We start from the raw sequence: 56732 nt of genomic DNA, 5'->3' as shown, positions 1-56732 counted from the left end.
GACCTGCGAGGATCAGCCTAATTCTGTTGTGGAGACGGCGGAACATCGCCTGTTCCCGTTGGCGATGCGCCAGCTGCCTGCCCGCCTGCCGCACCCTGATCCGCCGGAAGTTCCGGCACCACGCCGGCATCGGCCAGCGGATCGCGCGGAGGAGGCGGCACATCCTGTGTCACCGCCGTGGGCAGTGCGTCAGGAACGGCGGTGGCCTGGTTCTGCTGCGCGCTGGACATGATGATATTGGCCAGCCCGACCAGCAGCACCATCGCGCCAAGGCCGAACAGGCCGACCTGCAAGCGCTGCATGCGCTCCTTGCGCGTGCCCGCCAGCGGGGCCAGCGGCAATTCAGCCACAAGACTTTCGCTCTTGATGATATCTCTTGGATCGAGTGCCATGATGCCACTCTAACGCTTCAAGATTAACGCAGCCAGTCGAAAACCGGCAGGTCCCTGGATCGCAGCCATTCGGCATTGTACAGGCTGGACAGATAGCGGAAGCCGGTGTCGCACAGGATCGTGGCGACGCGGCTACGCGGCCCCAGCTGCTTGCCCAGCGCAACCGCGCCCGCCACATTGATGCCCGACGACAGGCCCAGGCACAGGCCTTCATCGCGCAGCAGGCGGGCGACCCATTCAAGGCCTTCCTCGTCCGAAATGCGGAACTGCGTATCGATCGGTGCGCCTTCCAGATTGGCGGTGATGCGGCCCTGCCCGATACCTTCGGCAACAGAGGACCCTTCGGCCTTCAGCTCGCCATTGGCGTAGTAATTATACAGCGCGGCGCCGAATGGATCGGTCAGCGCGATCTGCACGTTCTCGTCAAAGGCCTTCAGCCCCATGCCCACGCCCGCCAGAGTGCCGCCAGTGCCCACGGCGCAGGTGAAGCCGTCAATCCGGCCTTCCAGCTGCTCCCAGATTTCCGGAGCGGTGCTTTCGATATGCGCGCGGCGGTTGGCGACATTGTCGAACTGGTTGGCCCAGATCGCGCCATCGGTCTCCTCGGCAATGCGGCGCGAGGTGTGGACGAAGTGATTGGGGTCGGAAAACTTGGTTGGCGGAACCAGCACCAGCTCGGCGCCCAGCGCCCGCAGCGTATCCATCTTTTCCTTGGACTGGTTGTCCGGCATCACGATCACGGTCTTATAGCCAAGCGCATTGGCCACCAGCGCAATGCCGATACCGGTGTTGCCCGCTGTGCCTTCCACCACCGTGCCGCCGGGCAGCAGTTCCCCGCGCGCCTGGGCATCGCGGATGATCCACAGCGCCGCGCGATCCTTCACGCTGGCACCGGGATTGGCAAATTCACACTTGCCCCAGATCTCGCACCCGGCAGCCTCACTTGGTCCCTTGAGCAGGACAAGCGGAGTGTTGCCAATCAGGTCGAGGCTGTCAGTGCAGGGCGCAGGGCTGGTCATGACTATGAGCTAGGAGGTCAAAGCCCGTGACGCAATACAGCTGCGCTTGGGGCCTTGTTATCCGATCTTGCCGATCAGTCTTCCTTGGCGATGCGGACCTTCAGCCCGTCCAGATCATCGGTGAAGGGAATCTGGCATGACAGGCGAGAGAATTCATCGCGGTCATCGCTGGAATCGAGCAGGTCGTCCTCATCGGTGCTGAGCGCGGGCAGCTTGTCCTTGAAGGCGGGATCGACATGCACGTGGCAGGTCGCGCACGAACAGCAGCCGCCGCACAGCGCCAGCAATTCATCAAAGCCATTGTCACGAATGGCTTCCATCACGGTCAGGCCCGAAGCGGCTTCCACGGTTGATTCTTCACCTGCGCGATTGACGACGATCAGCTTTGGCATTGCGATAAAATTCCCTATTCCGGTGTCGCGCGGCTGCTAGGCAATCGCGGCAAATATGGCAAGTGGAGCGGATATGGGACTGAGCGCCGCGCAAATCAAAGACAGTCTGGATTATGTGGCGGCAACCCAGCCCGCCATCGCCCGCGCTCTGGCGCTGGCCGGATATCCCGAGCCGCGCATCAGGCCGCGCGGTTACAAGACCCTGCTACGCACCATCGTGGGCCAGCAGGTGTCCGTGGCAGCGGCCAGCAGCGTGTGGCGCAAGCTGGAGGCGGAACTGGGCGAGGAGATCGACCCGGCCCAATTGCTGGCACGCGATTTCGATACGCTGCGTGCATGCGGCCTGTCGCGCCAGAAGCAGGGCTATGCCCGTTCACTGTGCGAACTGGTGGCAGGCGAAGCGCTGGACCTGCACAATCTGCCCGGTGATGACGAGGCGGCAATTGCCGAGCTGACGCGGATCAAGGGGATCGGGCGCTGGTCGGCGGAAATCTATCTGCTGTTTGCCGAAGGGCGGCCCGATATCTGGCCTGCGGGAGACCTGGCGGTGATGGCCGGCATCGGCAAGATCTTGGGGCTGGAGCAGCGCCCGGACGAAAAGGCCACCCGCGCCCTGGCCGAAGACTGGCGGCCGCACCGCGGCGCCGTCGCCATTTTCACCTGGCATTGTTACGATAATCCGGCGCTTTGAGCGCCCGTCCGGCTCAACCGGCCCTTTCAATAGGGCGGCACGCTCCCTAACTGGTGGCGGGACCGAAAACCGGGAGAACATATGTCCAGTGCCACCACCGCCGCCGCCCGCGTGAAAGACATCGCGCTGATCAGCCGGGACGACCTGTTCGGCAATCCGGTCCGCTCTGGCGGCAAGATCAGTCCTGATGGCCAATGGCTCAGCTGGATGGCGCCGTGGGAAGACGTGATGAACGTGTGGCTGGCCCCCACATCCGATCCCGACAATGCCCGCCGCATGACCAGCGCCAAGGATCGCCCGATCCCGCAATATTTCTGGTCACCGGACAGCACCGCCCTGCTCTATGTCCGCGACAAGGAGGGGGATGAGAATTACCTGCTGTACAAGGTCGACGTGGCCAGCGGCGAAGACAGCTGCCTGACCCCGTTCGAAAATACCCGCATCCAGGTTGTCGGCGCGTCCGATACGATCAAGGACAAGATCCTGATTGGCCTGAACAACCGCGATCCGCGTTTCCACGATGTCCACCTGCTGAACGTGACCACTGGCGAGATGACGCTGGTACATGAAAACACCGAAGGCTGGGCCGGGTTCGAGGCGGATGACAGCCTGACCCTGCGCTGGGCCGTGCGGCAGAATGCCAGCGGCGGCACGGACATGCATGAGATTACAGACGGCGTGGTTGCCGAAACCCCGCGCGAGGTGATCGCCATGGACGATGCGCTGACCACCACCACGGCGGGCTACACCACCGATGGCAGCGTGCTCTACTGGATCGACAGCCGCGGCCGCAACACCGCCGCCCTGTTTGCCGAGGACACCGCCACGGGCGAGCGCACCTTGCTGGCAGAGCATGACAAGGCCGATCTTGGCGGCACCCTGCGCGATACCAAAACCGGCGTTGTGCAGGCCTATTCGGCCACTTACCTGCGCACCGAATGGACTTGCTTCGACAAGGGCATAGAAGCCTCGCTCGATTGGCTGCGGGAGCGGCTGAAGGGTGATTTCGGCGTCCAGTCGCGCACCGATGACGATCGCAAATGGCTGGTGTGGAACGATCCGCTGACCGGTCCGATCACGTCCTACCTGTATGACCGTGACGCCGATACGCTGACCACATTCTATGTCACCAAGCCTTCTCTGGAAGGTCAGCCCTTGCAGGCCATGCACCCGCGCGAAATCCCGGCGCGCGACGGCCTGACCCTGCCCTGCTACCTCACTCTGCCGCCAGCGGTGGACGTTGATGGCGACGGCATTCCGGACGCCCCCGTGCCACTGGTGCTGCTGGTCCACGGCGGGCCGTGGGCGCGCGACGGATACGGCTTCAACCGCACGCACCAATGGCTCGCCAATCGCGGCTACGGCGTGCTCAGCGTCAATTATCGCGGCTCCACCGGTTTTGGTAAGGACTTCGTCAATGCCGCCAATCTGCAATGGTCCAAGGCCATGCATGATGACCTGATCGATGCCGTCAACTGGGCTGTTGAGCAGGGCATTGCCGAGCAGGACAAGGTTGCCATCATGGGCGGATCATACGGCGGCTATGCCACGCTGGTGGGGCTGACCTACACGCCAGACGTGTTCGCCTGCGGGGTCGATATCGTCGGCCCGTCCAACCTCGAGACGCTGCTGGAAACCATCCCCCCTTACTGGGAACCGATGGTGAAGCAGTTCCATGAGCGCATGGGCAACCCGGAAACCGAGGAAGGCAAGCAGCTGCTGAAGGACTGCAGCCCGCTCTATCTGGCGGACAAGATCGTCAAACCGCTGCTGATCGGCCAGGGCGCCAATGATCCGCGCGTCAAGCAATCGGAGAGCGACCAGATCGTGACCGCCATGGAAAAGCACGGCATCCCCGTCACCTATGTGCTGTTCCCCGATGAAGGCCACGGCTTCCACCGCCCGGAAAACAACATCGCCTTCAACGCCATTGTCGAGGGATTCCTGGCAGGCTGCCTTGGCGGCAGGGCGGAGCCTGTGGGCGATACGCTGGCCAAATCCAACGCCCAGATTCCCACCGGCGCGGAGTTCGTGCAGGGCCTGGGCTGAGGCGCAGGTTTGGCAGCAGCCGGATACCAGCCGGGCCTGCTAGCCAGACCTACTCTGGCTGACCGGGCGAGGTCGCGATTTTTTGCATTGAAGCGCGAAAGATCGCGTCGATCGCCGCGGCCAGCGCCCGGTCGAATTCGTCATCGCTCATCCGTTCGTGCAGACCTTCAAGCAGGGCGCGGCTGAAGCTGGCGATCACGCCTTCGTTCCGGGCCAGTTCGCGGCACGCCTTTGATCGGGCATAGCCGCCCGATAGCGCAGCCACGCGGACCACGCGCGGATGGGCCACGATCGGGCGGTAGAGGTTGGCCTCCACCGGAATCGACAGCTTGAGCATGACGTCCATGCCTTCGGGCAAGCCATCGAGATGCCGCAACAGCGTATCGCGCAACATCGCCTCGCCCACGGCCCGGTCGAGCGCCCTGATATCGTATTCCGGTTCAAGGATCGGCATGAAGCCCGCGGCAAGAATGCGCTGGCCCACCGCGAACTGCTGGGCCACGATCTGCTCAATCCCGGCGCAGTTGGCAGACCTGATCACCGATCGCATCTTGGTGCCGAATATCCCCTTGTCCCTGGCGCGCAGCAGAAGCGCATCCAGATCTTCTATCGGCTTCATCAGTTGCACGCCCCCGCCCTCGGCCTCGTCCTCGTCCTCCAGACCCCTGTCGACCTTCAGGAACGGCACGATATTACGCTCGATCAGCACCTGCGGCACCGGCTTTCCATCCACCTCGCCGTCCATGGTCTTTTCGAACAGGATCGCGCCGATAATCTTGTCACCGGTAAAGGCGGGCGAGGTGATTATGCGCGTGCGCATGGCGTGAATCAGGGCGAACATCTCATCTTCGCCCTGCCATCTGCCGTCGGCGATGCCATAGTCGCGCAGGGTGCGCGGGGTCGATCCGCCCGACTGGTCGAGTGCCGCGATGAACCCTGTACCAGAGCGTATCCTTGCGGCCATTTCCCGGCCATTCATGGCAATCTCCATCAGCATGGTTTGCAGCGCGAAGTGCACGGCAAGGTGAACCGGCAGCGCCGCGCAAGCTGTTTTGTCACCTCAGGGCCGCGCGCATCATAAGGAGGGTTCCGTATATGACCTCTCCGCCCGCCCCCGCATTTCGGGTGCTGGAGAACGATTGCCCATGTTGGACATTGCCACGCTTACCATGAACCCCACGATCGACGTGGCCTGCTCTGTCGAGCGCCTCCAGCATTCGCACAAGATGCGCGCGGGGGAGCAAAGCTGCGATCCCGGCGGTGGCGGCATCAACGTGGCGCGGGTGTTCGTGCGGCTGGGCGGCAATGCGCGCTGCTATTATCTTTCCGGCGGGGCAACCGGGATTGCGCTGGATGGACTGCTGGACCTGCACCAACTGGTGCGCACGCGGATACCCATTGCCGGGCAGACCCGGGTCAGCACGGCGGTTCTCGAACGCGAAAGCGGGCATGAATACCAGTTCGTGCCTGCCGGTCCGCAGGTCTCGCCGCAGGAGTGGCAGGAATGTCTGGATCAGCTGGCACAGGCAAAGACCGGCTTTCTGATCGCCAGCGGATCGCTGCCGCGCGGCGTGCCGGATGATTTCTATGCCCGGGTCTGTGCCATCGCCCGGCAGCGCGGCATGCGCTTCGTGCTCGATACATCGGGCGCGGCGCTGAGGGCCGGGATGGATGCAGGCGGGGTCTTTCTGGCCAAGCCGAGCATTGGCGAGTTTCGGACGCTGGTTGGCGCAGACCTGCCCGATGAAAAGGCGGTTGGCGATGCCGCAATGGCCGTTGTCGAGCGCGGCGGGGCCGAATATCTCGCCGTGACGATGGGCGATCAGGGGGCCTTGCTGGCATCCCGTTCAGGTGTCGTGAAAGTTCCCGGCATTGCGGTGGTGGCGCGCAGTTCCGTGGGTGCGGGCGACAGCTTTCTGGCGGCCATGGTCCATGCCCTGGCGATGGGCCGTGAGCCGGAACAGGCCTTGCGCTTCGGGATCGCCGCCGGTGCCGCGGCGGTGCTGACGCCCGGTACGGACCTGTGCCGCGTGGCGGATATCCAGCGGCTTTACGAACAGTCGGCTGCGGCCACATAAGATATCGGGTGAGGCCGGACCGCGTGGCTCAGTGCCCGATCCTTGTGCGAAAGCGGGCATGGGTGATCGGATGCACAGCCTGCATCACAGCGTGTCCACCGCCTCCGCCAGCTTCACATCCCTGCCTGACAATCCGCCCGCATCATGCGTGGTTAGCGTGATCGACACGCGGTTATAGACGTTGGACCATTCGGGATGGTGATCCTGCGCCTCCGCCAGCAACGCCACGCGGCTCATGAAACCCCATGCCTCGCTGAAATTGCGGAACCTGAAATCGCGCGTGATGGCCAAACCGTCTGTGCGCAGGGACCACTGCGGCAGAGCGGCCAGCGCCGCGTCCCGTTCGGCTGGTGTCAGCTGCGCAATTGCCATCGCATCACTCCCTTGCTTGTCGCGTGCTTGTAGCTGGGGCCACTCTGCACTAACGCACCATCCCATGGAAGCCTGCCGACTGACAGCCACCCAACTGGCCTGCCGCCGCGGCGAGCGTTTGCTGTTTGCCGGCCTCTCGCTTGATCTGGAAGGCGGACAGGCGCTGCAAATTGCCGGGCCCAACGGGATGGGCAAATCCAGCCTGATCCGCATATTGGCCGGGCTGATGCGTCCGCTGGATGGCCATGTTGAGCGCACAGGCGGCACCGGCCTGCTGGATGAAAAACCCGTGCTGGATGAACACCAGCCGCTGGGCCGGGCACTCGATTTCTGGAGCAGGCTGGATGGCCAGTGCGCCGCGCTGGAACGGTTGGGGCTTGATGATCTGCTGGATGTGCCGGTGCGCTATCTGTCCACCGGTCAACGCAAGCGCGCGGCCATGGCGCGGCTGATCGGCCAGCAGGCACCGATCTGGCTGCTGGACGAACCCCTGAACGGTCTCGACCGAGAAGCGGTGGCGATGGCAGAGGGGCTGGTGGCAGACCACCTCAAGGCTGGCGGGCTGGCGCTGATTGCCAGCCACCAGCCGTTTGATCTGCCCGGCCTTGCCACGCTTTCTCTGGCGCAGTTCACGCCGTGAAGGGTTTTGGCTCGCTCCTGCTGCGCGATCTGGCGCGCTTCACGCCCGGCACGCGCGGCGGCGGCACGTTGCTGCCGCTGTTGTTCTTCCTGGCCGTGGCGATGCTTTACCCCTTTGCCATCGGACCCAATCCGGTGTTGCTGGCACAGACCGGCGGCGGGGTGATCTGGGTTGCCGCGCTGCTCGCCGCGATCCTGCCGCTCGACCGGCTGCTGGCCCCCGATGTGGAGCAGGGTTTCTTCGATCAATGGGCCTTGCGCGGCATTGCAGAGGAAATGGTGGTGGCCGTGCGGCTGCTCGCCCACTGGCTCAGCTTTGGGCCGTTCCTGATGCTGGCCGCCGTGCCCGCCAGCGCGCTGGTGGGCATCGATGCGCAGACCTTGCGCCTGGTGGAAATCGGCCTGCTGGCCGGAACGCCGGGACTTGCCGCCATCGGCATCATCATCGCCTCCGTCACCGTGGGCTTGCGCGGAAGTGCGGCGCTTTCCGGCCTGCTGGTGATCCCCTTTGCCGTGCCGCTGCTGATCTTTGGTGCGGGCGCCTTGTCCACCGGCGGGTCTGGCGGACTGGCGCTGACCGGTGCGATCAGCCTGCTGCTGGTGGCGATTGCACCCTTTGCCGGCGGCGCTGCAATCAGGGCCGCGCGCGAGGGGTGACGCTGCCCCCCTGATCGCTACTGAATGGCCGGTTCGTAATCCGGGCTTTGCAGGGTCAGCATATAGGCGACCAGTTCCTCCACCTGCGGCACGTCGAGGTCGAAATCCATCTCCTCCGGGTAGTTGTGCGCATCGCGCAGCCAGCTGGTGAGCGTGGCATTGGTCAGCCCCGGACGGTTGACGATCAGCGGCCATTCGGGCGCTTCGGGATTGGGAGACAGCGCGTTGTTTTCCACCGCATGGCAGCCCCCGCACGCACCTTGCGCAAAGGCCAGCACACGGCCCTGTTCGGGCGCAGGAGCACTGGTGATGCTGGCAGAAGGTGCGCCCTGGCAGGCCGCAAGGCCAAGAGTGACAGCAATGGCTGCGGCGAGATGACGAACAGACATGCAGGCTCTCCTGGACAAAAGATCGAGTGGATCGCGGGCAGTCAGGCTTGCAGCCCCGGCGATCCTGAAATGCGATATGCCATCAGCCAATGCTCAACATTGCCCCTGATCAATATGCAGGATCAATAAGGCGGCTTGTCCTTGCCGGTCGGGCTGAGCGTGAAAATCTCATTCCCGTCTTCGGTAATAGCGATCGAATGTTCGAACTGCGCGGACAGGCTCTTGTCACGCGTCACCGCGGTCCAGCCATCGTTGAGCAGTTTCACATGCGGGCGGCCAAGGTTGATCATCGGTTCGATGGTCATGAACATGCCCGGCTTCAGCTCCGGCCCGGTACCGGCGCGGCCGGCATGGACCACTTCGGGTGCATCGTGGAACAGGCGGCCAAGGCCGTGGCCGCAAAATTCGCGCACCACGCCATAGCGGAAGCTTTCGGCATGCTGCTGGATCGCCGCACCGACATCGCCCAGACGCGCACCGGGCTTGGCCTTGTCGATCCCGATCATCAGGCACTCATAGGTCACATCGACCAGCCGCCGCGCCTTCAGCGGAACATCGCCCACCAGATACATGCGGCTGGTATCGCCGTGCCATCCATCCAGCAGCGGCGTGACATCGATATTCACGATGTCACCGTCCTTCAGCACCTTGTTGGACGGTATGCCGTGGCACACCACATGGTTGATGGAGATGCAGCAGCTGTGGGTATAACCGCGATAGCCAAGCGTTGCCGGCACCGCGCCGCCATCCAGCGTCATCTCCCGCACGAAGGCGTCGAGATCCTCTGTGGAGACACCGGGGACGACTTTTTCGGCCAGCGCATCAAGGATTTCGGCAGCCAGGCGGCCAGCCTTGCGCATCCCCGCAAAGCCATCCTCGCCGTGCAGTTTAATCGTGCCGTCACGATAGACGGACATGTCGGAAGTTACGTGCTGATATTCGACCATGTGCCGCATGTAGCGATTTTGTTGCCTAATTGCGAGTGGTGAAGGCGCTGCGATATTCATCGCGCAGCGCGGTCAGCAGCTTGTCGTCCACGTCGAAGGTGAATTCATACGATCCCTCGGCATAGGGACCCGCGACATAGGGGCCAATCTGCACGCCGACCCGGTCAAATGCGCGTCCCGATGCCGAACCGAACAGCACGGTGGTATCGCTCAGCGGCACGCAGACATCGAAAATGTCGCTGCTGCCTTCGGCAATCGGTTGACCCCGTCGCTCGGCCCGTTCCCGGTTGAGCTTTTCGCACAGCTTGCTGCCCAGCGCCGCCTCCAGCGCTTCGGGTGTGGTGAAGAAGGTCTCCGGCTCCAGCGCCGCAGCGCGTTCCTTGTCCCACACCAGCGCATCGAAGCCATAATTGCCATGCGCGCCGCCCGTATAGGAGGAGATCTTGGCGGACAGGCTCAGATAACGGGGCGTATCGGCCACCACCTGCCATTCCACTTCGGTGGAATATTTGTTGAACGGAAAGCCGTTATCGCGCGCATCCGCTCGCGCTTCGGCAGAATCGCCAACCATTGCATTGCGCAAGCGATCCAGCCGCCGGTCCAGCAGCGCGGCCAGTTCCTGAATATTGCCGGCCTCTGCGGGATAGGAATATTCGAGGCGGAAATCGTCGGTTTCCTCGGCCACCGTGCGGGCACCGTTGACCGGTGATTCGCTGGCAACGGCAGTGGCAGTGGCGCCCGGACTGGCGGTCGCGGTCGCAGCCGGATCCCCCGGTTGGGAGCCGTTTTCGCCTTCCTGCCCGCAGGAAACCAGCAGCATTCCAGCGGCCAGACCCAGACAAACTCTTAGCATAAATCTCGATTGCCTTTTCAAATCCGCACCGTGCGGGCAGATAGACGATTATGAGCATAAAAACCGATCTAATCCAGCCGGATCGCGGGCAGGACGCCATCGCCATCCATCTTGTCACCAAAGACGGCTTCGAAGCCTTCGCCCGCAAACTCAGCGGACCGCAGCGCGCGGCGCTGACTGCGCAGAGATTTACCGGCGGCGGATATGAAATGGCCATCGTGCCCGGCGGGACCAAGGATGGACCGGGCTGGTTCGTCGTGAGCGGCGTCGCCAATACCGAAGACCTGTCCAGCTGGTGCCTGGCCAAGCTGGCCGAACGCCTGCCCGCCGGGACATATCGCCGCGCCGATGGCGAACCTGGCCCTGCCCTGTTCGGCTGGCAGACCGCGCAATATGTGTTCGACCGCTACAAGAAGGACGAAAATGCCGAAGGGCCGCGCATCCTGCTGACCAGTGAAGTCGGCCGGATCGACGCGGTCACTGCCGAAGCGCAGGCCGCCGCCCTGGTGCAGGACATGGTCAACACACCGGCAGAGGACATGGGTCCAGCCGCGATCGAGGCCGAGGCAGAGAAACTGGCCAAGGCGCATGGCGCAAGGATTGACGTGGTGCGCGGCGATGCCCTGGCAACGGGTTTCCCCATGGTCCACGCCGTGGGCCGCGCCGCAGCGCGTGAGCATGCGCCGCGTCTGGTGGAGCTGAACTGGGGTGACGATGCACATCCGCGCGTGGCCATAATCGGCAAGGGCGTCAGCTTCGATACGGGCGGTCTCGACATCAAGTCTGCTGCCGGAATGCTGCTGATGAAGAAGGACATGGGCGGCGCTGCCCACGCGCTGGCGCTGGCTGGGCTGATCATGCAGGCGGGCCTGAAACTGCGCCTGCAATGCCTGGTGCCGACGGTGGAGAACGCCATTGCCGGCAATGCCTTCAGGCCCGGCGACGTGCTCACCAGCCGCAAGGGCCTGACGGTCGAAATTGGCAATACCGACGCCGAGGGACGGCTGATCCTGGGCGATGCGCTGACCTATGCCAGCGAGAGCGATCCGGCGCTGATCATCGATTTTGCCACGCTCACGGGCGCGGCGCGCGTTGCCGTGGGACCAGACCTCCCCGCCCTGTTCACCCGGCAGGACCAGACGGCGGACGAGCTGATCGCGGCAGGCCGTGCACATGATGATGCACCCTGGCGCCTGCCGATCCATTCTGCTTATGCGGAATGGCTACAATCCGACATTGCCGATACCAACAACACCCATTCCAACGGCTATGCCGGGGCCAGCGTGGCGGCCAGCTTCCTCGACAAGTTCGTGGGTGAAGGCATTGAATGGGCGCATTTTGATACCTTCGCCTGGCGCCCGGCGGCCAAGCCGGGGCGGCCCAAGGGCGGTGCGGCACTGGGCCTGCGGGCGGCCTTCCACGCGCTGAAGGCCAGATATGGCTGACAAGGCGACAAGCGGTAAACTTGCCGATCCGGCAATGCGCGTCTAATCGCCTGCGGATGAATCCCGATGGTAACTCCCCGCAGCTGAAACAGGCCGGCGATGCTTCGATTGAAGCCACACCCACGCACAAGGATGCGCAGGGTCCCTATATCCTGTCCGGCCCGGTGGCGGAGCCTGACCTGCGCCGCGTGCCGCTGCGCGGTGACCTGGCGCATATCGGTCTGGCCGGACGTTATTTCGTGCCGCATTACGCCGTGCCGCAACCGCGCGCAATTTTGCCCGGCGGCGCTCCTCTGCATATCCGTCCCAAGGACGATTCGGAGGAGCTGTGCACGCTGATGGAAGGCGATTCCTTTGAACTGCTGGATATTACCGGCGGCTGGGCCTGGGGCTGCCTCTCGCTGGAAGGGCCGGTGGGCTATGTCCGGATTGAACGGCTGGAGCCGATTGGCTGATGGCGCTCACGGTATTCATTGACGGCGCAGCAGGCACCACCGGGCTGGAAATCGGCGACCGGCTGGCCGCGCGCGGCGAATTTGAAATGGTCGTGCTTGATGAGCAGCGGCGCAAGGATGCCGATGCCCGCCGGGAAGCGCTGAACGAGAGCGATTTTGCGATCCTGTGCCTGCCCGATGATGCCGCGCGCGAAGCTGTGGCGCTGATCGATCCCGCCAGCAAGGTGCGCGTCATCGATGCCTCCAGCGCCCATCGCACCGCCAGCGGATGGATCTACGGTTTTCCCGAAGTGGTCGGTCGGCCAGTGGTCGCAGGTGCCGACAGGATCAGCAATCCGGGCTGTTATTCAACCGGTTTCATCGCCCTGATGACACCGCTGATCAGGGACCGGATGCTGCCCCGCGAATGGGCTTATTCGGTCAATGCCGTCTCGGGATATTCGGGCGGTGGCAAGGCCCTGATTGGCCGTTTCGAGGATGATCGTGACATCGCCTGGCGCGGATATGGCCTGGCGCTTGGTCACAAGCATATTCCCGAAATGCAGCAGAGAGTGGGCCTGGCCCATCCGCCGGTCTTTTCGCCGGCGGTCATCCCGGCCCATCGCGGCATGGTGGTGGAAGTGCCATTGCCACTGGAAGCGATGCGCGCCGCTGCCCGGCCTGACGAGATGCGCGAGAAGCTGACCGCCTATTATGCCGATAGCCAGGTGGTGCGGGTTTCGCAGGACACACCGGAAGAATTGCTGCTGCGCGCGTCGGATCAACCCAGCGATGCGATGACGCTGTACGTGTTCAGCGATGCGGCGGGCAATCAGGCGCGTCTGATCGCGGTGCTGGATAATCTGGGCAAGGGAGCAAGCGGCGCTGCCGTGCAATCGCTCAACCTGATGTCCGGCTGTCCGGAGACCGCAGGATTGCGCCTCTGACGATATCCGTGCTCAAAATTTAAGCACGTCATTGCCTGAATATTGTGCAACTTTTGGATAGGCATGAAGCATTATTGTTTCAGGCCGCATTGCAGGAATGATCTTAATCTTGCGAATCCGCCCTTTCGCATCTGCACATGATTGTCTACCCCTTCACATCGTCCTTGGCATGATTCTTGAAACGCTATTTCAGGATTCGCCCCCGGGCATTGAATATCCGGTCAGGCCGCCGGGTAATGTAGAACAGGTATGACGTGAAAAAGATCGAAGCCATCATCAAGCCCTTCAAGCTGGACGAGGTGAAGGAGGCGCTGCACGAAGTGGGCGTATCCGGGATCACCGTAACCGAAGCCAAGGGCTTTGGCCGCCAGAAGGGCCATACGGAACTCTATCGCGGCGCAGAATATGTCGTCGATTTCCTGCCCAAGGTGAAGCTGGAAGTGGTCGTGCCCGACAGCATGGCCGATGCCGTGGTGGAAGCCGTGGCCGGCGCAGCCAAGACCGGCAGGATCGGTGATGGCAAGATATTCGTTTCCGATATCACCTCTGTCCTGCGCATCCGCACCGGTGAGCAGGACGAGTCTGCCATCTGAGGCGGACAGAGGGGGATTGGGCAGGCTGCTGCATGCCCATTGAATTTCGTGCCGGAACTCTCCGGCCACAACGCCAACCGACACAATAAGATCATACGATCAAGGAAGGAAAAAACATGTCGAGTGCATCCGATATCGTAAAACGGATCAAGGACGAGGAGATCGAGTGGGTCGATGTCCGCTTCACCGATCCCAAGGGCAAGTGGCAGCACCTGACCATGTGCGCCTCCGCCATTGACGAAGACGCGCTGGAAGAAGGCCTGATGTTCGATGGTTCGTCGATCGAAGGCTGGAAGGTCATCAACGAATCCGACATGATCCTGAAGCCTGACCTGGAAGCGGTCTATATCGATCCCTTCAGTGCCACGCCGATGATGATCATCTTCTGCGACATTGTGGAGCCTTCCACCGGTGAGCTGTATGCGCGTGATCCGCGTTCCACCGCCAAGCGTGCCGAAGACTTCCTCAAGACCACCGGCCTTGGCGATACCGTCTATGTCGGTCCGGAACCTGAATTCTTCATGTTCGACGATGTTCGCTTTGAAGACGGCTATGCCGGTTCGGGCTTCGTGATCGACGATATCGAACTGCCGACCAACACCGGCAAGGAATATGAAGGCGGCAACCTGGGTCACCGTCCGCGCGCCAAGGGTGGCTATTTCCCCGTGGCTCCGGTCGATCCGTGCACCGACATCCGCGCCGAAATGGTCGCCACGATGATGGAAATGGGCCTGCCCATGGACAAGCATCACCACGAAGTGGCCGCCGCACAGCACGAGCTGGGCATCACTTTCGGCACGCTGACCACCACCGCCGACCGCATCCAGATCTACAAGTATGTCGTGCAGAACGTCGCCAATGCCTATGGCAAGACGGCCACCTTCATGCCCAAGCCGATCCGTCAGGACAACGGTTCGGGCATGCACACGCATATGTCGATCTGGGATGGCAAGAAGAACACCTTCGCCGGCAACGGCTATGCCGGCCTGTCCGACAACTGCCTGTATTACATCGGCGGCGTGATCAAGCACGCCAAGGCCTGTAATGCTTTCACCAACCCGACGACCAACAGCTACAAGCGTCTGGTCCCGGGCTTTGAAGCACCTGTGCTGCTGGCCTATTCGGCCCGCAACCGCTCTGCTTCGTGCCGTATTCCTTACGGCGCGGGTGAAAAGGCCAAGCGCGTTGAGTTCCGCTTCCCCGATCCGCTCGCCAACCCGTACCTGTCTTGCGCAGCTCTGCTGATGGCCGGCATCGATGGTATCCAGAACAAGATCCATCCGGGCGAAGCCATGGACAAGAACCTGTACGATCTTCCGCCGGAAGAGCTGGCAGAGGTTCCCACGGTTTGCGGTTCCCTGCGCGAAGCACTGAATGCACTGGAAGCCGATCACGAATTCCTGTTGCAGGGCGGCGTGTTCACCAAGGACCAGATCGACGCTTACATGGAGCTGAAGTGGGAAGACGTCTATCGCTTCGAGCAGACGCCAAGCCCGGTCGAATACGACATGTACTACAGCTCGTAAGACAAGCTTATGTGCCATCGTTGCGTGTGATGCACGCGGCGATCACACGATTAACAGGGGAGGCGTCCGGGAAACCGGGCGCCTCTTTTTTGCGCTTTCCTACAGCGCCCGGTCCGGCCTAGCCCCTGCCCCGCGAATCCAACCGGCGAGGTGACAGACATGCTGCGCAAACCCGTTTTCGATACTCTGCGGCGGATGCTCGGGCGCGAGCTGCGCCATCAGGAGGTGCGCCAGACAGGCCGCACGGATGGCCGCGCGCACGATCAGACAGCTGATCCTGCGCTGGCCGATGAGGCCCCGTGCGAGGACTTGGCCCCGCGCCGCATCGGCCCGGCAGGAACCGAGCTGATCAGGCAGTTCGAAGGCTGCGCAAGAAGGCGCGCTGACGGCCTGATAGAGGCCTATCCCGATCCCGGTACAGGCGGCGATCCGTGGACCATCGGCTGGGGCGCAACCGGTCCCGGCATTGGCCCCGGCACCGTGTGGACGCGGGCAGAATGCGATGCGCGGCTGGACGCGGACCTGGCGCGTTACGGCGCCGAAGTTGCCTTTGCCATCGGCGATGCGCCCACCACGCAACTGCAATTCGATGCGCTGGTCAGCTTTCACTACAACACCGGCGCGATTGGCAAGGCCACGCTGACGCGCAAGCACGTGGCAGGCGACCATGCCGGGGCCGCGCGCGAGTTCGACCGCTGGTGCTATGCCGGCGGCCGGGTGATGAAAGGTCTGGTGCGGCGGCGCGAAGCCGAGAGCGCGCTCTACCGGCGCGGCTGAACGGGCATTGGGGCCGCGCTAGTAATCGCGGCTGAATTCCGCCGAAACACCGCCGCGACCGACCGTGCTGATCGAACCCAGAAGCGACAGCCAGCTGGTGATGCGGAATTCCAGCTCGGTCGCGTTATAGCCCTGCCCGTCGGTGATAATCTCCACATAGGCGCGGCGGGTGATGTTCTTGCCCAGCGCCACCGATGTGCCGCGATCGAGCGCGGGATCGGACGGGACGATGCGCAGGCGGTCCAGCCCGATGGCGGTGCGCAGCTGGTTGATCGGATCGATCCCGCCACCGCCGCGCAGGCTGGCAAGCGCCGCCCCCAGCTGCACCGCGTCGGTTGCCGAAAGATCGGTGATCGACCCGCCGAACAGCAGGCGCGCAAGCAATTCTTCTTCAGGCAGGGCGGGAACGGAATTGAAGGAGATTTCCGGTCGGCTGGCGCTGCCCTGCACCGTCACCGAGACATCAATGCCGTTGACATCGGTTTCCGCCAGCAGGTCCAGACGCGGATCGGGCGGCACGGTTTCATCAAAATCGATACGCCCACGAGTGATCTCGAAACGCACGCCGGCAAAGGAATAGAAGCCCTGCCGCGGCACGATGCGCGCCTCACCGCCGATGCGCGGATCGGATGTCGTCCCGCGCAGCAACAGGTCTCCGCGCCATTCACTCTCCAGCCCCATGCCATCGACCTTGATCCCGCGATTGGCGGTGGCATCGATCAGATAGCGCCACGGTCGCCCCTGCCGCGTTACCGGCGCCAGATCGGCGGGCTGGTTGATTTCCCTGATAGCGATGTCGGGCAGTTCCACCGCGGCTTCGGTGGTGCCCAACTGCCATTCGGCTTCATTCACCGTCAGCCTGCCGGCAATGGTCCCGCCCACTCCGCTGGAAACGATGCGCAGGGGGCCGGTCACGGTTGCACTGGTGCCCGGCAGGTCCAGGATACGGGCATTGCGCGCGGCGATGCGGATATCGATCTGCGGCCCGCGATCGCGGTTCATGCCCGCCAGGTCCACAAAGCCGCTGCCGCTGACGCGCCCGCCACCCGGCGCATTGCCGACAAAGCTGGTCAATTGCAGGCGCGAGCCATCGAACCTGCCACTGGCTGCAACCTGGGTGATATCCGTCCCCGTCAGCAGGCTCTGCACACGCAGATTATCGCCGTTCAGCGATCCGCGGACCTGCGGATTGCCCAGAGTGCCGCGCACATTGGCGGCCAGCTGGATCTCTCCGGTCACGTCCAGCAGGTCTATCGCCGCCAGCCTCCACAGCGCAGCAGACGGCCCGTCATACCGCAGCTGCGCAAACAGGTCTCCGGCATAGAGGCGCGGTATCAGCGAGCCGGTGGGTGACAGGCCGGAAATGCGCGCGGCAAGCGTGCCATGCGTGCCGCCATCATCATCCAGCACGGCGCGCGCCTGCAGGATGCCGGGCGAAAGGCTGATGACCGTGGCCAGGTTCATCGGGCGCGAGGTGAGCAGCAGGCCCGAGCGGGTCAGCCCTTCCACCATCAGCCGCGCCTGCCCCGTGGGCAATCCTCCTTCGCTGGAGCCGATATCAATCACGCCCGATACCGTGCCGCCAAGGCCAATATCGCCAGCCAGCACATCCACCAGCGACAGCGGCAGGTCAGACAGGCTCAAGCGGCCCTGCACGGGCTGATCGCCGCCAAAGCGCCCGCTCAGGATAGCAAAGCCATCGCCATAGCCCAGCTGGGTGCGCTGCAATTGCCATCCGCCATCGGCTGTGCGGTCCAGCACCGCGCGGCGCGGCATGGCGATGGCACGCCCGGCATGCGATCCGGTAGCGGCCAGCGTGATGCGATCAGGCGACATGGCACCGGTCAGCTGCAAATCGAAGCGCGTGCCGCGGGCACCGGTAATTGCGGCATCGAAATTGCCCGTCCCGTCGGCAAAATCGGCAGTCGCGCCCATTCGTCCGATAAACAGATTTCCATAGCCAACGCCGGTGGCGCTCATCGTGCCGTCAACCGCCAGGCCATTGTCGCCGTAAAGCCCGCGGGCTACCAGCGACATGCGCGCCAGCGTGAGCGGTGTCTCCCCGCCGAAGCGGGCGTTGCGCGCCTCCAGATCGATGTCGAAGCCCTGCCCGCCTGCCTGGGGAGCGAGCCGGACAACGCCATTCACCCCGCCGCGCGACATGTTCAATGTGCCCGCCACGCCGTCTTCAACCAGCGCCAGATTGCCGGTCACCCGGCTCTCCGCGATATCGAGGCGGGTGATCGCAATCGACACATCGCCATTGTCCGCCAGCGCGATGCCGATGGTGCCATCAAACGGGCCGAGCAGGGACGCGCCCGAAGTTTCCACCGCAAAGCCATCGTCAGATGGAGCCAGCGCAACATGCACGTCCTTCAGCCCGGCTGCGGGCAGCGGACTGGCCAGCACCAGTTGCGCGCGCGGACCATCGCCTGCCAGCACCGCATCAATCGTGAAGGGACCGTAATCGGCATGGGTGCCGCCGCCTGCCAGCGTGGTGGTATCCCCCGCCACACTGCCATCGACTGCCAGTTCCAGCTTGCTGCCGCTCACCTTCATGGCGTTGAACGAAATGGGCCGCCCCTCACCCAGTGAAACGCCGCCGTTGAAGCGGATATTGTCACCGGCGATATTGGCGATGGTGGGGTTGTCCACCCGGCCCAGCCCGCCCTGCAATTGCGCGGCCAGGCTCCACGGCGCATCGCCGCCAATGGCAAAGATGATCCGCGCCACCGCATCGACGCTGCCGATGCCGTCAAATTCCAGCCCGCGCGCATTGACCGGGCCGGTCAGCTGGAAGCGCCCGCTGGCAAGATCACCCGCAAGGCCCAGCTGCGCGGTCAGGCCGCGGAACACGATATCGAGGTCGTTCGAGGTGAGCCGGTTGTCCTGATAGACCAGCGTTCCGTCCAGCTTGCCGCTGAACAGGCGTGGATCGACCATGGCATTGCCGCTGACCACGCGGCCAACCTGCATATCCAGCGGAATGGCAATACGCGGCCCGTCAAAGCTCACTATGCCGCGCTGGACCACATCGCTGAATACGATATCGCCCGCTGCAATCCTACCGACGGAAAGTTCATGAGGGATGGCCAGTTCGCGGAACGGCCCGTCAAGCCGGGCGCGCAGCGATGCATCCTCCAGCGCGACACCCTCGCCGAAGAATGCCGGATCGAGCAGGACCGCTTCCAGCGCCAGATTGATGAAGCGGTTTTCGGCCAGGTCGATGGCGCCATTGCCATCCAGGTCCAGCGCCTTGCCGCGCACGGCAAACCCGCCTTGCAGCGTGCTGTCCTGCAACGTGCCCGATGCGGTGAAGGCCACGTCCTCGCCCAAGGCGCGGGCCAGCTGCCCTTCAACATAGGCACCGGGGTGGACATTGCCGACGAGCCGATATTGCCCGGCCTCATTGTAGATATCGAAATTGACCAGATCTGCGCCAGCCTGCCGGGCCAGCAACAGGCCTTCCCATGATGACCAGCTGCCATCGCCGTGCAGGTCTATGCTGAGGTCATCCTCGGCACCGACCATGGTGGCAAGGAAACCGCCTGCCGGGGCCTGCCAGTTGAGATCAAGGTCAAAGATGTTGTTGTCGGGCTCTGATTCGACCCGCAAGGTGAACTGATCGCCGCCGCCGAACTCTCCGCCCGCATCGGCGAATACGCGGCCATCGCGCAGGTCAATCGCGGCGTTGAAGCCGATCACTCGCTCTTCGCCCAGCAGCCCCTCGGCCACGGTCAGGTTGTCGATCACGAAATGATCCACGCGGATATCGAAATCGGGCAGCAGGGGCGCATCGGGATCGCCCGGAATCAGCTCCGGCGCGGCGTAAAGCGTGCCATCGCTGATCACCAGATGGCGGATATCCAGCCCACTGGTGAACCAGCGATAGGGCCGCCAGTTGAGGTCGACCTCGGGCACTTCAAGGAACAGCACGTCATTGGCATCGCGCAGCTGCACATCGTTGAAGGTGGCGCTCCACAGCACCGATCCTTCTATCGATCCCACTTCGACCGACAGGCCGGAGGCAGGCGCGAATTTGGCGATCTGGTCGATGATCAGCTGGCGCCCGGGCGGCGTGTGCAAGAAGACTATCAACCCCAGCAACAGCACCAGCAGGGCCAGCAGGCCACGGCCCGCCCAGCGCAGCATCGCCCGCCACAATGGCTTGCGGACTTCTGCCTCATCCCGGGTTGCGGTTGCCTCCGCCATCAAAACGCCTGACCCAGCGCCACGTAAACGGCCACCGGCGCATCATTGGGACCGGGGTTGAGCGGAGCGGCAATATCGATGCGGATCGGACCGAAGCTGGAATGGTAACGAAGACCGACACCGGCACCGAACTTGATGGCATCGAAGCCGGGGATCGGGTCCTGCCCCACGCTGCCCGCATCGATGAAGGGCACCACGCCCACGGCGCCGTCCATCAGGCCGGTGCGGATGCGTGCCTCAAGCGAAAATTCCACCAGCGAGCGTCCGCCCGTGGGATCGCCCAGCCCGTTGAGCGGCCCGATCTGGCGATAGCCGTAACCGCGCACCGATCCGCCGCCACCGGCATAGATGCGCCGCGAAGGCGCGATATCGTCCACCGATGCGCCCGGAATACTGGCCAGCCGAACGCGCCCTGCCAGCACGACATTTTCGGACATCTGCCGGTATGCCGAGGCATCGGCCTGGCTGCGCAGATAGAAACTCTGCGCGCCATTGTGATCGGACATTTCCGGCGACAGGCGCGCGCCCAGCCGATAGCCGCTGGTGGGATTGAGCAGGTCATCGCTGGTATCGATCTGTGCCGAAGCCGGCAGTGCAGCAATCAGATAGGTCTCCCGCGCACCGAAATTGCCCGCCGCATCAACTTCCCGCTCCTGCGTGGCGACCAGTTCCACCGCCCCAGACCAGCTGAAAGGCTTCTGGAACAACAAGGTGCTGACCCGTTCATACGTGCCGATCAGCGAGATGGTGCGCGCATCATAGGCATCATAGTCCAGCGTGCTGGCAAAGGCGTCCACGGTCAGAATCCGGTCGCGCCCGGGGAAATTGTTCTTGCGGAAAGTGACACCCGCCAGCTGTTCCTGCGTACCGGCAATGCCGCGCACGCGCAGCATGCCTTCGGGTGGGAACAGGTTGCGGTGTTCCCAGCTTGCCGCGACGCGCAGCCCCTCTTCCGTGCCATAGCCCACCGATCCGGCGACCGAGCGCAGGGGCGCTGGCACCAGGTCGACTGCCATATCCACCGTGCCCGGCTGGTCCGGGGTGGGCGCAAGCGTCTCCACCGGAGTTATGACTACCGATCCGGCCAGACCAGTGGCCAGAATCGCGCGGCGCAGGTCCAGTTCGTCACTGCGCTGGTAAATGTCGCCGGTATCAAAGCGGGCAATATCCTGCAAATGCCTGCCCGAGAGGAATTGCGGCAGATTGCTGGTCACCTGCCCGATCACATATTTTCCGCCGGGACGCACAGGCATCGTGACATCGCCCTCGCGCCGATCATGATCCACCAGCAATTCCGGCGCATCGATGGCCGCAAAGGGATAGCCGCTTTCGCCCAGCGCCGTGTCCAGATCATAGCGCTCGGTATCTATCGCATCGAGCGAGAGAGGATCACCGGAGAACACTTCATAGGCCGCGCGCAGGGCGTCATAATCGGCCCCGGTGGTGGCAAGATCGCCCAGATCGACCGCACCGACGGCAAACCGCCTGCCGGGCCGCACATCGAAACGCGCGACGGGCCGGTGATCGGCTTCGGGATCGCCCATATTCTGCACATCCACGCTGCGGATCACCTGGCCATCGAAATAGCCATAGGTGCGCAGCATGCGCAGCAGCAACTGCTCGTCCGATCGGGCCTGCGCGGCCAGCCGCCCGATGTTCTCACCCGAATCGAGTTCCTGCACCGCGGACAGCGACTTGAACCGGTCGAGGAATTCGTCGCGTTCAGGGAACAGCGAGGTGTCGGACGGGAACACCAGCACCAGTTCGCGTGACAGGCGCTCCTCACTGCCCGCAACGGGCTGGCCGATCACATCCTCGAAGGTGGCGAAATCGATTTGCTCGACGCTCTCCAGCGGGACCAGTTCGGGCAGGTCCATGTCCTGAGGCCGCTCAATCGTGAGCGCGGGCATATCCTCCATCGGCGAATCCGCATCGAGCAGGCTCGGCACTTCCTCGGGCACGGGAATGGCCGGATTGTCGCCCTGCTGCGCCCATGCTTCGGGATCGGCCACCGCCGCATCGGGGATCAGGTCTTCAAGGCTGGGCGGCGCGGATGTGTCCTGCGCCGCCAGCGGAACGGCGACGGATTGCATGGCCAGCGCAAGACCGCTCACCAGCGCCAGCGCACTGCGGTTCATGCCATTGCTCTGAGAAGGATCAGGCCAGCTTGTATTGATGGTGCCCGCCAGGCGTCCCATCCTTGCAGCCGCCGTCCACTGGCTGGGCATCCTGCCGGCTGGGGGCAGTGACGGCAGAAATAAGTCCGGCCTGCTCCTCATCGCCAAACCGGCTCCAGCCATCGGGACCGAGCTTTTCAAGCGGGCGATAGCGGACCTTATATTGCATGCGTGGCGAGCCATCGACCCAATATCCGAGATAGACATAGGGAAGGCCAGCCTCCGCAGAGCGGCGGATGTGGTCAAGAATGACGAAATTACCAAGCCCGCTTCGTGCCTCACAATCAGGATCATAGAAACTGTAGATCATCGACAGGCCATCTGCCTGACGATCGGTAAGGCATGCAGCAACCAGCCGACCCGGCCTGCCGTCCTCACCAGCTTCCCTGTATTCTATGACAAAGCTGGAAACCGAAGTGTGTTCCACCATATCGGCATAATCCACCTCGTCCATGGCGGCCATGCCGCCGCCCGGATGGCGGCTGGCGAGGTATTTCTGCAGCAATTCGAACTGTTCCGCCGTGGCCCAGGGGCGGCATTCCGAGGACATCAGGTCATCATTGCGGCGCAGGTTCTTGCGCTGGGTGGCGGACGGACGGAAGTCATGGGCAACCACGCGCACCGATATGCAGGCACGGCAATCCACGCAGGACGGGCGATAGGCCACCGTCTGGCTGCGGCGAAAACCGATCCGGCTCAGCGCATCATTCAACTGCTCCGAATGTGGTCCCTTCAGCTCGGTAAAGACCTTGCGCTCCGTCTTGCCCGGCAAATAGGGGCATGGCGCAGGGCTGGTCACGAAGAACCGGGGAAATCTTACGGGAGCCGTCACTTCAGGGGGCGGTCCTCTTGCCTTGGGTTAATCCTGCGATCCATGCCCACCGGTATGACCGGCGGATTCGTTGTGCGGAACAATCTTAACCATAATTTCGGCAGAAGGCAGGGTTAATTTACACAATCTTTCCCGGATGCCCGGTCAGTCGCCCCGAAACGGGTCAGTTCAGTTCGACCTGGCTAACCGAATAGCCCTTTGCCCTGAGGCCGGAGATCAGCGCTTCGAGTTGCTCGCGGTCGCGCGCCTCGCATTCGATGTCTGTCACCAGCCCCTTGGCAGGAAGATTGGTGAAGATGCGCTGGTGGTAGATCTCCAGGATGTTCACATTGTGCTCGTTGAATTCGCGCATCACCTTGAACAGGGCGCCGGGGCGATCCTGCAGGGTGATCTGCAACCGCGCCAGACGGCCAGAGCGGGCCAGGTCGCGCAGCAGCACATTGGCCAGCAGGCGCGTATCGATATTGCCGCCGCACAGCACCAGACCAACCTTCTTGCCGGTAAAGCGCTCCTTGTGCGCCAGCACTGCGGCAAGGCCGGCTGCACCCGCGCCTTCAACCACGGTCTTTTCGATCTGCAACAGCAGGGCAACCGCCTCTTCCAGGTGCGGTTCTTCCACCAGCACGATATCATCCACCACCTTGTCGATGATCTGCGAGGTGAACTTGCCCGGCTCATGCACGGCAATGCCCTCGGCCAGCGTGTCCCCGCCGGACGGCAGATCGACATGCTTGAAGCGCGCATAGGCGGACGGATACAGGCGCGCCTGCACACCGATCACCTCTATCGGATGGCCCAGCTGCGCAGCCATGCTCTTGGCAACGGTGCCCATGCCCGAAATCAGCCCGCCGCCGCCGATAGGCACGACCAACGTCTCTATCTCTGGCGCATCGGCGAGCATTTCCAGTGCAACCGTGCCCTGACCCGCCGCCACATTGGGTTCATCAAAGGGATGTACGAAGGTCAGGCCCAGCTGCTTTTCCATGCTGCGGGCGTAGGCATAGGCCTCATCGAAAGTCTCACCCTCCAGCATGACCTTGCCGCCCACGCTTTCCGTCTGCATCACCTTTACCGTAGGCGTGGTGCGCGGCATCACGATGGTGACAGGCACGCCCAGGCGGGTGCCGTGATAGGACAGGCCCTGCGAGTGATTGCCCGCCGATGCCGCGATCACGCCGCGCTTGCGCTGTTCATCGGTCAGCAGCAGCAAGGCGTTGAGAGCCCCGCGCTCCTTATAGGCCGCGGTAAACTGCTGGTTTTCAAACTTCAGCCAGATATCGGCGCCGGTAATCCGCGACAGCGTCTTGCTGTACATGGTCGGCGTGTGCACGATGGCATCGCCAATCCGCGCCGCTGCGGCGTGGATCTCGGCAATGTCCAGTTTGGCGTCCAATATGGCTTCCTGAGTCTGGCCAGAGTTGTTGAGCGTGTTCATCTGGCGGGCCTATCCCAATTTTTGCCGCAAATGAAACCCCAAGCAGCGCATTGCACGTGCAAAGATTGCTTTGCGCGCATCAACAATGCAGTCAGGCCCGCATGAGCAAGACACATGAAATCGCCTTCCTTGGCCTTGGTGTGATGGGTGCCCCAATGGCGGGCCACCTCGCCCGCGCCGGTCACAAGGTCACCGTCTGGAACCGCACTGCCTCTCGCGCGCAGAGCTGGCTGGAGACATATCGCGCGCTGGGGCTGGACGTGGCTGTGGCCTCTTCTGCCGCGCAGGCAGCCGCCAGCGCGGACGTGGTCCTGTCGTGCCTCGGCAATGACCGGGATCTGGCGCAGGTGATGCTGGGCGATGCCGGTGCGCTGGCCGGTGCGCTGGCCGCCATGCGCGCGGGTGCGCTCTATATCGATCACACCACCGTCAGCCCGGCGATTGCCATGACCATCGCCGAAGAAGCGCAAGCGCGCGGAGTTCTGGCCGTGGATGCCCCCGTATCCGGCGGGCAGGCAGGAGCGGAAAACGGCAAGCTTGCGATCATGTGCGGCGGGTCCGATGCCGCAATGGCCAGGGCGGAACCGGTGATGCAGGCCTATGCCGCGCGCATCGTGCATATTGGCGATGCCGGCGCGGGACAGGGTGCAAAAGCCGTGAACCAGGTGTGCATCGCTGGCGTGCTGGCGGGCCTGTCTGAAGGCGTGCGGCTGGCGCAGGCCAGCGGGCTGGACATGGACAGGGTGCGGGAGGCCATTTCGGGCGGCGCCGCGCAAAGCTGGCAGATGGACAATCGCTGGGACACCATGGCCAAGGGTGAATTCGATTTCGGCTTTGCGATAGACTGGATGCGCAAGGATCTGGCCATCGCCCTGGCGCAGGCGAAGGACAGCGGCCTGTCGCTGCCGGTCACCGCGCTGGTGGACCAGTTCTATGCGCAGGTGCAGGCCGCTGGCGGTAACCGGCAGGATACCTCCGCACTGATCCGCCATCTGCCCGAAGGCCGTTTGCCTACAGGACCATCCGCATGATCGCCCGCCTGCTGGCCTGCGCGGCCCTGCTTCTGCCCCTCCCTGCATTCGCCACCACCCATTTCGACCATGCCGACGGTGCCTCCATCGGGCGCGACGGCACTATTGACCGCTTCACCGGCATGGTGGTGGATGACGATGGACGGATCGTGCAACTGCTCGACTTTGGCGATACGCCTGAAGGCGAGATCGACTATTATATCGACCTGGAAGGCCGCATCGTCCTGCCCGGCATGATCGACGCCCATGCCCATGTGATGGACCTTGGCCTTGCCAGCCTGACGCTGGACCTGTCCGCCACAAGCTCTGTGGACGAGGCATTGGCGCTGGTCGCCGAATATGTGCAGCGCTTCCCTAACCGCCCATGGATTGTCGGGCGCGGCTGGAACGAGGTGACATGGGGCCTTGGCCGTTTCCCAACCGCAGAGGAACTGGACAGCGTATCCGACCGGCCGATCGCGCTGGAACGGGCAGACGGCCACGCCGTGTGGGCCAACAGTGCGGCCCTGGCTGCCGCGGGCATCACCTCCCGCAGCGCCGATCCCGCAGGCGGGCGGATCATCCGCAAGCCCGGTTCGCGCGATCCTGCAGGCGTGCTGGTGGATAACGCCATGGGGCTGGTGCTGGATCAGGTTCCACCCCCGCGCGCTCAGGACCTGGACCTTGCCCTGCATGCGGCGCAGCAGGAACTGTTCTCTCGCGGTGTCACCGCCGCCGCCGATATGGGCACCACCATCGAGGACTGGATGACCTTCCGCCGCGCGGGCGATGCCGGGCGGCTGCAACTGCGCATCATGTCCTACGCCGCCAGCATTCCCGAAATGCTGCTGATCGGCGGCACCGGGCCAACGCTGTGGCTGTATCAGGATCGGCTGCGGCTGAACGGGGTCAAGCTGTGGCTGGATGGCGCACTGGGATCGCGCGGCGCCCTGCTGAAGCAGGATTATCAGGACGATCCCGGCAATCGCGGGCTCAACGTGATCGACGGCACCCAGCTGCGCAACATGATGAGCCGCGCGGCGATGAACGATTTTCAGGTCGCCATCCACGCCATTGGCGATGCCGCCAATCTGGAAGCGCTCTATGCCATCGATGAACTCTCGGCGGATTTCACCGGAGACAGGCGCTGGCGCATCGAACATGCGCAGATTGTCGATTCGGCGGATATCCCGCTGTTCGGCCAGCACGGCATCATCGCCAGCATGCAGCCCGTGCACCAGACTTCCGACCGGCTGATGGCCGAGGCGCGGCTGGGGCCGGACCGGCTGCACGGCGCCTATGCCTGGCGATCGATTGCCGCCACCGGCGCACCGCTGGCATTCGGGTCCGATGCACCGGTGGAAGTGCCCGATCCGTTTGAAGGTCTGGCGGTCGCCATCAGCCGCACCGATGCCAGCGGACAGCCATTCGGTGGGTGGATGCCAGAGGAGACGATCAGCCGCGAAAAAGCCCTCGCCGCCTACACTGCGGGCGCGGCCTATGCCGGTTTTGCCGATGGACGATTCGGGTCGCTGGCGGTGGGCGAACGTGCGGACTTTCTGGTGCTGGATGGCGATCCGCTGCTCTCCGGTCCGGACCAGATTCGCGCGATCACCGTTTTGGAGACATGGATCGCCGGGGAAAGAGTGTATTCATCCGAGGATTAAGTGTGCCAATAGGGGCAAGCACGGGTTGACCTTAAATGTTTGGCAAGCCATTTAGAATTATCTAGCCAATACAATGAGTATCTGTTAGTCACGAATTGAATTTAGCAATTGGAAAGGTCCACCAAATCATGATGACCAAGAAGATCGTCGTTGCCCTGGCAGCCACCAGCCTGCTGGCCACCCCGGTTCTGGCTCAGAGCGTGAATGCACTCCGCGCGCCTGCTCCTGTGCAGGATAGCGAAGAAGTTGAGGGCGGCTCCGGCATCATCCTGGTAATTCTTGCTGCTGCGGCCGTGATTGCCGGCATCATCATTGCCGCAGACGGCAGTGAGAACCTCCCCACCAGCCCGTAAGGCGCTGTGGATCACGGAATTCAAAGCGGGGCCTGCGGGCCCCGTTTTTATGTGTCCTGAAAACTGGCTGACCGGAAAAACCCGGACGCAAAAATCAGCTCTCGCTGGTTTTGGTTTCGCTGGTGAGATCGTCGGCGGGCGTTTCTGTGCCGGTCAGCTCTGTGCTGGCAGCTTGTGTACCTGAAGCCTCTGCCTTTTCGCGCTCCTGCTCCTTCTTCTGCTTGCGCTCGCTCAGCAGCATCAGCAGCAGCGAGCCTTCGAACAGCAGCAACAGGGGTATCGCCAGCAACAATTGCGATATCGCATCGGGCGGGGTGATGATCGCCGCCAGCGCGAATACCGCCACCACAACATAGCGCCTGCCCTTGCTCAGCTGATCACGGCTGACGATCCCGGCGCGGTTGAGCAGCATCAGCAGCACCGGCAGCAGGAAACTTATGCCAAAGGCCAGGATGAAGCGCATCACCAGGTCGAGATACTCGCCCATGCTGGGTAGCGCAGTCTGTTCCAGTCCGCCTGCCGTCCCTTCAAAACCGAGGAACCATTCGAAGGCGGTGGGCATCACCACGAAATAAGCCAGGCTGGCCCCCATGGTGAACAGGATCGGCGTGGCCAGAATGAACGGCAGGAAAGCCTTTTTCTCGCGCGCATAAAGGCCCGGCGCAACGAACGCCCACAGCTGGTTGGCGATGATCGGGAAGCTGATGAAGAAGGCGGCAAACAGCGCCACCTTGATCTCGACGAAGAACGCTTCGTACAGCTTGGTATAGATCAGCTGGCCTTCGCCTTCGGGGAAGGCCATCGTCAGCGGGCGCACCAGGAAGCCGAAGATATCGTCTGCAAAATACAGGCACACGGCAAAGGCCACCACCAGCGCGAACACCGCGCGGACCAGCCTTTTGCGCAGTTCGATCAGGTGATCGATCAATGGCGCTTGTGAATCATCCAGATCCTTGAGCTTGAAAGCCATGACTCAGTCCGCCTTCTTCGCATCATCGGCAACTGGCGATGGCGGTGCCACCCGGGCCTCGGCAGAGCTGGCTTGCGGGGAAGCGGCATCGGCTGGCGCATCAGCTTTCGGGGCAGTTTCAGGACCGGAAAGGGCTGGCGGCACTGGCGCTGCATCGCCCTTGGCGGGCGGAAAGGCTCCGGTTGGCTCCATCTCGGTAGGTCCGCCTTCGGGATACTGGCGCATGATCTTTTCGTTCTGCGCCTTCCACTTCTTCTCCATGTCTTCCATTTCCGCCTCGCGGATCATGGCATCCAGACCGGAGCGGAAGTGGCCCGACATGCGCCGCATCTTGCCGATCCAGCGGCCCGCAGCGCGCAAGGCGGTGGGCATGTCCTTGGGGCCGATGACAAGGATCGCCACGACCACGATTACCAATAGCTCTTCTGCGCCGATATCGAACATGCCTGACGGCGCCTAAAACTGGAGTTTAATTGGTGGTCTTGTCCGCCGGAGCGCTTTCAGGCGTCTCGGCTGGCTTGGCCTCGTTCGCCAGCTTGGCCGGCTCTGGCCGCGCTGCCGATTCATCGCTCATGCCCTGGCGGAAGCTTTTCACGCCCTTGCCGAAATCGCCCATCATCTCCGAAATCCGGCCACGGCCGAACAGGACGAGGATCACCACGGCTATGATGATAAGCTGGACTGGTCCGATACTACCCACTGGTACTCTCCGAAAAATCGATAGAGCGTAATCTAGGCGCTTTCACCAGGCTTTGCCAGCATCTCTGCACCGCGATCAAAAATGACCACCTAATTCTCATCCGGCCCAACCTCGTCTGGCCCAACCTCGTCTGGCCCGTCCTCTACGGCAGTGTCATCCTGTTCAGATGTGTCAGGCCCCGTGTCTGCCGTCTTCTGTTCCATCAGGTCCTCAAACGCATCATCGACCGGATCGAGCAGGCCGGCAGCCTTCAGCTCGTCAATTCCGGGCAGGTCGCGGCGGCTGGAAAGGCCGAAATGCGAGAGGAAATCAGGCGTAGTGGCATAGATCACCGGGCGGCCGGGAACCTCCCGCCTGCCCGCCGCGCGCACCCAGCCTGCCTCCATCAGCACGTCCAGCGTGCCCGCGCTGGTCTGCACCCCGCGAATCGCCTCAATCTCCGCGCGGCTGACCGGCTCGTGATAGGCGATGATCGCCAGCACTTCGGTGGCCGCCCGGCTCAGGCGGCGGAGCTGCTCCTTCTCGCGCCGCAGCAAATGGGCCAGATCGGGCGCAGTCTGGAACTGCCAGCGCTTGCCGCGTTCCACCAGCTTGATCCCGCGCGGGGCATAATGCGCCTCCAGCTCACGCAAGGCATCGCGCACATCCGCGCCTTCGAGATGGGCGGAAATCTGCTCCGCGCTCATCGGTTCTTCGGCGGCGAACAGGGTCGCCTCCACCGCCCGCACCAGATCGTCCACCGGCTGGTTCACGCGCTGACCCTGCGCAGGTGGAGCGGGCCGAAAATCTCTTCCTGGCGAATTTCCGCCTTGCCCATGCGCGCCAGTTCCAGCGCGGCAACGAAGCTGGAAGCCAGCGCCGATTTTTGCAGGCGCGGATCATCGCCGCCCTTGTCCGTCCGCTTGGGCAGAAAGGCGCGAATCTCCATCCAGTCCAGCGTCACACCCAGCATTGCCGAAACACGGTCGAGCGCCGAATCGAGCGTCATCACCGGGCGTTCGCGCACCATGTGGACCACCGTTTCCGTGCGCAGCTTGACCTGCCCATAGGCGTGCACCAGCTGATACCAGTCACACTGCCAGGCATTCTTGCGCAGGACCTTGAGCCCTTCGGGCGCGCCACGCGCAAACACATCGCGGCCCAGCCGGTCACGGCCCATCAGCCGGCCCGCCGCCTCACGCATTGCGCCAAGACGCTGCAACCGCAATTGCAGCTTCAGCGCCAGCTCTTCGGGAGAGGGATCTTCCTGCTCGTCACGCGGCAAAAGCAGCGATGATTTGAGGTATGCCAGCCAGGCCGCCATCACCAGATAATCGGCCGCAATCTCCAGCTTCAGCGCCTCTGCCCGCTCAATATAGACGATATACTGATCGACCAGAGACAGGATCGAGATACTCTTGAGATCGACCTTCTGCCGCCGCGCCAGATCCAGCAGCAGGTCCAGCGGGCCTTCCCAGCCGTCCAGCTCCAGATAGAGCGCGACATCGGAATCAGTGGGGGCAGCAGGCCCTTCCCATTCGGTGCCTGCGCCAGCTTCCGCAGCATCGAACAACAGGCCGTCCGCCGTCATGCCGCAGCCCTCGTCAGGTCCAGCAGGCTGTCACGCCGCGCCATCAGTTCAGCACGCGGGGCGGACTGAAGCGATGCTGCGGGATATGCCAGCGCTGCGTCCAGCCGCTTTGCCGCCGCCTCTCCCAACACAGGCACGGCCTCGCAAATGCCGACCATGTCGTCCATTTTCGCCCAGCAATTGAGCACGATATCGCAGCCCGCCGCTATCGCCTTTGCGGACCGTTCGGGAATGGTCCCGTCGAGCGCCTGCATGTCGATATCATCGGTCAGCAACAGGCCGGAAAAGCCGATATCGCGGCGAATGACATCGGCAATGATGCGGCTGGACAATGTAGCCGGATTGTCCGCATCCCATGCCTGATACAGCACATGGGCGGACATGCCGATCGGTGCATCGTGCAAGGTGCGGAAGGGGGCAATGTCGCGTTCCAGCTCCGCTTCGCTGGCGCTGACCACCGGCAATTCCTTGTGGCTATCGGCGCAGGCGCGCCCGTGGCCGGGCATGTGCTTGATGCAGCCGGTCACCCCGGCGCGCGCCAGCCCGTCCAGCACGGCGCGGCCCAGCGCGGCCACCTGCCTGGGCTCACTTCCCAGCGCGCGATCGCCGATCACATCATGCGCGCCTTCCACCCGCACATCCAGCAGCGGAGCGTAGTCCACGGTAATGCCCACTTCGGCCAGATCCTGACCCAGCAACTGCGCATTGGCGCGCGCGGCCTCTATCGCGCTGGCGGGAGCCAGGTCCCACAGGCTGGCAAAGCTCCAGCCCGGCGGATAGGCATCCCACACCGGCGCTTTCATGCGCGCCACGCGGCCACCTTCCTGATCTATCGAAATCAGCTGGCGATCACGCCCGTGGATGGCGCGCAGATCGTCCGTCAGCGCGCGGAGCTGGTCCCGGTCCTGCACATTGCGGCCAAACAAGATGTAGCCCGCCGGATCGCAATCGCGGAAAAAACTGCGTTCGTCATCGGTCAGGACAAGACCGGAAAGGCCGAAAATGGCTGGTACCATGCAGGCAGATTCGCACGAAAGCGCCGCTGCGGGCAAGTTAATACAAGCCCGTGCATGTGGAAATGAATCGGTGGAAAAACGCCCTAGCGCTTGACCTGGCAATCGCCCCCGGAGCTGCGGATCGCGCGGCACAGCGTGTCTGCGGCTGCGGCATTGCTGGCGACGGCCTGCAGGCGGTAAATCGTCCCGCTATCGGCAGCGCCTTCCACAATCCGGTAATCCACGCCTTGCAGGACAGAGAAGCGAGTGCGCAGCTGCGCCCAGCCATTTTGCGCTGCGGCGCGGCTGGAGAATGCCCCGACCTGTACGCCAACACCGGTGGTGGTAGCGGCAGCAGGTTCGGAATCCGACGCATCGTCTGCGGACGCATTATTGCCGGCCTGATCGATGTCTATCGAAGGCGCAGGAGCAGTATCGGCCAGTCGGCCCTCAGTCACCTGTCCTTCACCCACGCCATAGCTGACATCGCCCGTGCCTGCGACTTCAGAGCCGCCGGGATCTTCGGGACGTTCCTTATAGGGTTCATCGGGCGCAGAGATCGTGCTGCCATCGGCAGACATCTCGTTGTCTGACTGGTCACGCAGGAAAAACCATGCCGTGAACACGATCGCCGCGACGGCCAGCAATCCCAGCAGGGCAAACAGGATCAGGCGGGTGTTGAAGCCTTCTTCCTCATACTCTTCATCGGATTCGAGCCAGGGCAGGCGCTCTCCATCATCGGCCAGCACCAGCTGTTCCTCGGCCTGGAGAACATCGTCATTACCCTGATCGTTGGCACCAGAATCGGTGGCTTCGCCTTCATCCTGATCGTCGCCCGGCCACATCATCCTACAGCTCCTCGACGGCCTCTACCCCCAACAGGGAAAGCCCATTGCGCAAGACCTGCCCGATTTGGACGCAGAGGAAAAGCCTTGCAGCAGACAGCTGGGGATTTTGTGCCACGATGATCCGCTTTTGCGCATCGTCATTCCCCAGATTCCAGTAGGCGTGAAAGGCTGCCGCCATTTCATACAGATAGAAGGCGATGCGGTGCGGTTCGCGGGCCTTGGCGGCCGCTTCCACTTCACGCGGGAACTGGGCGGCCTGCTTGATCAGCGTCATCTCGTCTTCGCCCAGCAAGGCCAGGTCGGCATCGGACGGGGCAATGCCCTGCTCCGCCGCCTTGCGCAGGATAGAGCTGATCCGCGCATGGGCATACTGGACATAGAACACCGGATTGTCCTTGCTCGCTTCCACCACCTTGGCGAAATCGAAATCCATCTGCGCTTCGGGCTTGCGGGTCAGCATGGTGAAACGCACCACGTCCTTGCCCACTTCCTCCACCATCTCGGCGATGGTGACGAAATTGCCTGACCGCTTGGACATCTTCACCGGCTCACCGCCGCGCAGCAGCTGGACCATCTGCACCAGCTTCACGTCGAAGGGGATGGGTTTGCCCTGCCCTTCTGACAGCGCCGCCACCGCAGCCTTGATCCGCTTGACCGTACCGGCATGGTCCGCGCCCCAGATATCGATCAGCTCATCGGCATGCTCGGCCTTTTGCATGTGATAGGCCAGGTCAGCGCCGAAATAGGTCCACTTGCCGTCAGACTTGCGGATCGGGCGATCCTGGTCGTCGCCGAACTTGGTGGAGCGGAACAACGGCAGCTCGATCGGCTCCCAATCCTCGATCACCTTGCCCTTGGGCTGTTCCAGCACGCCGTCATAGACCAGATCGTGTGAGCGCAGCCAAGCCTCGGCCTCGGCCGGCTTGCCGGCAATCTGCAACGCCGCCTCGGATGAGAATACATCATGCCTGATGCCCAGCAGCGCCAGGTCGGAGCGGATCATGTTCATCATTTCGGTAACCGCCTGCGCGCGGAAGATGGGCAGCCATTCCTCCTCCGGCTCATCCACGAACCGGTCACCCAGCTCGCTCGCCAGCGCTTCGCCGACCGGCTTTAGATAGTCGCCGGGGTAAAGCCCCTCGGGGATTTCGCCGATATCGTGGCCCAGCGCTTCCTTGTACCGCAAGAAGGCAGAGCGGGCGAGAACGTCCACCTGACCGCCCGCATCGTTGACGTAATATTCGCGGGTCACGTCATATCCGGCGAATTGCAGCAGGGTCGCCAGCGCATCGCCCACCACCGCGCCGCGGCAGTGGCCCATGTGCATGGGACCGGTGGGATTGGCGGATACATATTCCACGTTCACCCGGCGGCCCTTGCCAAACTCGGAGCGGCCATAGTGATCGCCCATTGCGGCAATCGCAGCCACTTCGGACAGCCAGTTGGCCGGCGCAAGACGCAGGTTGATGAAGCCGGGGCCGGCAATCTCGGCGCTGTCGACCAGCGGATCGGCGGCAAACTTTGCCACGATCTTATCCGCCAGTGCGCGCGGATTGGTGCCCGCCTGCTTGGCCAGCACCATCGCGGCATTGGTGGACAGGTCCCCGTGCGACGCATCGCGCGGAGGCTCCACGCTGACATTGCCGCGCGGTGTGCCCTGCGGCAGGACGCCTTCGCTCTCCAGCGCGGACAGCACTGCATCGATCCGGGCCGCATAGGCGGCATAGAGTGTTTGTATGTCTGACATGGGCGCGCCGTTAGCCTGTTTGAGGCCAGCGGGGAAGCAGCAGTAGCAGCGGCAGGCGTCTAACGCGTGACGTTATAGGCCAGCTGGTCCTCGCTCAGCTGGAAACCCACCAGCAGTTCGAAGTTGGCACGGGCCAGTGCGGCGCGGATATCCGGCTCCGTCAAAGGATCGACCGCGGCATCATTATCGCCCGCACGGCGCGGACGCGTGATGCGCTGGCGGATGTCTGGCGGAAGCGTTGCCTCTGCCCGGTTGACCACTGCGCCTGCGGTGCCCATCGCACTGGCGCGGGCCTGGCCATCGGCAAAGTTCAGCGTGACCGTGCCAACGCGCTTGGCGACAACCGAGCTGCCACCGCGAACCACGCTGCTGAAATAGGGGAGTTCCACCGACCGCGCACCCGATGTGTTGCGGCGCATGGCCTGCACTTCGAATGTGGCGCTGGAAAAGACCTCATCACCCGAATCATCGCAATTGCTGCGCACATTGGTGATCGTTGCGGTCACGTCCATGGCATCGGCAGTAACCGATCCGGCAGGCGAGAAGAGCGTGATGTCGCCGGTAAATTCGGGAATGCCCACGGCGGGACAGACCGAGCGCAGGGCGGTGATGCCCACGCCTTGCTGGACGACGATATCGCCTGTGGTCTTGCATCCAGCCAGTGCCGCTGCGGCAAGACCAGCAGCGATCAATGCATTACGTCTTTTCATCCCTGGTCCTTGTCCTTCATCTGATGCAGCCCCTACCCCTTTCACTGCGGGGCGACAACCGCTAGGGCGCAGGATATGAACGCCCCCTTTCCCGAAACGCATGGCAGCGCGCAAAAGCTGCCCCTCAAGGTGCTGATTGCTGCTCCGCGCGGCTTCTGCGCCGGTGTCGACCGCGCCATCGAAATCGTCGAGCGTGCGCTCGATCGATATGGCGCGCCCGTCTATGTCCGCCACGAGATTGTCCACAACCGCTATGTGGTGGATGCGTTGCGCGCAAAGGGCGCAATTTTCGTGGAGGAACTGGACGAGGTGCCCGAAGGCGTGCCGGTGGTTTTCAGCGCCCACGGCGTGCCCAAATCGGTTCCGGCAGAGGCGGAGCGGCGGCAGATGATCTATGTCGATGCCACCTGCCCGCTGGTGTCCAAGGTGCACCGCCAGGCCGAACGTCAGATAGAAGCTGGACGGCACATCCTGTTCATCGGCCACAAGGGCCATCCCGAAGTGATCGGAACATTCGGCCAGGTGGCCGAGGGTGAGATGACGCTGGTGGAAACCGTGGACGATGTCGACCGGCTCGAATTCCCCGAGGGGCAGGAACTGTCCTTCCTCACACAGACCACACTGTCTGTGGATGATACGGCCGATATCATCGCCGCGCTCAAGATTCGCTATCCGCAGATCGTGGCGCCCAAGGCGGAAGACATCTGCTATGCCACATCAAACCGCCAGGCGGCGGTCAAGGACGTGGCGCCCGAGGCAGATCTGGTGCTGGTTATCGGCGCGCCCAACTCCTCCAATTCGCTGCGGCTGGTGGAAGTGGCCGAGCGCTGCGGCACGCCTGCCCGGCTGATTGAACGCGCGACCGAGATTGATGAAAGCTGGCTTGAAGGCGTGGCAACCATCGGCATTTCCGCCGGGGCCTCTGCCCCGGAACTGCTGGTGCGCGAAGTTGTCGACCGCCTGTCGCAGTGGCGCGCGGTGGAAGAACGCACGATCATCTCCGCCGAGGAGAAGATGGTTTTCAAGCTGCCCCGGCAATTGATGGAATAGGTGCGGCGTGGCCGTTTATACGCATCTGTCGGCAGATGACCTGTCCAGCCTGATCGCGCATTACGATGTTGGCGAACTGGTCAGTGCCAAGGGCATTGCCGAGGGCGTGTCCAATTCCAACTGGCTGATCGAGACGACCGGCAGCGACGCCGCCCGCAAGAATGGTGGGGGCGCGCGCTACATTCTGACCATGTATGAATTCCGCATCGAAATGCGCGACCTGCCGTTCTTCCTGGGACTGCTGGACCTGCTGGCGGACAAGGGTTGCCCGGTGCCGCGCACGATTCATGACCGGGACGGCGCATCGTGGCGCAAGATTGGTGACAAGGCCGTGGCGCTGATAGAATTCCTGCCCGGCGTTTCCATTGACCGGCCCCAGCCCGAACAGGCCCGGTCCGTGGGCAAGGCGCTGGCGGAGATTCACCTTGCCGCAGCGGATTATGACAGCCGCCGCAATGAAATGGGCCTGGCATCGTGGCAGGAACTGACCGACCAGTGCGGCCCCGAAGGCCTGGCGCAGATCGATCCCGCCCTGCCCGCCATCGTCAAGGATGCACTGGCCTATCTGACCGCGAACTGGCCCGCCGGATTGCCGCAGGGCGTGTGCCATGCCGATCTGTTCCCCGATAACGTGCTGATGCTGGGCGACCGGGTGAGCGGGCTGATAGACTTCTATTTCGCCTGCACCGATTTCTTCGCCTATGATCTGGCCGTGACCCACGCCGCGTGGTGCTTTGCCGATCACGGTCGCACGTTCCGGCCGGAAATCTCCACCGCGCTGATGGCGGGTTATGAAAGCGTGCGTCCCCTGAGCGAGGCCGAGCGCGCCGCATTGCCCATTCTGGCACGCGGTGCGGCAATGCGCTTTATCGCCACGCGCGCCTATGATTGGCTCAACACTCCGGCCGATGCGCTGGTGACGAGAAAGGACCCGATGGACTTCGCCCGCCGCCTGCAATTCTATGCAGAGCAGGGCGCGAAGGCTTTTGCAGGCGTATGAAAAAAGTCGATATCTTCACCGATGGCGCCTGCAAGGGCAATCCCGGCCCCGGCGGCTGGGGCGTGCTGCTGCGCATGGGCAGCCACGAAAAGGAAATGTCCGGCGGGGAGGACGATACCACCAACAACCGGATGGAGATGACCGCCGTCATCCGCGGCCTTCACGCGCTGATCGAACCGTGCGAAGTCACCATCCATTCGGACAGCAAATATGTCATCGACGGGATGACCAAGTGGATCAAGGGATGGCAGAAGAACGGCTGGATCAATGCCAGCAAGAAGCCGGTGCGCAATGCCGATCTGTGGCATGATCTGATTGAGGCTGTGCGTCCGCACAAGGTGACCTGGCAATGGGTCAAGGGCCACAACGGCCACGTAGAAAACGAAAGGGTCGACCGCCTCGCCAGCGATGCTGCGGACGAAGCGGTCAACAGACCTTCAGCTTAGCTGTTGTCTTCGGTGGGTGCGTCCGGGCCGTTCTTCTTGATCGAAGCGATGGCGTTCTCGGCACTCGACTTGCTTGAGTAGCCTTCGGTCGAGAACATGACCTCCGAATTATACTTGAAGCGCACGCGGAACTCGCCTGCCTTGTCCTTATAAATCTCAAACTTGTGAGCCAAAGCTTCTCTCCTCTTGAACGATTCGCGACAAGCCTAACGATTGTGTGACAATTGGCTAGCCAAAGCGCGCAGGGCTGTAATCTGCCGCTTGAATGCCCTTGGTCATGTCATCGCGCGGCAGGTCCAGCAGCAGCTGCGCGGCAAGGCGCGCGGCGGCAGGCGCAGTCTGGATGCCGAACCCGCCCTGCCCGGCAAACCAGAACAGGCCATCGCAGCGCGGATCGTGGCCATAGACGGGCCGCCGGTCGGGCGCGAAACTGCGCAGGCCCGCCCATTTGCGCTCCAGCGCTTCGATTTTCCAGCCCACCACGTGCTCGAACCGGTCGATCGCCACAGCAATATCCATCTCCTCCGGCGCGGCATCGCACGGCTGGCTGGGCGTTTCGTCATGCGGGCTGAGCCACAGGCGGCCGTTCTCCGGCTTGAAATAGAAGGTTCCGTTGATGTCCAGCACCAGCGGCATGTCCGCAGCGGGCGCAGGGGCCACGCGCAATTGTGCCACCGTGCGGCGATAAGGCGTTATGCCCAACGCCTGCGCCCCGGCCATCTGCGCCAGCGGATCCGCCCAGGCACCCGCGGCATTGACCAGAATGTCTGCATGCACAGTGATCCCGCCGTGAAACTGCAGCAGCCAGCCATCGCCATTCCTCTGGGCAGAGACCAGCCGGTGCCGGTTGCGCACCGCCACGCCGCCTGATCTGGCCTGCCCCAGATAATGCTGATGCAGCGCGCCCACATCGATATCGGCACAATGCGGCTCACTGATCGCCTGCGTCCAGCCGGGCAGGATGCCGGGAACCTGCCGCTCGATCTCGTCCCGCCGGACCGTTTCTATCGATACGCCCGTTCCGGCAAAGCTGCTGGCAAAGTCCTGCAAAGCCGCCTCGTCCTGATCGCGCGCAATATACAAGGCCCCGCGCTGGTGCAGGAAGCCGCCTTCGCGCAGCCATGTGCCGGATGCCAGTGTGAGCGGAACGATGGAGGGGCCGCCATAGCACTCCTCCCAGAAGGCAGCGGAGCGTCCGGTGGCGTGATAGCCGGGAAACTCCTCCGCCTCTGCCAGCAGCACACGGGCATGGGGCGCCAGCTCCGCCGCCAGGCTCGCCCCTGCCATTCCGGCGCCGATCACGGCAATATCGAAGTGTTCGTTCAAACCGGGGCGAGCCTGTTCAGGAAATCGTCCAATTGTGCAAGCGCCCGGTTGCGCACCGGGTCTGCCTCGCGCAGGATTTCATGTGCCGCTTCCGGACCGAATTCCACCAGCCGGGCATGGGGAAGGCGGCGCGCTGCACGGCGAATGGCGCGCGGGCTGACCAGCTTGTCACCCTTTACCGCAAGGATCAGCACCGGCGTTGCAACCGCCTCCAGCATGCCGGGCCTGTTGAGCAGGCTGATCGATCGCAGCGCGCTGGCCACCCAGCTCCAGCTGCCCGGACCCATCACCAGCTGGGGCCGGTGATCTCGCCACCACAGTTCATCCGCATAGCGCGCATCGTCATGGGTCAGCAGCCGCTGGCGAAAACGCGGGACTTCGCCGGGCTTCTCGCTCCATTTCCACGCCGGACGGCGCGAATCGCCCAGCCACATCTGCACTCGGGCCACGCCGCGTTGCAGCCAGACGGGCAGAAACTGGGGCTGCACACCCAGCATTGGCGCGATCATGACCAGCCCATCGCAGTGCGGCTGCAAAGTTTTTTCAGCCAGAGTGCGCAGCACCAGATGGCCGCCCATCGAATGGCCGGCCAGCACCAGCGCCCCCTCGCGCCCCTTTGCCCAGTCGCTCCAGAATGCGGCCAAATCAGCCGTCCAGATGCCGAAATCATCGATATGGCCGGTCACCGCATCGGCGCCCAGACGGCCCGAACCGGCCTGTCCGCGCCAGTCGGCAGCGCTTACCCGCCAGCCCAAGAGGCGCAGGTTTTCAAACGTTTCCAGATACTTCTCATAAAAATCGCCGCGTCCGGGCATGAACAGTATCGATCCGCGCACCGGCACGTGATCATCGGGCGGGGGAAAATCGATCCAGCGGATTTCATGCCCGTCAGGCGCGCGCCACATGGCCTCGCTGGCACCGGGCGGAATGGCCCTGCGGTCAAACTCTGCCGCCGGGAACTTTCCGCTTTGACTAATACCAGCCTCCTGCCCGTGGTTACTATTTGGTAAGTGATCGCCGCTAGCACACGAAATCCAAGGGGAACCTGAGGGACTTTCGATGCTAGACGATCCGATCAAGTACGGTTTGCTTGCCGCATTGGCAATCGGGCTGCTGGTAGCAGCCTTCACCGATATCACGCAGCGCAAGATCGCCAATTGGCTCAACGCAGCCATTGCTCTTGGCGCGCCGGTTTACTGGTGGGCCAGCGGCATGTCGCTGTGGCCAGACATCGCCATCCAGCTCGGCATCGCGGTGGCGACCTTCCTGGTACTCTCTGTGGTGTTTGCCCTGCGCGCCATGGGCGGCGGAGATGTGAAATTGCTGACCGCGATGGCGCTGTGGATCGCACCGGTCCACTTCCTGAAATTCCTCATCATGATGGCGCTGATCGGCGGCGTGCTGACGATCGTGGTCGCCGGATGGCACATCATGCGCCGCGAGCGTGACAAGATCGCAATTCCCTATGGCGTGGCCATCGCCTCTGCCGGGCTGTGGATCATCATCGCATTCTATCTTCCCGTTTCCACGCTGGGCGGCGTGGCGGGGTGAACCTCATTTTAACCAATTACGACCTATGCGGTGAAATCCAATCCGCAAGGTTCACGAAGGGGGCTTGAAGCACCATGGACAAGAAGAAGCTCATTTTGCTGCTGGGAGCGCTGATCATAGCGATCGGTACCGCTCTTGCTGCCCGGAGCATGTTTGCCGGCGCCGCCGCACCAGAGGTGGAAGCCGCCCCCGTTGAACCGCAGGGACCCAAGGTCCTGGTCGCCAAGCGCGGCCTGCCGGTCGGCACGATCATCACTGCGGATGCCATCGGCTTCCAGCTGTGGCCGCAGGAACTGGTTCAGGATGCCTACTTCATCGACGGTGAAGCCAATATGGAACTGCTGATGGGCACCGTTGTGCGCCATGCCATTACCGCTGGCGAGCCGGTGACACAGGGTTCGCTGGTCGCTCCTGGCGATCGCGGCTTCCTTGCTGCGGCGCTTGGGCCGGGCATGCGTGCCGTGACCGTACCTGTTTCCGCCCGCACGGGTGTTGGCGGCTTCGTCTTCCCGGGTGACCGCGTTGACCTGGTGCTGACCCAGACCATCCAGGGTGAAGACAGCCAGGGGCTGCAGACGTCGGAAACTATCTTGCAGAACCTGCGCGTTCTGGCGACCGATCAGTCCACCGAAACCACCACCACCGAAGACGGCCGCACCGTGGTCCGCGCCTTCCGCACGGTCACTCTGGAAGTGACCCCGCGCATCGGTGAGAAGGTTGCCGTGGCGCAGACCATCGGCACACTCAGCCTGTCGCTGCGCTCGATCGCGGACAACCAGTCCGAACTCGACCGCGCGATTGCTTCGGGTGATATCGAAGTGCCGGCCAATGCCTCGCAAGAGGAAGAGGACCTGTTCCTTCGCCAGGCGGTTTCCCGCCCGCGTGATGGAGCCACCACCTATGTGACCGGCGGCGATGTGTCGCGCTTCCAGCGCCGCACCATGCCGTCGACCAGCAGCAATACCGCGCAACCCACCATGACAGTCAACGCTCCTCCTGCGGCTGCCGGCTTCAACGGAGTGGCACGTCCCAGCGGGCCGACGGTCAATGTGACCCGCGGCAAGGCCACCACCGTTGAATCCGTGGACCGCGGCGCCGGTGCGATCCTCGATCGCCAGGCCCAGGCCATGGGTGCAGGCGGCGATACGGCCAGACTCGGCCCGTCGAGCCTGCGGTGATCACCATGACAACCATCAACACACCTCGCCAATCCGCTCATTCAACCGGATGCAATTCTAGGGGCAAATCAATGCAGAGCCGCCTTTTCAAGACCGTGCTGACCGCCGCATGTGCGATCGCACCTCTGGCCGCCGCGCCCGTGGGCACGGCACACGCCCAGGCCGTTGTCAGCCCGGCGCAGGATATCGTCCTGTCGATCGGCCGCGGCGAGCTGGTGACCGTACCGGGCAATATGGCCGATATCTTTGTCGCCAACGAAACGGTGGCCGATGTCCAGGTCAAGTCGCAGCGCCAGCTGTTCGTGTTTGGCCTGGCCGGCGGAGAGACCACCATCTACGCCAGCAATGCCAACGGAGACATCATCTGGTCTGCCAATGTCCGGGTCGGCTCCAACATCGATTCAATCGATCAGATGCTGGCTCTGGCCATGCCCGAAGCGCAGATCTCGGTCGCGACGATGGGTTCCAACACCGTGCTGCTGACCGGCACTGTGGCTGCTCCTGAAGATGCTGCCGAGGCCGAGCGCCTGGTGTCCGCATTCGTGGGCGAGGGTGCCAATGTCATTTCGCGCCTGCGCATGGCGACACCGCTGCAGGTCAACCTGCGCGTCCGCTTCGCTGAAGTCAGCCGTTCGCTGGTGCGCGCAATCGGTGCCAATCTGACCACGGTCGATGGCACTGGCGGCTTCCAGTTCGGCGTTGGCCAGGGTCGCGGCGCGGTTTCGCAGTTCGTGCCTTCCTATATCGATCCGGTAACCGGCCTGCGCGTGCCAATGGGCCCGGTCGCGGTTGGTGCCGCGCTTGATGGTGAAGGCTATAATATCGTTGACCAGATTACCCCTGGTACCACGCTTGGCGCCTTTGGCCGACTGCTGGGAATGGATATCGGCGCCGCGCTCGACCTTGCCGAACGCGAAGGCCTGGTGACCACGCTTTCACAGCCCAACCTGACAGCGCTCTCGGGCGAGTCGGCGGAATTCCTCGCCGGCGGTGAATTCCCGATCCCGCTGAGCCAGGGCCTGGGCACGACCACGGTCGAATACAAGAAATATGGCGTCAGCCTGGCCTATTCGCCCACCGTGCTTTCCAACGGCCGCATCTCGCTGCGTGTCCGCCCGGAAGTGTCCGAGCTTTCCAGCCAGGGCGCAGTGACGCTGAACGGCTTCCAGATCCCCGCGCTGACCATTCGCCGCGCGGAAACGACGATCGAACTCGGCTCCGGCCAGAGCTTCATGATCGCCGGACTGCTCAGCAACAATGCCCAGAACACGATCGACCGCGCCCCCGGCGCAGGCGAGATTCCGATCCTGGGCAATCTGTTCCGCTCCACCGAGTTCCGCCGCGGCGAAACCGAGCTGGTGATCGTGGTGACGCCGTATCTGGTCGAACCTGTGAGCGACCGCGAAATCGTGCTGCCGACAGATGGCTTCCATGCCCCGACGGCGGCCGAGCAGTTCCTGCTCAATCGCGAGCACAATGGTGTGAGCGGGGAAACCCGCCCGATGCCCAGCGCAATCGAAAGCGCACCGGCGGGTCCGGGCCTGAGCGTGACCGACCAGTCCGGTCAGCCGCTGGCTGATGGCGCGGCTCCGTCCGGTTCCAGTGAACAAAGCGCCGAGGCAGCAGCCCCCGGCTTCAGCCTGAATTGAGAGAGGTGATCGCAATGACCATTCACATGAAACGCAGTGCCGCTGTGGCCATCGCTCTCTCGCTCGGCATGGGCCTGGGCGCATGTACCACCCCTTCGCCGGCCAATTCGTCGCTCAACAGCGTCAACCAGCCGGTCGTCCAGCGCTCCAACTTCACGCTCGACCTGATGGCCAGCAGCAGCGGCCTGACCGTGCCCGAACAGTCCCGTCTGGCAGACTGGTTTGAAGCTATGGAGCTTGGCTATGGCGATCGCGTCTCGATCGACGATCCGCTCGCCAGCGATGCCGTTCGCGAGGATGTGGCCGCAATCGCCAGCCGCCAGGGCATTCTCGTCAGCGAAGGTGCACCTGTCACGGTCGGCTATGTCGATCCCGGCAATGTGCGCGTGGTTGTAACGCGATCGACCGCTTCTGTGCCCAATTGCCCCAACTGGTCGGGCAATGCCAACGGCAATCTGGGCAACAATACCTCGCCCAATTTCGGCTGTTCGGTGAACAGCAACCTGGCCGCGATGATCGCCGATCCCGAGCACCTGCTCAACGGGGCAGCGGGCACCGGCGACACGGTTGTGATGAGTTCGACCAAGGCCATCGCAGCATACCGCGACAGCACGCCTACGGGCGGTGAACTGCCCACAGTTTCCAGCACGGGGAATTAAGCGATGAATGCTCCTTTCAAATCCGGCCCTTCGGGCAACCGCGATCCCTTTGCCGCCTTTATCTGTGATGAAAGCGCGCTGGATGTCCTGCGTCCGGTCATCATCGAGATGGGCTGGCAGCCGGAGAAGTGCAACAAGGGCGGCCTGCGCAATGCGGTGCAATCTCTGTCGATCTCCGCCAGCCCGGCCATCCTGATGGTCGATCTGTCGGAAAGCGGCGATCCGCTCAACGATATCAACGCGCTGGCCGAAGTGTGCGAGCCAGGCACGGTGGTGATTGCCATCGGCCAGGTCAATGACGTGCGCCTGTACCGCGATCTGCTGTCCAGCGGCATTCACGATTACCTGCTCAAGCCGCTTTCGGCCTCGCAGCTGCGTGATGCGCTGACCCAGGCGCAGGCGGTGTTCTCTGCCCCGCGCAATACCGAACACGACGGCGAAAAGAAGCACATCGCCACTGCCGTGGTCGGCACGCGCGGCGGTGTGGGCGCATCGACAATCGCGACGTCCATCGCCTGGCTGTTTTCGACCGAGCATGAACGCTCGACCGCGCTGCTCGACCTCGATGTCCATTTTGGCACAGGCGCGCTGACGCTCGATCTGGAGCCGGGCCGCGGCCTGACCGACGCGATCGAAAATCCCAGCCGCATCGACGGGCTGTTCATCGAACGCGCCATGATCCGCGCCAATGATCGCCTGGCGATCATGTCCGCCGAAGCACCAATCAATTCGCCGCTGATGACCGATGGATCGGCCTTCATCCAGCTGGAGGAGGAATTCCGCTCTGCGTTCGACATGACGGTGATCGACATGCCGCGCAACATGCTGATCAACTTCCCCCACCTGCTGACCGATGTGAACGTGGTGACGCTGGTTACCGAGATGACGCTCGCCTCCGCGCGTGACACCATTCGCATCCTGTCGTGGCTCAAGTCCAATGCGCCCACGGCGCAGCCGATGATCGTGTGCAACAAGGTGCATCAGGGCGCGAGCGAGATCAGCAAGGCCGATTTCGAGGCTTCGATCGAACGCAAGATCAACTTCACGATCCCGTTCGAACAGAAGGCCGCAATCAACGCCGCCAAGCTGGGCCAGACCTTTGCCGAAGCCAACCGCTCGGCAAAATCCGCCGCTGTCATGCACGATGTGGCCAATGCCATCATCGGCGCGGGCAGTGACGAGGGGGCGAGCCTGGAACAATCGAGCAAGAGCGGCACCTCGTTGCTGGGCAAGTTCGATCTCAAGGCAATGCTGTCCAAGAAGAAAGAGCCGGAAACCGCTGGCGCGGCCCAATCGGCATAATGAACCGAGTCCGGGCGAGGCGGCCTTTCGGGGCCGCCAGACCCGCCATGTGCAACAGTCAACTTAGCGAAGGCGAGACATGAGCATCTTACAGCTTCTGCTGGTGGGGGTTGGCCTTATGGGACTGATGGTCCTGGGCTATACCATGCTGGCAGGTCCAAACGCCGCCAAGGCAAGTCAGCGCAGGCTGGAAGCCGTTCGCTATCGCCATTCCGAAAGCACCAAGGACAAGGTCGAATCGCAGCTGAAAAAGGCCATCGCGGCGCGCAAGCCGAAGATGCACAAGGCCGCTGGTTCCTCCTCACGCGGGGAAGCCCTGTCGCTGCGGATCGATCGCACCGGCATGCGCTGGACGGTGGCACAATATCTCTATGGTTCGCTGGGTCTGGGTCTGGTGGTTACCGCGCTGCTGTATCTGCAGACCGGTGCCGCACTGCTGGCAATGGGTGTTGGCGTCATGGTTGGCGCCGGCCTGCCCCACATGGTGGTCAAATTCATGATCAAGCGCCGGACCAACGGCTTCAACAGCAAGTTTCCCGATGCCATCGAATTGCTGGTGCGCGGCCTCAGGTCGGGCCTGCCGGTGGCAGAAACGCTGAGCGTGGTCGCGAGCGAGGTTCCCGGCCCGGTCGGATCGGAATTCCGCAGCGTGGTGGAACGCATGAAGATCGGCCGCACGATGGAAGATGCGCTGCAGGAAACCGCCAACAAGCTCGGCACTGCCGAGTTCCAGTTCTTCGTCATTACCCTGGCCATTCAGCGCGAGACGGGCGGCAATCTGGCTGAAACGCTGTCCAACCTGGCAGAAGTTCTGCGCAAGCGCAGTCAGATGAAGCTGAAGATCAAGGCCATGAGCTCTGAATCAAAGGCTTCTGCCTATATCGTGGGCTCCCTGCCCTTCATCGTGTTCGGGATGATCTACTGGATCAATCCTGAATATCTGGCCGGCTTCTTTTCCGATGACCGCCTGATCGTGACCGGTCTTGGCGGAATGGTATGGATGGCTATCGGCGGCTTCATCATGGCCAAGATGGTCAGCTTCGAAGTTTGAGCAAGAAAGGCTGATTGAACATGATTGCTCCCGCTTCCGGACCCACGCTCCTGGGCGTCGACGTTATCCTCGTCGGCACGATCCTGGCCGGCATTGCCGCCGCCGCCGTGGTCCTTGTCATCTATGCCGCCCTCACGGTGAAAGACCCGATGGCCAAGCGTGTCAAATCGCTCAACGCCCGGCGTACAGAGCTCAAGACGGGCATGATCACGCAAGGGACCAAGAAGCGCCAGAGCCTGGTCCGCAAGTCTGAAACCACGGACAAGCTGAAGGAAACCATGGAGGGCATGAAGGTCCTCCAGGAAAGCCAGGTCAAGCAGATCCAGCAGAAGCTGGCACAGGCCGGTTTCCGCAACAAGGAGATGGCGGTTGTCGTCCTCTTCTCACGCATGGTCCTGCCCATCGTGCTTGGCCTGATCGGCGTGACGATCTTCTACTGGACCGACGTGTTTCCCGACTGGAGCAGCACCAAGCGGTTCATGGGTTTCGCCACGCTGGTGATCCTTGGCTACAAGGCTCCCGAAATCTATCTCAGCAATGTCTCCGGCAAACGCATCAAGGAGATCCAGAAGGGCCTGCCAGATGCGCTGGATCTGCTGGTCATCTGCGCCGAAGCGGGCCTGACGGTGGATGCCGCCTTCAACCGCGTGGCCAAGGAACTGGGCCGTGCCTATCCCGAACTGGGTGACGAGTTTGCCCTGACCGCGATCGAGCTGTCGTTCCTCACAGAGCGTCGGCAGGCGTTCGAAAACCTGGCTTACCGTGTCGATCTGGATGCGGTGCGCGGTGTGGTGACGACAATGGTTCAGACTGAACGCTATGGTACGCCGCTGGCCTCTGCCCTGCGCGTGCTGTCTGCCGAATTCCGTAACGAGCGGATGATGCGGGCCGAGGAAAAGGCCGCGCGCCTGCCCGCGATCATGACCATACCGCTGATCATGTTCATCCTGCCCGTGCTGTTCATCGTGATCCTTGGCCCGGCAGCCTGTTCCATCGCAGACGCCTTTGCCGGCGATGGCCCTCCCGGCAGCGGCGGCGCCTGATCCGCTCAGCCGCCAAGGGCCCCGGACAGGGTCCCCGACAAGGCGCCCGACAGGGACCGACAAACGAAAAGGCCCCGCCGGTACTACCGTGCGGGGCCTTTTCTGTTGGAGCGGGTTTTGCGCTGGAGCCGGATATCTGCCCGGACAGTTCAGCTCACGCCGTAATTGTCGCTCTCTATGGCATCGTCGTCAAAGTCGCGGACCTGGCCGCGGACCTTTTCCAGCAGGGAGCGGAACTGATCCATCTCCTCCGCAGTGAAACCGTCAAACAGCGCGCGTTCCATTTCCACTGCCAGAGGCATGATCTGGCCGTGCATGGCCACGCCCGCCGGCGTCAGGTCCAGATGGTGCGACCGGCCGTCCTGCGCGTTGGGCGTGCGCACGGCAAGGCCGCGCTCCTCCAGCACCTTGCAGGCGCGGTTCACCGCCACCTTGTCCATCAATGTGCGGCGCGTCAGCTCACGCTGGGTGAGCGATCCGGAATCGCCCAAAACGGCCATCACGCGCCATTCAGGCACGCTGAGACCGAAGCGGGAACGGTATTCCTGGGCGATCCGTCCACTGACAGCATTCGACGTGATCGAAAGCTGATAAGGGAGGAATTTAGCGAGTGGTGTTGTCGGTTGCATAGGCAACTACCTTGTTCCAATGGTCTGCTTTTTGCAAGGAAATCACGTCTGGCGACCTAAACCGGCACATTTGTTACAATCCGGCCAGCCACCGCATCAAGGCGTGCAAGCGCCTGTTTGTCCCAGTGATCGGGCGGTGTGATGATAGCGATGTCGAGGATGGTATCGATGGGGCTGGCCTCCCGTTCGTCCGGCAGCGACTGCGCCAGCCTTGTCAGGCAGGATCGTGCCAGATCGGCATTGGCGCGCATGACCGCAAGGATGTCTGTCACGTCGACGTCCGCCTTCTCATCACGCCAGCAATCATAATCCGTGACCATTCCCAGCAGCGCGTAAGGCAGCTCCGCCTCGCGGGCGAGACGCGCTTCGGGCATGGCGGTCATGCCGATCACATCGGCACCCCACTGGCGATAGAGATGGCTTTCCGCGCGGGTGGAGAATTGCGGACCCTCTATGGCGACATAGGTTCCGCAACGGTGGACGGTGGCCCCGGCCTGCTCGGCCGCACTGGCAGCCAGGCCTGAAAGGCGCGGGCATACCGGATCGGCCAGTGGCACATGCGCCACAATACCGTTGCCGAAAAAGCTCCTGTCGCGCCCGACAGTGCGATCGATCAGCTGGTCAACCGCCACGAACGTGCCCGGCGCCATCGTTTCCTGCAGCGACCCTATGGCGGAAATGGCCAGAATATCGGTGACACCGCAGCGTTTCAGCACATCGATATTGGCACGGAAGTTCACATGGCTGGGGGACAGGCGGTGGCCTTTGCCGTGGCGGGCGATGAAGGTGAAACGCACATTGCCGATGCGGCCGGTGGTGACCGGACCGGAAGGTTCGCCAAAAGCTGAATTGACGGCAATTTCCTGCGCATCTTCCAGCGCACCGGGCTCATACAGTCCCGATCCGCCGATAACGCCGATATGCCACTGTCCCATCTGCTGAGCCATAAGCGCCCCTCCCTTTCCGCCCTGGCTCAGCGCGGACCCATGCGGATGCCGCCGTCCAGCCTGACGGTCTCGGCGTTGAAATAGCCGTTTTCGACCATGGTCATCACCAGGTCGGCATATTCCTCGGGATGGCCGAGCCGCTTGGGGAAAGGCACGGCGGCGGCGAGCGATTCCTGCACGTTTTCGGGCAGATTATCCATCAGCGGGGTCTTGAAGATACCCGGCATGATGGTGTTCACGCGGATGCCCTCGCTCATAAGGTCGCGCGCGATCGGCAGGGTCATGCCGTGAATCGCCGCCTTGGAAGCGGCATAGGCGACCTGGCCGATCTGCCCGTCCGTCGCCGCTACGGAAGCGGTGGAGACCAGCACGCCGCGCTCCCCATCGGTCAGCGGTTCGGCATTTTCCATCATGCCTGTGGCGGCCTTGGCCATGCACATGAAGCTGCCCACGGTGTTGACCATCAGCGTCTTGATGAACAGGTCCACCTTCATATGGCTGACCGCGCCGGTATCCCGGTCACGCCGGGTGATCTTGCCGATCGTGCCAATGCCGGCGCAATTGACCAGCACGCGTTCCTGCCCGTGCGCAGCGCGCGCGCGGGCGAATCCGGCATCGACGGAAGCCTCGTCGGAAACATCGACCTTGCAGAAGATCCCGCCGATTTCTGCGGCAACGCGTTCGCCGCGTTCCTCGTTCAGGTCGAACAGTGCGACCTTGGCCCCCTTGGCCGCCAGCGCCCTGGCGCTGGCTTCGCCTAGGCCGGAAGCCCCGCCTGTAACAATGGCTGCGATCGAGGAATCGACCTTCATCTGGCACCTTCTCCTGCTGCAAAAGCCGCCTGTGCGGCCCGGTTCAGGAGGTCCTAGCGGGGCCACTCACAGGGTCAAGCAATGGCAGTTAACAGCTCTGAAACGAATATGTGGTGAAACTGCAACAGGACTGCAACAATCTCGAGAAGAAGTATGATTGGAATTGAAACCAGTTCTACCTTCAAGCACGTCAGCTAGCAGCACCGTGCTATCCCCTTCTGGTCGCCCGGGGACACTAAGCGATCAGGGGGTACATCCAATTTCCAGGCCAATATTCGGCCGCATAGTGGGGACTGACCTGTGACATTTCGATCCGCATTGAGGGGCGCTAGTGCGCCCATCGCGCTTTCCGTGGCTCTCGCCGCGAACCCTGTTCTCGCGCAAGACGCCGAGGATGTTCTGATCACCGACGCCGAAGATGATGAGGCACCTGCCGCATCCACCGCCAGCCAGGGTGACATGATTTTCGTCACCGGTTCGCGCATTCGTCGTGACGAGTTCAGCTCTCCTGCACCGCTGACGGTCGTTGACCCGGAAATCGCAGTCCGCAAGGGCCTGATGGATACCGGCGAAATGATCCAGGGCTCACCGATTGCTGCCGGTTCTTCGCAGATCACCTCGGCGATCTCCTCGAACTTCGTCACCAATGGCGGTTCGGGCGCCCAGACGATCTCGCTGCGTGGCCTTGGTGCCGAGCGTACGCTGGTGCTGCTGAACGGTCGCCGTGCCGGGCCAGCCGGTACCCGCGGTGCCGTTTCGGCATTCGACCTCAACGTCCTGCCGCAGTCCATCGTCCAGCGCGTGGACATCCTGAAGGACGGCGCTTCGTCGATCTACGGTTCTGACGCCGTTGCCGGCGTGGTCAACCTGATCACCAAGACCGACACTGACGGTGTCGAGTTTGATTTCTTCGGCTCGGTTCCTTTCGAATCCGGTGGCGAATCCTGGTCTGCTTCAGCAACCTGGGGCACCACTTTTGATCGCGGCCACATCCTGGCGTCGGTCAACTACTATCGCCGTAACGAGCTGACTCGCGGCGACCGCGATTATCTCGGCTGCCCGGAAGCCTATGTGTTCACCGACACCACGCTCACATCGCGCGCCGACCTGATCGATCCGCGTACCGGCCAGTTTGCCTGTAATGGCGAGAGCGACATCACCTGGGGCCACGTGTGGACCTATGACGGCGCCGACCTTGGTTCCGCCGACGGCACCACCAACATTCCCAACAGCCCGGGCGGTTTCAGCTCGGTTCTGCTGCAGTACGACTATCCGGGTGACAACCTGGGTGCCACCGTCACTCCCAATGGTCCGGTGCAGTTCGCCGGCCAGATCGGCACGCCTCCGGGCTGGTACAACGTCAGCAACTCGGTTGCAGGCGCTGCGGTTACCAACAACTACCACCCGCTGATGGATTTCGACACGGTCATCCCGCAGACGGACCGTTACACGGTGTATGTTGACGGTGCCTATGAGCTGACCTCCAACATGGAGCTGTATGGCGAGTTCCTGTACAACAAGCGCAAGAACTACGTGAACGCATCGCGTCAGATCTGGGGCTTCGGCTACGGCGAAACCTTCGATTACTCCTATTACTACGATGGCTACCTGTATGAAGGCGGCTTCGCGGGCGATCCGCGTCCCAGTGCACAGGGTTGGTCCGGCTATGCCGTGTTCAGCCCCACCGCCTACACCGACCAGTTCGATAGCTGGCAGGAAGTGGACTACATGCGCGGCGTGCTCGGCGTTCGTGGCGATATCTCGGACAACTGGGGCTATGACATCTATGGTCAGTGGTCGCGTTCGGACGGTGATTATTCGCAGGTCCAGACCTTCAACGACTCCATCCTGGACTATAACTACTACCTGTCCGACCTGTGCGAAGGCACCACGGTCGGTGCGGGCACTCCTTACGAGCGTCCCTGCGTAGATGTGCGTCTGTTCGATCCGTATTTCCTGGCTGGTGAGTTCACTCCGGAAGAAGTGAACTTCCTGTTCGGCACGGAAACCGGCAACACTGTTTACGAACAGAAGTATGTTGAAGCCATCGTCAGCGGCGAAGTTTTCGAACTGCCGGGCGGCCCGCTTGGTCTGGCTCTGGGTGTCCAGTATCGTGAAGACACGATCGACGATAACCCCGGCTACATCACGCAGAACGCCAACGCATGGAGCGTGACCACTGCTGGCCGTACGGCTGGCCGGGTGCAGACCAAGGAAGCTTTCGGCGAAATCTCGCTGCCGCTTCTGTCGGACATTCCGTTCATCGAATCCTTCACCCTCACCGCTGCCGGTCGTCTCACCAACGTGAGCGCGCGCCGTACGGTTGATGGCCAGTCGGATAGCGACAACGGCAACTTCACCTACAAGCTGGGTGCTGACTGGGAACTGACTGACTGGTTCCGTGTTCGCGGCACCTACGGTACGTCGTTCCGTGCTCCGGCACTGTTCGAACAGTTCCTGGCCGACCAGACCTCGTCGCTTGGCCAGCGTGTTGTTGACCCGTGTATCCAGTGGCAGCGTAACCTTGATGAAGGCGCAATCACCCAGCAGTTCGCAGATAACTGTGCGGCTGACGGTGTTGGCCCGAACCACCTGGGCCAGGGCATCAGTGCAACGATCTTCACCGGTGGCCAGGTTGGCCGTCTCGACCCCGAGACATCGACCGCATGGACCGTCAGTGCGATCTTTGAGCCCACGCTGGACTTCCTGCCCAACACGCAGGTCAGCCTGGCTGTCGATTACTTCGAAATCGAAGTGAACGATGAAATCGCCCAGCTGGGTGGCTTCAACGTGCTGGCAGCCTGTTACGGTTCGGACTTCTTCCCGGAAGAGCCTCTGTGTGACCTGTTCGCACGTAACCAGGATCTTCCCTTGGGTGACCCGCGTCGTAACTCGGGTCTGCCTGCCAACGTTGCCTTCATCACCGATGACTTCCTCAACGTTGCTCGTCAGGAAAACCACGGCGTCGACGTGACCGCGCGTCTCGTCCATGATTTCGCTGGTGACGTGACCCTGACCATTCAGGGCCAGATGACCTGGCAGACCACGGACGTTGTGGAACTGTTCCCCGGATCGTTTGAGGACAGCAATGGCGAATCTGGCGAGCCCCGGTTCGTTGGCGACTTCCGCGTCCAGCTGGACACCGGTCCGTGGTCGCTGTTCTATGGCCTGGACGTGATCGGTGCCACCGATGACATTCAGGACTACGTCGACAACAACGGCGTCGATGCGGGCGGCAACCTCTGCTACCAGTTCACGACCTACCCGAACCCGGTATGTCTGGACCTGACGCAGTCGGCCAAGTTCTACCACAGCGTGTCGGTGACGCGTGAAATCGGTGACAACTTCGAGATTACCGCTGGTATCTCGAACCTCACCGACGTCCGTCCGCCGCGCACCTCCAACGTTGGCGGTGATGGTATTACGCAGTTCGGCCTGGGTGCCTTCCAGTCGCAGTATGACCTGCTTGGTCGTCGCGCCTTCGTGAACCTCAACATTCGCTACTGATCAGCAGCGAAGCTCAGGAAATGTGGGGCGGCGGGTGACAAACCCGCCGCCCTTCGTTTATCCGCGATAAACAAATCCAGAATTCGGGAAAAACCATGGTCACGATCCGCCTGAAGCAAGACACGCTGAATGAGGAAAACAAGAAGTTCGAGCAGATACCGCTTGAACGCTCGCTGTTTCTCAACTCCATTCCCAAGTCAGGCTCGCACCTGCTGCGCAACATCTTCCGCATGTTCGTGCCGCTGGAGGATCACTATGCCGACCAGTTCGTGCAGTTCGCCAATCTCAAGAAGCATGTCGAGGCGTTCAATCCCAACCGCAACCTGCTGAGCTGGGGGCACCTGCTGTTCTCCGATATCAGCGCGCTGGAAGCATCGGTCCCGCGCAAGCTGATCCTGGTGCGCGATCCGCATAGCTGGGTGCTGGCCCGCGCTCGCTTCTTCCTGTCGGATGAATTCGGCGATGAGAAGGTGATCGTGAAGAACGAGAACCTGCCGGTCGATTCACTGATCAATCTGATGATTTTCGGCATCCACAAGTCATCGCTGTCGATGCAGGAGATGTTCACCTACATGGGCGTCGCCTGGATGAATTGCGGCGATTCCAAGCTCGTACGCTACGAGGATCTGATCAAGGCGATCAAGAACCTCGACAGCGACGAGTCAGAGACTTTCTTCATGGACCTGTTCGCGGCCGCCGGCCTGCCCAAGGTGCCCGATGACTGGCGGGAGCGTGTGCGCATCGGTTCCGACCGCAAGCAAAGCTCCACCGCCAGCGAGAAGCTGACCGGCCGCGCCGACCTTGTGCCCAAGGTTCTGGGTGATGAGCACAAGCGGCTTATCGAATATGCAGCGCCCGGCCTGCGCAAGTTCCTGGGTTACGAATGACGTGAAAAGGGCCGGAAATCGCTTCCCGGCCCTCTCCTGTCTCACGCGTCTGTCCTGTGTCAGGCGACGCTCATCTTCAGTGCGCCGTCACCTTCATCGATCGTTACCGTTGAGCCATCGGGTATCTTGCCCGCCAGCAGCATGTCGGCCAGCGGGTCCTGCAGGTATTTCTGCACCGCCCGCTTCAATGGCCGCGCGCCATAGACCGGATCATAGCCCACCCGGCCAAGCCAGCGCAGCGCTGCATCGGACAGGTTGATGGTGATCTTGCGATCCTTCAGAAGCTTTTGCACCCGGCCGACCTGGATCGTCACGATCGGGGCCATGTGCTCCATGCCCAGGCGATGGAACAGGATGATCTCATCCAGCCGGTTGAGGAATTCGGGGCGGAAATGCGCGCGCACCACTTCCATAACCTGCGGTTCGACATCTTCCACCTTCTGGTCGTCGGTCAGGCTGGAGAGATACTGGCTGCCAAGGTTTGACGTCAGGATGATCAGCGTGTTCGAGAAATCGACCACCCTGCCTTGCCCGTCCGTCAGCCGGCCATCGTCCAGCACCTGCAACAGCACGTTGAACACGTCGCTGTGGGCCTTCTCCACCTCGTCGAACAGCACCACCTGATAGGGCCTGCGCCGCACGGCTTCGGTCAGCACACCGCCTTCTTCATAGCCGACATAGCCCGGGGGCGCGCCGATCAGCCGGGCCACCGCATGCTTTTCCATGAATTCCGACATGTCGATGCGGACCATCGCGCTGTCATCGTCGAACAGGAATTCGGCCAGCGCCTTGGTCAGCTCGGTCTTGCCCACGCCCGTCGGGCCCAGGAACAGGAAGGAGCCGAGCGGACGGTTGGGGTCCTGCAGGCCTGCGCGCGCGCGGCGCACCGCCTTGGACACGGCCACCACGGCCTGATCCTGCCCGATCACCCGCTTGCCGATGACCTCTTCCATCTTCAGCAGCTTGTCGCGCTCGCCCTGCATCATCTTGTCGACCGGAATGCCGGTCCACTTGCTGACCACGGCGGCGATATCGTCTTCGGTCACCTCTTCGCGCAGCAGCGCATTCTCGGTGGTCTGGGACGCAGCGACCAGCGCCTTTTCGAGTTCCGGGATGCGGCCGTATGAAAGCTCACCCGCCTTGGCCAGGTCGCCCGTGCGCTGGGCCTGTTCGAGTTCGATCCGCGCCTGGTCCAGCTCTTCCTTGAGCTTGCCCTCGGCATGGATCTTGTCACGCTCGTTCTGCCAGCGGGTGGTCAGCTCGCTCGATTGCTGCTCAAGATTGGCGAGTTCCTCGCGCAGGGTCGCAAGGCGATCCTTGGATGCCGCATCGCTTTCCTTGCCCAGCGCCGATTCCTCGATCTTGAGCTGGATGATGCGGCGGTCCAGGCCTTCGATTTCCTCCGGCTTGCTTTCCACTTCCATGCGGATGCGGCTGGCGGCCTCGTCCATCAGGTCGATCGCCTTGTCGGGCAGAAAGCGGTTGGAGATATAGCGTTCGGACAGCTGTGCTGCCGCCACGATCGCCGCATCGGTAATGCGCACGCCGTGGTGCAGCTCGTACTTTTCCTTGATGCCGCGCAGGATGGAAATGGTGTCCTCCACGCTCGGCTCATCCACGAACACCGGCTGGAAGCGGCGCTGGAGGGCGGCGTCCTTTTCGACATATTTCTGATATTCGTCGAGCGTGGTCGCGCCGATGCAATGCAGCTCCCCGCGGGCGAGCGCCGGCTTGAGCAGATTGCCCGCATCCATCGATCCTTCGGAGGCACCAGCGCCGATCAGCGTGTGCATCTCGTCAATAAACAGGATGATCTGGCCGTCTGCGCCCTTCACCTCGTCCAGAACGGCCTTCAGCCGCTCCTCGAACTCGCCGCGATATTTCGCGCCGGCGATCATCGATCCAAGATCGAGCGACATCAGCGAGCGATCCTTCAGGCTGTCCGGCACATCGCCATTGGCAATGCGCAGCGCCAGCCCTTCGGCAATGGCGGTCTTGCCGGTGCCGGGCTCGCCGATCAGGACGGGATTGTTCTTGGTGCGGCGAGCGAGAATCTGCACCGTGCGGCGGATTTCCTCATCGCGGCCAATCACCGGGTCCAGTTTGCCCTCGCGCGCAGCCTCGGTCAGGTCGCGGGCGTATTTCTTCATCGCGTCATAGGCGTTTTCGGCGCTGGCGGTATCGGCGGTCTTGCCCTTGCGCAGTTCATTGATGGCGCTGTTCAGCGCCTCTGCGGTGACATTGGCCGCGGCCAGCGCCTTGCCTGCCA

General features: G+C 62.7%; 55 protein-coding genes (2 of these 55 only partly in view). 26 read left to right on the top strand and 29 right to left on the bottom strand.

Annotation, left to right across the window (positions count from 1 at the left end; all coding sequences use genetic code 11):
* The 4 genes from ABDZ98_RS14425 to ABDZ98_RS14410 all read right to left on the bottom strand — a co-directional run.
* Window positions 1–46: the start of a Gldg family protein gene (locus ABDZ98_RS14425; protein ID WP_160591553.1), read on the bottom strand. 803 nt of this gene lie to the left of the window's left edge; only the first 46 of its 849 coding nucleotides appear in the window; it begins with the start codon at window positions 44–46; its stop codon lies beyond the left edge, outside the window.
* A complete protein-coding gene (locus tag ABDZ98_RS14420; RefSeq protein ID WP_160591551.1) occupies window positions 18–392 on the bottom strand; it encodes a hypothetical protein in 375 nt (124 codons plus the stop codon). Before ABDZ98_RS14420 ends, ABDZ98_RS14425 begins: the two co-directional genes overlap by 29 nt.
* Before the next feature lie 23 nt (window positions 393–415).
* Window positions 416–1411 carry a cysteine synthase A gene (locus ABDZ98_RS14415; RefSeq protein WP_160591549.1) on the bottom strand — a complete coding sequence of 332 codons (996 nt, stop codon included), beginning with the start codon at window positions 1409–1411 and terminating at the stop codon, window positions 416–418.
* A 74-nt stretch (window positions 1412–1485) separates the two neighbouring features.
* Window positions 1486–1803, bottom strand: a complete 318-nt coding sequence (locus ABDZ98_RS14410) for a 2Fe-2S iron-sulfur cluster-binding protein (RefSeq protein WP_160591547.1) — start codon at window positions 1801–1803, stop codon at window positions 1486–1488.
* A 73-nt stretch (window positions 1804–1876) separates the two neighbouring features.
* On the opposite strand from ABDZ98_RS14410, the gene ABDZ98_RS14405 reads away from it, so the two are divergent.
* Window positions 1877–2494, top strand: coding sequence for a DNA-3-methyladenine glycosylase family protein (locus ABDZ98_RS14405; protein WP_160591545.1), 618 nt, complete (start codon window positions 1877–1879; stop codon window positions 2492–2494).
* A gap of 81 nt (window positions 2495–2575) precedes the next feature.
* Window positions 2576–4543: a S9 family peptidase gene (locus ABDZ98_RS14400; protein WP_160591543.1), complete on the top strand. Its 1968-nt coding sequence runs from the start codon at window positions 2576–2578 to the stop codon at window positions 4541–4543.
* Between the two features lie 49 nt (window positions 4544–4592).
* Here ABDZ98_RS14400 and ABDZ98_RS14395 read toward each other — a convergent pair whose 3' ends face one another.
* Window positions 4593–5522 carry a fructose bisphosphate aldolase gene (locus ABDZ98_RS14395; protein WP_160591779.1) on the bottom strand — a complete coding sequence of 310 codons (930 nt, stop codon included), beginning with the start codon at window positions 5520–5522 and terminating at the stop codon, window positions 4593–4595.
* A 166-nt stretch (window positions 5523–5688) separates the two neighbouring features.
* Between ABDZ98_RS14395 and ABDZ98_RS14390 the strand changes: the two genes are divergently transcribed.
* The gene (locus ABDZ98_RS14390; RefSeq protein ID WP_160591541.1) at window positions 5689–6621 is read left to right on the top strand and encodes a 1-phosphofructokinase family hexose kinase; all 933 of its coding nucleotides are present in this window, start codon (window positions 5689–5691) and stop codon (window positions 6619–6621) included.
* Between the two features lie 84 nt (window positions 6622–6705).
* On the opposite strand, the gene ABDZ98_RS14385 is transcribed toward ABDZ98_RS14390, so the two are convergent.
* Window positions 6706–6993 (bottom strand): 4a-hydroxytetrahydrobiopterin dehydratase, encoded by a 288-nt coding sequence (locus ABDZ98_RS14385; RefSeq protein WP_160591539.1) that lies wholly within the window; start codon window positions 6991–6993, stop codon window positions 6706–6708.
* Between the two features lie 64 nt (window positions 6994–7057).
* Here ABDZ98_RS14385 and ccmA point away from each other — a divergent pair, with 64 nt between their 5' ends.
* Both ccmA and ABDZ98_RS14375 read left to right on the top strand, forming a co-directional pair.
* The gene (gene ccmA, locus ABDZ98_RS14380; protein ID WP_160591537.1) at window positions 7058–7633 is read left to right on the top strand and encodes a heme ABC exporter ATP-binding protein CcmA; all 576 of its coding nucleotides are present in this window, start codon (window positions 7058–7060) and stop codon (window positions 7631–7633) included.
* Window positions 7630–8289, top strand: a complete 660-nt coding sequence (locus ABDZ98_RS14375; protein ID WP_160591535.1) for a heme exporter protein CcmB — start codon at window positions 7630–7632, stop codon at window positions 8287–8289. The genes ccmA and ABDZ98_RS14375 overlap by 4 nt, the downstream gene beginning before the upstream one ends.
* 17 nt (window positions 8290–8306) lie before the next feature.
* Here the strand turns inward: ABDZ98_RS14375 and ABDZ98_RS14370 are convergent, their stop codons facing one another.
* The 3 genes from ABDZ98_RS14370 to ABDZ98_RS14360 form a co-directional block, all read right to left on the bottom strand.
* Entirely contained in the window at window positions 8307–8678 is a 372-nt protein-coding gene (locus tag ABDZ98_RS14370; RefSeq protein WP_160591533.1) for a hypothetical protein, read from the bottom strand.
* 122 nt (window positions 8679–8800) lie between these two features.
* Window positions 8801–9625, bottom strand: coding sequence for a type I methionyl aminopeptidase (gene map, locus ABDZ98_RS14365; RefSeq protein WP_160591531.1), 825 nt, complete (start codon window positions 9623–9625; stop codon window positions 8801–8803).
* 25 nt (window positions 9626–9650) lie between these two features.
* Window positions 9651–10445, bottom strand: coding sequence for a DUF4163 domain-containing protein (locus ABDZ98_RS14360; RefSeq protein WP_160591529.1), 795 nt, complete (start codon window positions 10443–10445; stop codon window positions 9651–9653).
* A gap of 83 nt (window positions 10446–10528) precedes the next feature.
* Here ABDZ98_RS14360 and ABDZ98_RS14355 point away from each other — a divergent pair, with 83 nt between their 5' ends.
* The 6 genes from ABDZ98_RS14355 to ABDZ98_RS14330 all read left to right on the top strand — a co-directional run bounded on the left by ABDZ98_RS14355 (window position 10529) and on the right by ABDZ98_RS14330 (window position 16200).
* Entirely contained in the window at window positions 10529–11923 is a 1395-nt protein-coding gene (locus ABDZ98_RS14355) for a leucyl aminopeptidase family protein (protein WP_160591527.1), read from the top strand.
* A 56-nt stretch (window positions 11924–11979) separates the two neighbouring features.
* Window positions 11980–12378 carry a hypothetical protein gene (locus ABDZ98_RS14350; protein WP_237437489.1) on the top strand — a complete coding sequence of 133 codons (399 nt, stop codon included), beginning with the start codon at window positions 11980–11982 and terminating at the stop codon, window positions 12376–12378.
* The gene (gene argC / locus ABDZ98_RS14345) at window positions 12378–13304 is read left to right on the top strand and encodes an N-acetyl-gamma-glutamyl-phosphate reductase (RefSeq protein ID WP_160591525.1); all 927 of its coding nucleotides are present in this window, start codon (window positions 12378–12380) and stop codon (window positions 13302–13304) included. Before ABDZ98_RS14350 ends, argC begins: the two co-directional genes overlap by 1 nt.
* Before the next feature lie 254 nt (window positions 13305–13558).
* Window positions 13559–13897: a P-II family nitrogen regulator gene (locus ABDZ98_RS14340; RefSeq protein ID WP_160591523.1), complete on the top strand. Its 339-nt coding sequence runs from the start codon at window positions 13559–13561 to the stop codon at window positions 13895–13897.
* A gap of 116 nt (window positions 13898–14013) precedes the next feature.
* Window positions 14014–15423, top strand: a complete 1410-nt coding sequence (glnA, locus tag ABDZ98_RS14335) for a type I glutamate--ammonia ligase (RefSeq protein WP_160591521.1) — start codon at window positions 14014–14016, stop codon at window positions 15421–15423.
* 159 nt (window positions 15424–15582) lie between these two features.
* Complete coding sequence (locus ABDZ98_RS14330; RefSeq protein ID WP_160591519.1) at window positions 15583–16200, top strand: lysozyme; 618 nt, start codon at window positions 15583–15585, stop codon at window positions 16198–16200.
* A gap of 18 nt (window positions 16201–16218) precedes the next feature.
* On the opposite strand, the gene ABDZ98_RS14325 is transcribed toward ABDZ98_RS14330, so the two are convergent.
* The 4 genes from ABDZ98_RS14325 to ABDZ98_RS14310 form a co-directional block, all read right to left on the bottom strand.
* Complete coding sequence (locus ABDZ98_RS14325) at window positions 16219–20412, bottom strand: translocation/assembly module TamB domain-containing protein (protein ID WP_160591517.1); 4194 nt, start codon at window positions 20410–20412, stop codon at window positions 16219–16221.
* Entirely contained in the window at window positions 20412–21266 is an 855-nt protein-coding gene (locus ABDZ98_RS14995) for an autotransporter assembly complex protein TamA (RefSeq protein ID WP_419866769.1), read from the bottom strand. The genes ABDZ98_RS14325 and ABDZ98_RS14995 overlap by 1 nt, the downstream gene beginning before the upstream one ends.
* A 1303-nt stretch (window positions 21267–22569) precedes the next feature.
* Window positions 22570–23421 carry an arginyltransferase gene (locus ABDZ98_RS14315; protein WP_160591513.1) on the bottom strand — a complete coding sequence of 284 codons (852 nt, stop codon included), beginning with the start codon at window positions 23419–23421 and terminating at the stop codon, window positions 22570–22572.
* A 163-nt stretch (window positions 23422–23584) separates the two neighbouring features.
* Window positions 23585–24856, bottom strand: coding sequence for a threonine ammonia-lyase (locus tag ABDZ98_RS14310; protein ID WP_160591511.1), 1272 nt, complete (start codon window positions 24854–24856; stop codon window positions 23585–23587).
* 101 nt (window positions 24857–24957) lie between these two features.
* Here ABDZ98_RS14310 and ABDZ98_RS14305 point away from each other — a divergent pair, with 101 nt between their 5' ends.
* The 3 genes from ABDZ98_RS14305 to ABDZ98_RS14295 all read left to right on the top strand — a co-directional run bounded on the left by ABDZ98_RS14305 (window position 24958) and on the right by ABDZ98_RS14295 (window position 27886).
* Window positions 24958–25887, top strand: coding sequence for an NAD(P)-dependent oxidoreductase (locus tag ABDZ98_RS14305; protein WP_160591509.1), 930 nt, complete (start codon window positions 24958–24960; stop codon window positions 25885–25887).
* A complete protein-coding gene (locus ABDZ98_RS14300; protein WP_160591507.1) occupies window positions 25884–27533 on the top strand; it encodes an amidohydrolase in 1650 nt (549 codons plus the stop codon). Before ABDZ98_RS14305 ends, ABDZ98_RS14300 begins: the two co-directional genes overlap by 4 nt.
* Before the next feature lie 131 nt (window positions 27534–27664).
* Window positions 27665–27886, top strand: a complete 222-nt coding sequence (locus ABDZ98_RS14295) for a hypothetical protein (protein ID WP_237437488.1) — start codon at window positions 27665–27667, stop codon at window positions 27884–27886.
* Window positions 27887–27980: 94 nt separating this feature from the next.
* Here ABDZ98_RS14295 and tatC read toward each other — a convergent pair whose 3' ends face one another.
* The 9 genes from tatC to ABDZ98_RS14250 form a co-directional block, all read right to left on the bottom strand.
* Window positions 27981–28856 (bottom strand): twin-arginine translocase subunit TatC, encoded by an 876-nt coding sequence (gene tatC / locus ABDZ98_RS14290; RefSeq protein WP_160591503.1) that lies wholly within the window; start codon window positions 28854–28856, stop codon window positions 27981–27983.
* A 3-nt stretch (window positions 28857–28859) separates the two neighbouring features.
* The gene (gene tatB, locus ABDZ98_RS14285) at window positions 28860–29300 is read right to left on the bottom strand and encodes a Sec-independent protein translocase protein TatB (RefSeq protein WP_160591501.1); all 441 of its coding nucleotides are present in this window, start codon (window positions 29298–29300) and stop codon (window positions 28860–28862) included.
* A gap of 25 nt (window positions 29301–29325) precedes the next feature.
* The gene (gene tatA / locus ABDZ98_RS14280) at window positions 29326–29556 is read right to left on the bottom strand and encodes a twin-arginine translocase TatA/TatE family subunit (RefSeq protein ID WP_160591499.1); all 231 of its coding nucleotides are present in this window, start codon (window positions 29554–29556) and stop codon (window positions 29326–29328) included.
* An 89-nt stretch (window positions 29557–29645) separates the two neighbouring features.
* Window positions 29646–30308, bottom strand: a complete 663-nt coding sequence (gene scpB / locus ABDZ98_RS14275; protein ID WP_160591497.1) for an SMC-Scp complex subunit ScpB — start codon at window positions 30306–30308, stop codon at window positions 29646–29648.
* A complete protein-coding gene (locus ABDZ98_RS14270) occupies window positions 30305–31126 on the bottom strand; it encodes a segregation and condensation protein A (protein ID WP_160591495.1) in 822 nt (273 codons plus the stop codon). The genes scpB and ABDZ98_RS14270 overlap by 4 nt, the downstream gene beginning before the upstream one ends.
* Window positions 31123–32142, bottom strand: a complete 1020-nt coding sequence (gene nagZ, locus ABDZ98_RS14265; RefSeq protein WP_160591493.1) for a beta-N-acetylhexosaminidase — start codon at window positions 32140–32142, stop codon at window positions 31123–31125. Before nagZ ends, ABDZ98_RS14270 begins: the two co-directional genes overlap by 4 nt.
* Before the next feature lie 83 nt (window positions 32143–32225).
* Complete coding sequence (locus ABDZ98_RS14260; protein WP_237437487.1) at window positions 32226–32969, bottom strand: SPOR domain-containing protein; 744 nt, start codon at window positions 32967–32969, stop codon at window positions 32226–32228.
* A 1-nt stretch (window position 32970) separates the two neighbouring features.
* Window positions 32971–34716 (bottom strand): arginine--tRNA ligase, encoded by a 1746-nt coding sequence (gene argS, locus ABDZ98_RS14255; protein WP_160591491.1) that lies wholly within the window; start codon window positions 34714–34716, stop codon window positions 32971–32973.
* A gap of 59 nt (window positions 34717–34775) precedes the next feature.
* Window positions 34776–35426, bottom strand: coding sequence for a hypothetical protein (locus ABDZ98_RS14250; protein ID WP_160591489.1), 651 nt, complete (start codon window positions 35424–35426; stop codon window positions 34776–34778).
* 75 nt (window positions 35427–35501) lie between these two features.
* Here ABDZ98_RS14250 and ispH point away from each other — a divergent pair, with 75 nt between their 5' ends.
* The 3 genes from ispH to rnhA are packed head-to-tail and all read left to right on the top strand — an operon-like array spanning window position 35502 to window position 37922.
* Window positions 35502–36476 (top strand): 4-hydroxy-3-methylbut-2-enyl diphosphate reductase, encoded by a 975-nt coding sequence (gene ispH, locus ABDZ98_RS14245; protein WP_160591487.1) that lies wholly within the window; start codon window positions 35502–35504, stop codon window positions 36474–36476.
* A 7-nt stretch (window positions 36477–36483) separates the two neighbouring features.
* Complete coding sequence (locus tag ABDZ98_RS14240; protein ID WP_160591485.1) at window positions 36484–37476, top strand: homoserine kinase; 993 nt, start codon at window positions 36484–36486, stop codon at window positions 37474–37476.
* Window positions 37473–37922, top strand: coding sequence for a ribonuclease HI (rnhA, locus tag ABDZ98_RS14235; RefSeq protein WP_160591483.1), 450 nt, complete (start codon window positions 37473–37475; stop codon window positions 37920–37922). Before ABDZ98_RS14240 ends, rnhA begins: the two co-directional genes overlap by 4 nt.
* On the opposite strand, the gene ABDZ98_RS14230 is transcribed toward rnhA, so the two are convergent.
* The 3 genes from ABDZ98_RS14230 to ABDZ98_RS14220 are packed head-to-tail and all read right to left on the bottom strand — an operon-like array spanning window position 37919 to window position 40153.
* A complete protein-coding gene (locus ABDZ98_RS14230) occupies window positions 37919–38095 on the bottom strand; it encodes a YegP family protein (protein WP_160591481.1) in 177 nt (58 codons plus the stop codon). The two genes, rnhA and ABDZ98_RS14230, sit on opposite strands and share 4 nt — an antisense overlap.
* Before the next feature lie 55 nt (window positions 38096–38150).
* Window positions 38151–39248 (bottom strand): NAD(P)/FAD-dependent oxidoreductase, encoded by a 1098-nt coding sequence (locus ABDZ98_RS14225; protein ID WP_160591479.1) that lies wholly within the window; start codon window positions 39246–39248, stop codon window positions 38151–38153.
* Window positions 39245–40153 (bottom strand): alpha/beta fold hydrolase, encoded by a 909-nt coding sequence (locus ABDZ98_RS14220; protein ID WP_160591477.1) that lies wholly within the window; start codon window positions 40151–40153, stop codon window positions 39245–39247. Before ABDZ98_RS14220 ends, ABDZ98_RS14225 begins: the two co-directional genes overlap by 4 nt.
* Window positions 40154–40307: 154 nt before the next feature.
* Here ABDZ98_RS14220 and ABDZ98_RS14215 point away from each other — a divergent pair, with 154 nt between their 5' ends.
* The 7 genes from ABDZ98_RS14215 (at window position 40308) to ABDZ98_RS14185 (ending at window position 47681) form a co-directional block, all read left to right on the top strand.
* Window positions 40308–40799: an A24 family peptidase gene (locus ABDZ98_RS14215; RefSeq protein WP_160591475.1), complete on the top strand. Its 492-nt coding sequence runs from the start codon at window positions 40308–40310 to the stop codon at window positions 40797–40799.
* Window positions 40800–40873: 74 nt separating this feature from the next.
* Window positions 40874–41977 (top strand): Flp pilus assembly protein CpaB, encoded by a 1104-nt coding sequence (gene cpaB / locus ABDZ98_RS14210; RefSeq protein ID WP_160591474.1) that lies wholly within the window; start codon window positions 40874–40876, stop codon window positions 41975–41977.
* Between the two features lie 71 nt (window positions 41978–42048).
* Window positions 42049–43626: a type II and III secretion system protein family protein gene (locus ABDZ98_RS14205; protein ID WP_160591472.1), complete on the top strand. Its 1578-nt coding sequence runs from the start codon at window positions 42049–42051 to the stop codon at window positions 43624–43626.
* Between the two features lie 26 nt (window positions 43627–43652).
* A complete protein-coding gene (locus tag ABDZ98_RS14200) occupies window positions 43653–44285 on the top strand; it encodes a CpaD family pilus assembly protein (protein ID WP_160591470.1) in 633 nt (210 codons plus the stop codon).
* A gap of 3 nt (window positions 44286–44288) precedes the next feature.
* The gene (locus ABDZ98_RS14195; RefSeq protein WP_160591468.1) at window positions 44289–45587 is read left to right on the top strand and encodes a pilus assembly protein CpaE; all 1299 of its coding nucleotides are present in this window, start codon (window positions 44289–44291) and stop codon (window positions 45585–45587) included.
* Between the two features lie 79 nt (window positions 45588–45666).
* Entirely contained in the window at window positions 45667–46638 is a 972-nt protein-coding gene (locus tag ABDZ98_RS14190; RefSeq protein ID WP_160591466.1) for a type II secretion system F family protein, read from the top strand.
* Window positions 46639–46658: 20 nt separating this feature from the next.
* Window positions 46659–47681: a type II secretion system F family protein gene (locus tag ABDZ98_RS14185; RefSeq protein WP_160591464.1), complete on the top strand. Its 1023-nt coding sequence runs from the start codon at window positions 46659–46661 to the stop codon at window positions 47679–47681.
* Window positions 47682–47830: 149 nt separating this feature from the next.
* Here the strand turns inward: ABDZ98_RS14185 and ABDZ98_RS14180 are convergent, their stop codons facing one another.
* Genes ABDZ98_RS14180 through ABDZ98_RS14170 form a run of 3 tightly spaced genes read right to left on the bottom strand, consistent with a single transcriptional unit; the run spans window position 47831 to window position 50069 of the window.
* Window positions 47831–48310, bottom strand: coding sequence for a MarR family winged helix-turn-helix transcriptional regulator (locus ABDZ98_RS14180; RefSeq protein WP_160591462.1), 480 nt, complete (start codon window positions 48308–48310; stop codon window positions 47831–47833).
* Between the two features lie 56 nt (window positions 48311–48366).
* A complete protein-coding gene (mtnP, locus tag ABDZ98_RS14175) occupies window positions 48367–49257 on the bottom strand; it encodes an S-methyl-5'-thioadenosine phosphorylase (RefSeq protein WP_237437486.1) in 891 nt (296 codons plus the stop codon).
* 26 nt (window positions 49258–49283) lie between these two features.
* Window positions 49284–50069 (bottom strand): SDR family NAD(P)-dependent oxidoreductase, encoded by a 786-nt coding sequence (locus tag ABDZ98_RS14170; RefSeq protein WP_160591460.1) that lies wholly within the window; start codon window positions 50067–50069, stop codon window positions 49284–49286.
* A gap of 351 nt (window positions 50070–50420) precedes the next feature.
* On the opposite strand from ABDZ98_RS14170, the gene ABDZ98_RS14165 reads away from it, so the two are divergent.
* Together ABDZ98_RS14165 and ABDZ98_RS14160 are read left to right on the top strand one after the other, a co-directional pair.
* Entirely contained in the window at window positions 50421–53576 is a 3156-nt protein-coding gene (locus ABDZ98_RS14165; protein ID WP_160591458.1) for a TonB-dependent receptor domain-containing protein, read from the top strand.
* A gap of 95 nt (window positions 53577–53671) precedes the next feature.
* On the top strand, window positions 53672–54463 hold the full coding sequence (locus tag ABDZ98_RS14160) for a hypothetical protein (RefSeq protein WP_160591456.1): 792 nt from the start codon (window positions 53672–53674) through the stop codon (window positions 54461–54463).
* 59 nt (window positions 54464–54522) lie between these two features.
* On the opposite strand, the gene clpB is transcribed toward ABDZ98_RS14160, so the two are convergent.
* Window positions 54523–56732: the 3' portion of an ATP-dependent chaperone ClpB gene (clpB, locus tag ABDZ98_RS14155; protein ID WP_160591454.1), read on the bottom strand. It continues 370 nt past the right edge of the window; only the last 2210 of its 2580 coding nucleotides appear in the window; the start codon falls outside the window, past its right edge; its stop codon occupies window positions 54523–54525.

Source organism: Alteraurantiacibacter aestuarii (assembly GCF_039523595.1).
GTDB lineage: Bacteria > Pseudomonadota > Alphaproteobacteria > Sphingomonadales > Sphingomonadaceae > Alteraurantiacibacter > Alteraurantiacibacter aestuarii.
Note: the sequence above shows the minus strand (reverse complement) of the source record. Positions and strands in the feature narration are given on the sequence as shown.

Bases quoted from the DNA above. Each gene is read 5' to 3' on its own strand.
- ABDZ98_RS14420 (WP_160591551.1), bottom strand. From the start codon at position 392: ATGGCACTCGATCCAAGAGATATCATCAAGAGCGAAAGTCTTGTGGCT.
- ABDZ98_RS14415 (WP_160591549.1), bottom strand. From the start codon at position 1,411: ATGACCAGCCCTGCGCCCTGCACTGACAGCCTCGACCTGATTGGCAAC.
- ABDZ98_RS14410 (WP_160591547.1), bottom strand. From the start codon at position 1,803: ATGCCAAAGCTGATCGTCGTCAATCGCGCAGGTGAAGAATCAACCGTG.
- ABDZ98_RS14405 (WP_160591545.1), top strand. From the start codon at position 1,877: ATGGGACTGAGCGCCGCGCAAATCAAAGACAGTCTGGATTATGTGGCG.
- ABDZ98_RS14400 (WP_160591543.1), top strand. From the start codon at position 2,576: ATGTCCAGTGCCACCACCGCCGCCGCCCGCGTGAAAGACATCGCGCTG.
- ABDZ98_RS14395 (WP_160591779.1), bottom strand. From the start codon at position 5,522: ATGAATGGCCGGGAAATGGCCGCAAGGATACGCTCTGGTACAGGGTTC.
- ABDZ98_RS14390 (WP_160591541.1), top strand. From the start codon at position 5,689: ATGTTGGACATTGCCACGCTTACCATGAACCCCACGATCGACGTGGCC.
- ABDZ98_RS14385 (WP_160591539.1), bottom strand. From the start codon at position 6,993: ATGGCAATTGCGCAGCTGACACCAGCCGAACGGGACGCGGCGCTGGCC.
- ccmA (WP_160591537.1), top strand. From the start codon at position 7,058: ATGGAAGCCTGCCGACTGACAGCCACCCAACTGGCCTGCCGCCGCGGC.
- ABDZ98_RS14370 (WP_160591533.1), bottom strand. From the start codon at position 8,678: ATGTCTGTTCGTCATCTCGCCGCAGCCATTGCTGTCACTCTTGGCCTT.
- map (WP_160591531.1), bottom strand. From the start codon at position 9,625: ATGGTCGAATATCAGCACGTAACTTCCGACATGTCCGTCTATCGTGAC.
- ABDZ98_RS14360 (WP_160591529.1), bottom strand. From the start codon at position 10,445: ATGCTGCTGGTTTCCTGCGGGCAGGAAGGCGAAAACGGCTCCCAACCG.
- ABDZ98_RS14355 (WP_160591527.1), top strand. From the start codon at position 10,529: ATGAGCATAAAAACCGATCTAATCCAGCCGGATCGCGGGCAGGACGCC.
- ABDZ98_RS14350 (WP_237437489.1), top strand. From the start codon at position 11,980: ATGAATCCCGATGGTAACTCCCCGCAGCTGAAACAGGCCGGCGATGCT.
- argC (WP_160591525.1), top strand. From the start codon at position 12,378: ATGGCGCTCACGGTATTCATTGACGGCGCAGCAGGCACCACCGGGCTG.
- glnA (WP_160591521.1), top strand. From the start codon at position 14,014: ATGTCGAGTGCATCCGATATCGTAAAACGGATCAAGGACGAGGAGATC.
- ABDZ98_RS14330 (WP_160591519.1), top strand. From the start codon at position 15,583: ATGCTGCGCAAACCCGTTTTCGATACTCTGCGGCGGATGCTCGGGCGC.
- ABDZ98_RS14325 (WP_160591517.1), bottom strand. From the start codon at position 20,412: ATGGCGGAGGCAACCGCAACCCGGGATGAGGCAGAAGTCCGCAAGCCA.
- ABDZ98_RS14310 (WP_160591511.1), bottom strand. From the start codon at position 24,856: ATGAACACGCTCAACAACTCTGGCCAGACTCAGGAAGCCATATTGGAC.
- ABDZ98_RS14305 (WP_160591509.1), top strand. From the start codon at position 24,958: ATGAGCAAGACACATGAAATCGCCTTCCTTGGCCTTGGTGTGATGGGT.
- ABDZ98_RS14300 (WP_160591507.1), top strand. From the start codon at position 25,884: ATGATCGCCCGCCTGCTGGCCTGCGCGGCCCTGCTTCTGCCCCTCCCT.
- ABDZ98_RS14295 (WP_237437488.1), top strand. From the start codon at position 27,665: ATGACCAAGAAGATCGTCGTTGCCCTGGCAGCCACCAGCCTGCTGGCC.
- tatC (WP_160591503.1), bottom strand. From the start codon at position 28,856: ATGGCTTTCAAGCTCAAGGATCTGGATGATTCACAAGCGCCATTGATC.
- tatB (WP_160591501.1), bottom strand. From the start codon at position 29,300: ATGTTCGATATCGGCGCAGAAGAGCTATTGGTAATCGTGGTCGTGGCG.
- ABDZ98_RS14270 (WP_160591495.1), bottom strand. From the start codon at position 31,126: ATGACGGCGGACGGCCTGTTGTTCGATGCTGCGGAAGCTGGCGCAGGC.
- nagZ (WP_160591493.1), bottom strand. From the start codon at position 32,142: ATGGTACCAGCCATTTTCGGCCTTTCCGGTCTTGTCCTGACCGATGAC.
- ABDZ98_RS14260 (WP_237437487.1), bottom strand. From the start codon at position 32,969: ATGATGTGGCCGGGCGACGATCAGGATGAAGGCGAAGCCACCGATTCT.
- argS (WP_160591491.1), bottom strand. From the start codon at position 34,716: ATGTCAGACATACAAACACTCTATGCCGCCTATGCGGCCCGGATCGAT.
- ABDZ98_RS14250 (WP_160591489.1), bottom strand. From the start codon at position 35,426: ATGAAAAGACGTAATGCATTGATCGCTGCTGGTCTTGCCGCAGCGGCA.
- ispH (WP_160591487.1), top strand. From the start codon at position 35,502: ATGAACGCCCCCTTTCCCGAAACGCATGGCAGCGCGCAAAAGCTGCCC.
- rnhA (WP_160591483.1), top strand. From the start codon at position 37,473: ATGAAAAAAGTCGATATCTTCACCGATGGCGCCTGCAAGGGCAATCCC.
- ABDZ98_RS14220 (WP_160591477.1), bottom strand. From the start codon at position 40,153: ATGTGGCGCGCGCCTGACGGGCATGAAATCCGCTGGATCGATTTTCCC.
- ABDZ98_RS14215 (WP_160591475.1), top strand. From the start codon at position 40,308: ATGCTAGACGATCCGATCAAGTACGGTTTGCTTGCCGCATTGGCAATC.
- cpaB (WP_160591474.1), top strand. From the start codon at position 40,874: ATGGACAAGAAGAAGCTCATTTTGCTGCTGGGAGCGCTGATCATAGCG.
- ABDZ98_RS14205 (WP_160591472.1), top strand. From the start codon at position 42,049: ATGCAGAGCCGCCTTTTCAAGACCGTGCTGACCGCCGCATGTGCGATC.
- ABDZ98_RS14200 (WP_160591470.1), top strand. From the start codon at position 43,653: ATGAAACGCAGTGCCGCTGTGGCCATCGCTCTCTCGCTCGGCATGGGC.
- ABDZ98_RS14195 (WP_160591468.1), top strand. From the start codon at position 44,289: ATGAATGCTCCTTTCAAATCCGGCCCTTCGGGCAACCGCGATCCCTTT.
- ABDZ98_RS14190 (WP_160591466.1), top strand. From the start codon at position 45,667: ATGAGCATCTTACAGCTTCTGCTGGTGGGGGTTGGCCTTATGGGACTG.
- ABDZ98_RS14185 (WP_160591464.1), top strand. From the start codon at position 46,659: ATGATTGCTCCCGCTTCCGGACCCACGCTCCTGGGCGTCGACGTTATC.
- ABDZ98_RS14180 (WP_160591462.1), bottom strand. From the start codon at position 48,310: ATGCAACCGACAACACCACTCGCTAAATTCCTCCCTTATCAGCTTTCG.
- mtnP (WP_237437486.1), bottom strand. From the start codon at position 49,257: ATGGCTCAGCAGATGGGACAGTGGCATATCGGCGTTATCGGCGGATCG.
- ABDZ98_RS14170 (WP_160591460.1), bottom strand. From the start codon at position 50,069: ATGAAGGTCGATTCCTCGATCGCAGCCATTGTTACAGGCGGGGCTTCC.
- ABDZ98_RS14160 (WP_160591456.1), top strand. From the start codon at position 53,672: ATGGTCACGATCCGCCTGAAGCAAGACACGCTGAATGAGGAAAACAAG.